This is a genomic window from Nocardioides koreensis (assembly GCF_039531775.1).
Taxonomy (GTDB): Bacteria; Actinomycetota; Actinomycetes; order Propionibacteriales; family Nocardioidaceae; genus Nocardioides; species Nocardioides koreensis.
Genome location: NZ_BAAAQR010000007.1, coordinates 1 through 54,762 on the forward strand (window position 1 = coordinate 1; position 54,762 = coordinate 54,762).

At 71.9% G+C, this 54,762-nt stretch carries 55 protein-coding genes, 2 tRNA genes and 1 rRNA gene (1 of these 58 only partly in view); 37 read left to right on the top strand and 21 right to left on the bottom strand.

Annotated elements, in window-relative coordinates; all coding sequences use genetic code 11:
- Window positions 1-10: 10 nt before the first annotated feature.
- The 11 genes from rrf (at window position 11) to ABD268_RS12235 (ending at window position 9,914) form a co-directional block, all read left to right on the top strand.
- A 5S ribosomal RNA gene (gene rrf / locus ABD268_RS12185) occupies window positions 11-127 on the top strand.
- Between the two features lie 120 nt (window positions 128-247).
- Window positions 248-664, top strand: coding sequence for a VOC family protein (locus ABD268_RS12190; protein WP_344152150.1), 417 nt, complete (start codon window positions 248-250; stop codon window positions 662-664).
- Complete coding sequence (locus ABD268_RS12195) at window positions 661-1,329, top strand: VOC family protein (protein ID WP_344152153.1); 669 nt, start codon at window positions 661-663, stop codon at window positions 1,327-1,329. Before ABD268_RS12190 ends, ABD268_RS12195 begins: the two co-directional genes overlap by 4 nt.
- Window positions 1,330-1,582: 253 nt before the next feature.
- Window positions 1,583-3,346 carry an acetolactate synthase large subunit gene (locus ABD268_RS12200; RefSeq protein WP_344152156.1) on the top strand — a complete coding sequence of 588 codons (1,764 nt, stop codon included), beginning with the start codon at window positions 1,583-1,585 and terminating at the stop codon, window positions 3,344-3,346.
- Between the two features lie 76 nt (window positions 3,347-3,422).
- Window positions 3,423-3,965 (top strand): acetolactate synthase small subunit, encoded by a 543-nt coding sequence (gene ilvN / locus ABD268_RS12205; protein WP_344152159.1) that lies wholly within the window; start codon window positions 3,423-3,425, stop codon window positions 3,963-3,965.
- A 52-nt stretch (window positions 3,966-4,017) separates the two neighbouring features.
- Complete coding sequence (gene ilvC, locus ABD268_RS12210) at window positions 4,018-5,046, top strand: ketol-acid reductoisomerase (RefSeq protein ID WP_344152162.1); 1,029 nt, start codon at window positions 4,018-4,020, stop codon at window positions 5,044-5,046.
- A gap of 125 nt (window positions 5,047-5,171) precedes the next feature.
- Window positions 5,172-5,882, top strand: a complete 711-nt coding sequence (locus ABD268_RS12215; RefSeq protein ID WP_344152165.1) for a DsbA family oxidoreductase — start codon at window positions 5,172-5,174, stop codon at window positions 5,880-5,882.
- Between the two features lie 108 nt (window positions 5,883-5,990).
- The gene (efeU, locus tag ABD268_RS12220; protein WP_344152168.1) at window positions 5,991-6,872 is read left to right on the top strand and encodes an iron uptake transporter permease EfeU; all 882 of its coding nucleotides are present in this window, start codon (window positions 5,991-5,993) and stop codon (window positions 6,870-6,872) included.
- Between the two features lie 35 nt (window positions 6,873-6,907).
- Window positions 6,908-8,068 (top strand): iron uptake system protein EfeO, encoded by a 1,161-nt coding sequence (efeO, locus tag ABD268_RS12225; protein WP_344152171.1) that lies wholly within the window; start codon window positions 6,908-6,910, stop codon window positions 8,066-8,068.
- Window positions 8,069-8,082: 14 nt separating this feature from the next.
- Window positions 8,083-9,336, top strand: a complete 1,254-nt coding sequence (efeB, locus tag ABD268_RS12230; protein WP_344152855.1) for an iron uptake transporter deferrochelatase/peroxidase subunit — start codon at window positions 8,083-8,085, stop codon at window positions 9,334-9,336.
- Between the two features lie 74 nt (window positions 9,337-9,410).
- Window positions 9,411-9,914 (top strand): GNAT family N-acetyltransferase, encoded by a 504-nt coding sequence (locus ABD268_RS12235; RefSeq protein WP_344152174.1) that lies wholly within the window; start codon window positions 9,411-9,413, stop codon window positions 9,912-9,914.
- A gap of 24 nt (window positions 9,915-9,938) precedes the next feature.
- Here the strand turns inward: ABD268_RS12235 and ABD268_RS12240 are convergent, their stop codons facing one another.
- A complete protein-coding gene (locus ABD268_RS12240; protein ID WP_344152177.1) occupies window positions 9,939-11,591 on the bottom strand; it encodes an ABC-F family ATP-binding cassette domain-containing protein in 1,653 nt (550 codons plus the stop codon).
- A 192-nt stretch (window positions 11,592-11,783) separates the two neighbouring features.
- On the opposite strand from ABD268_RS12240, the gene serA reads away from it, so the two are divergent.
- Window positions 11,784-13,370 carry a phosphoglycerate dehydrogenase gene (gene serA, locus ABD268_RS12245; RefSeq protein WP_344152180.1) on the top strand — a complete coding sequence of 529 codons (1,587 nt, stop codon included), beginning with the start codon at window positions 11,784-11,786 and terminating at the stop codon, window positions 13,368-13,370.
- Between the two features lie 7 nt (window positions 13,371-13,377).
- Here serA and yczR read toward each other — a convergent pair whose 3' ends face one another.
- Complete coding sequence (gene yczR / locus ABD268_RS12250; protein ID WP_344152183.1) at window positions 13,378-14,826, bottom strand: MocR-like transcription factor YczR; 1,449 nt, start codon at window positions 14,824-14,826, stop codon at window positions 13,378-13,380.
- A 62-nt stretch (window positions 14,827-14,888) separates the two neighbouring features.
- On the opposite strand from yczR, the gene yczE reads away from it, so the two are divergent.
- Together yczE and ABD268_RS12260 are read left to right on the top strand one after the other, a co-directional pair.
- Window positions 14,889-15,587: a membrane protein YczE gene (gene yczE / locus ABD268_RS12255; protein ID WP_344152186.1), complete on the top strand. Its 699-nt coding sequence runs from the start codon at window positions 14,889-14,891 to the stop codon at window positions 15,585-15,587.
- A 192-nt stretch (window positions 15,588-15,779) separates the two neighbouring features.
- Window positions 15,780-18,299 carry a hypothetical protein gene (locus ABD268_RS12260; protein WP_344152189.1) on the top strand — a complete coding sequence of 840 codons (2,520 nt, stop codon included), beginning with the start codon at window positions 15,780-15,782 and terminating at the stop codon, window positions 18,297-18,299.
- Window positions 18,300-18,370: 71 nt separating this feature from the next.
- Here ABD268_RS12260 and ABD268_RS12265 read toward each other — a convergent pair whose 3' ends face one another.
- Window positions 18,371-18,937, bottom strand: a complete 567-nt coding sequence (locus ABD268_RS12265; RefSeq protein ID WP_344152192.1) for an O-methyltransferase — start codon at window positions 18,935-18,937, stop codon at window positions 18,371-18,373.
- A gap of 378 nt (window positions 18,938-19,315) precedes the next feature.
- Between ABD268_RS12265 and ABD268_RS12270 the strand changes: the two genes are divergently transcribed.
- The 3 genes from ABD268_RS12270 (at window position 19,316) to ABD268_RS12280 (ending at window position 21,708) form a co-directional block, all read left to right on the top strand.
- The gene (locus ABD268_RS12270; protein WP_344152195.1) at window positions 19,316-19,453 is read left to right on the top strand and encodes a hypothetical protein; all 138 of its coding nucleotides are present in this window, start codon (window positions 19,316-19,318) and stop codon (window positions 19,451-19,453) included.
- 10 nt (window positions 19,454-19,463) lie between these two features.
- Window positions 19,464-20,546: a 3-isopropylmalate dehydrogenase gene (locus ABD268_RS12275; protein ID WP_344152198.1), complete on the top strand. Its 1,083-nt coding sequence runs from the start codon at window positions 19,464-19,466 to the stop codon at window positions 20,544-20,546.
- Window positions 20,547-20,634: 88 nt separating this feature from the next.
- Window positions 20,635-21,708, top strand: coding sequence for a branched-chain amino acid aminotransferase (locus ABD268_RS12280; RefSeq protein WP_344152201.1), 1,074 nt, complete (start codon window positions 20,635-20,637; stop codon window positions 21,706-21,708).
- A 48-nt stretch (window positions 21,709-21,756) separates the two neighbouring features.
- On the opposite strand, the gene ABD268_RS12285 is transcribed toward ABD268_RS12280, so the two are convergent.
- Window positions 21,757-22,740: a zinc metalloprotease gene (locus tag ABD268_RS12285; RefSeq protein ID WP_344152204.1), complete on the bottom strand. Its 984-nt coding sequence runs from the start codon at window positions 22,738-22,740 to the stop codon at window positions 21,757-21,759.
- A 188-nt stretch (window positions 22,741-22,928) separates the two neighbouring features.
- Between ABD268_RS12285 and ABD268_RS12290 the strand changes: the two genes are divergently transcribed.
- A complete protein-coding gene (locus ABD268_RS12290) occupies window positions 22,929-24,527 on the top strand; it encodes a serine/threonine-protein kinase (RefSeq protein WP_344152207.1) in 1,599 nt (532 codons plus the stop codon).
- A 192-nt stretch (window positions 24,528-24,719) separates the two neighbouring features.
- Window positions 24,720-26,312, top strand: a complete 1,593-nt coding sequence (gene cimA / locus ABD268_RS12295; RefSeq protein ID WP_344152210.1) for a citramalate synthase — start codon at window positions 24,720-24,722, stop codon at window positions 26,310-26,312.
- Window positions 26,313-26,372: 60 nt separating this feature from the next.
- Here cimA and ABD268_RS12300 read toward each other — a convergent pair whose 3' ends face one another.
- Window positions 26,373-26,807 carry a hypothetical protein gene (locus ABD268_RS12300; protein WP_344152213.1) on the bottom strand — a complete coding sequence of 145 codons (435 nt, stop codon included), beginning with the start codon at window positions 26,805-26,807 and terminating at the stop codon, window positions 26,373-26,375.
- 139 nt (window positions 26,808-26,946) lie between these two features.
- Window positions 26,947-27,549 carry a TetR/AcrR family transcriptional regulator gene (locus tag ABD268_RS12305; RefSeq protein ID WP_344152216.1) on the bottom strand — a complete coding sequence of 201 codons (603 nt, stop codon included), beginning with the start codon at window positions 27,547-27,549 and terminating at the stop codon, window positions 26,947-26,949.
- A gap of 129 nt (window positions 27,550-27,678) precedes the next feature.
- Here ABD268_RS12305 and ABD268_RS12310 point away from each other — a divergent pair, with 129 nt between their 5' ends.
- Genes ABD268_RS12310 through ABD268_RS12320 form a run of 3 tightly spaced genes read left to right on the top strand, consistent with a single transcriptional unit; the run spans window position 27,679 to window position 30,079 of the window.
- The gene (locus ABD268_RS12310; protein ID WP_344152219.1) at window positions 27,679-28,227 is read left to right on the top strand and encodes an NADPH-dependent FMN reductase; all 549 of its coding nucleotides are present in this window, start codon (window positions 27,679-27,681) and stop codon (window positions 28,225-28,227) included.
- A 24-nt stretch (window positions 28,228-28,251) separates the two neighbouring features.
- Complete coding sequence (locus ABD268_RS12315) at window positions 28,252-29,643, top strand: amidase (RefSeq protein WP_344152221.1); 1,392 nt, start codon at window positions 28,252-28,254, stop codon at window positions 29,641-29,643.
- 49 nt (window positions 29,644-29,692) lie between these two features.
- A complete protein-coding gene (locus tag ABD268_RS12320; protein WP_344152224.1) occupies window positions 29,693-30,079 on the top strand; it encodes a VOC family protein in 387 nt (128 codons plus the stop codon).
- A 67-nt stretch (window positions 30,080-30,146) separates the two neighbouring features.
- Here the strand turns inward: ABD268_RS12320 and bioD are convergent, their stop codons facing one another.
- The 3 genes from bioD to ABD268_RS12335 are packed head-to-tail and all read right to left on the bottom strand — an operon-like array spanning window position 30,147 to window position 33,228.
- On the bottom strand, window positions 30,147-30,818 hold the full coding sequence (gene bioD, locus ABD268_RS12325) for a dethiobiotin synthase (protein WP_344152227.1): 672 nt from the start codon (window positions 30,816-30,818) through the stop codon (window positions 30,147-30,149).
- The gene (locus tag ABD268_RS12330) at window positions 30,815-31,939 is read right to left on the bottom strand and encodes an 8-amino-7-oxononanoate synthase (RefSeq protein WP_344152230.1); all 1,125 of its coding nucleotides are present in this window, start codon (window positions 31,937-31,939) and stop codon (window positions 30,815-30,817) included. Before ABD268_RS12330 ends, bioD begins: the two co-directional genes overlap by 4 nt.
- Window positions 31,936-33,228 carry an adenosylmethionine--8-amino-7-oxononanoate transaminase gene (locus tag ABD268_RS12335; protein ID WP_344152233.1) on the bottom strand — a complete coding sequence of 431 codons (1,293 nt, stop codon included), beginning with the start codon at window positions 33,226-33,228 and terminating at the stop codon, window positions 31,936-31,938. The genes ABD268_RS12330 and ABD268_RS12335 overlap by 4 nt, the downstream gene beginning before the upstream one ends.
- Window positions 33,229-33,341: 113 nt before the next feature.
- On the opposite strand from ABD268_RS12335, the gene bioB reads away from it, so the two are divergent.
- Complete coding sequence (gene bioB / locus ABD268_RS12340) at window positions 33,342-34,337, top strand: biotin synthase BioB (protein ID WP_344152236.1); 996 nt, start codon at window positions 33,342-33,344, stop codon at window positions 34,335-34,337.
- The gene (bsaP, locus tag ABD268_RS12345) at window positions 34,338-34,520 is read left to right on the top strand and encodes a biotin synthase auxiliary protein BsaP (protein WP_344152239.1); all 183 of its coding nucleotides are present in this window, start codon (window positions 34,338-34,340) and stop codon (window positions 34,518-34,520) included.
- A gap of 12 nt (window positions 34,521-34,532) precedes the next feature.
- Here bsaP and ABD268_RS12350 read toward each other — a convergent pair whose 3' ends face one another.
- The 3 genes from ABD268_RS12350 to ABD268_RS12360 are packed head-to-tail and all read right to left on the bottom strand — an operon-like array spanning window position 34,533 to window position 36,461.
- Entirely contained in the window at window positions 34,533-35,138 is a 606-nt protein-coding gene (locus tag ABD268_RS12350) for a CbiQ family ECF transporter T component (RefSeq protein WP_344152242.1), read from the bottom strand.
- Between the two features lie 25 nt (window positions 35,139-35,163).
- On the bottom strand, window positions 35,164-35,853 hold the full coding sequence (locus tag ABD268_RS12355; protein WP_344152245.1) for an energy-coupling factor ABC transporter ATP-binding protein: 690 nt from the start codon (window positions 35,851-35,853) through the stop codon (window positions 35,164-35,166).
- Complete coding sequence (locus ABD268_RS12360; RefSeq protein ID WP_344152248.1) at window positions 35,850-36,461, bottom strand: biotin transporter BioY; 612 nt, start codon at window positions 36,459-36,461, stop codon at window positions 35,850-35,852. Before ABD268_RS12360 ends, ABD268_RS12355 begins: the two co-directional genes overlap by 4 nt.
- Window positions 36,462-36,573: 112 nt before the next feature.
- Here ABD268_RS12360 and ABD268_RS12365 point away from each other — a divergent pair, with 112 nt between their 5' ends.
- A complete protein-coding gene (locus ABD268_RS12365; protein ID WP_344152251.1) occupies window positions 36,574-37,152 on the top strand; it encodes a TetR/AcrR family transcriptional regulator C-terminal domain-containing protein in 579 nt (192 codons plus the stop codon).
- Here ABD268_RS12365 and ABD268_RS12370 read toward each other — a convergent pair.
- The 4 genes from ABD268_RS12370 to ABD268_RS12385 all read right to left on the bottom strand — a co-directional run bounded on the left by ABD268_RS12370 (window position 37,149) and on the right by ABD268_RS12385 (window position 39,722).
- A complete protein-coding gene (locus tag ABD268_RS12370; protein ID WP_344152254.1) occupies window positions 37,149-37,757 on the bottom strand; it encodes a pentapeptide repeat-containing protein in 609 nt (202 codons plus the stop codon). The two genes, ABD268_RS12365 and ABD268_RS12370, sit on opposite strands and share 4 nt — an antisense overlap.
- Window positions 37,750-38,025 (bottom strand): DUF2087 domain-containing protein, encoded by a 276-nt coding sequence (locus ABD268_RS12375; protein ID WP_344152257.1) that lies wholly within the window; start codon window positions 38,023-38,025, stop codon window positions 37,750-37,752. Before ABD268_RS12375 ends, ABD268_RS12370 begins: the two co-directional genes overlap by 8 nt.
- Before the next feature lie 41 nt (window positions 38,026-38,066).
- Entirely contained in the window at window positions 38,067-38,633 is a 567-nt protein-coding gene (locus ABD268_RS12380; protein ID WP_344152260.1) for a M23 family metallopeptidase, read from the bottom strand.
- A gap of 219 nt (window positions 38,634-38,852) precedes the next feature.
- A complete protein-coding gene (locus ABD268_RS12385; protein WP_344152263.1) occupies window positions 38,853-39,722 on the bottom strand; it encodes a 3-methyladenine DNA glycosylase in 870 nt (289 codons plus the stop codon).
- Window positions 39,723-39,768: 46 nt separating this feature from the next.
- Here ABD268_RS12385 and ABD268_RS12390 point away from each other — a divergent pair, with 46 nt between their 5' ends.
- The 5 genes from ABD268_RS12390 (at window position 39,769) to ABD268_RS12410 (ending at window position 43,319) form a co-directional block, all read left to right on the top strand.
- On the top strand, window positions 39,769-40,578 hold the full coding sequence (locus ABD268_RS12390; RefSeq protein WP_344152266.1) for a fumarylacetoacetate hydrolase family protein: 810 nt from the start codon (window positions 39,769-39,771) through the stop codon (window positions 40,576-40,578).
- Window positions 40,579-42,081, top strand: a complete 1,503-nt coding sequence (gene gltX, locus ABD268_RS12395) for a glutamate--tRNA ligase (RefSeq protein ID WP_344152269.1) — start codon at window positions 40,579-40,581, stop codon at window positions 42,079-42,081.
- Between the two features lies 1 nt (window position 42,082).
- A complete protein-coding gene (locus tag ABD268_RS12400; RefSeq protein ID WP_344152272.1) occupies window positions 42,083-43,039 on the top strand; it encodes a CPBP family intramembrane glutamic endopeptidase in 957 nt (318 codons plus the stop codon).
- Window positions 43,040-43,085: 46 nt separating this feature from the next.
- A tRNA-Gln gene (locus tag ABD268_RS12405) sits at window positions 43,086-43,157 on the top strand.
- Window positions 43,158-43,246: 89 nt separating this feature from the next.
- A tRNA-Glu gene (locus ABD268_RS12410) sits at window positions 43,247-43,319 on the top strand.
- A 76-nt stretch (window positions 43,320-43,395) separates the two neighbouring features.
- On the opposite strand, the gene ABD268_RS12415 is transcribed toward ABD268_RS12410, so the two are convergent.
- Entirely contained in the window at window positions 43,396-44,550 is a 1,155-nt protein-coding gene (locus ABD268_RS12415; RefSeq protein ID WP_344152275.1) for an LCP family protein, read from the bottom strand.
- 118 nt (window positions 44,551-44,668) lie between these two features.
- Between ABD268_RS12415 and ABD268_RS12420 the strand changes: the two genes are divergently transcribed.
- Together ABD268_RS12420 and ABD268_RS12425 are read left to right on the top strand one after the other, a co-directional pair.
- Complete coding sequence (locus ABD268_RS12420; RefSeq protein ID WP_344152278.1) at window positions 44,669-46,168, top strand: AlkA N-terminal domain-containing protein; 1,500 nt, start codon at window positions 44,669-44,671, stop codon at window positions 46,166-46,168.
- 1 nt (window position 46,169) lies between these two features.
- A complete protein-coding gene (locus ABD268_RS12425) occupies window positions 46,170-46,649 on the top strand; it encodes a methylated-DNA--[protein]-cysteine S-methyltransferase (protein WP_344152281.1) in 480 nt (159 codons plus the stop codon).
- 214 nt (window positions 46,650-46,863) lie between these two features.
- Here ABD268_RS12425 and ABD268_RS12430 read toward each other — a convergent pair whose 3' ends face one another.
- Complete coding sequence (locus ABD268_RS12430; protein ID WP_344152284.1) at window positions 46,864-47,586, bottom strand: IclR family transcriptional regulator; 723 nt, start codon at window positions 47,584-47,586, stop codon at window positions 46,864-46,866.
- 218 nt (window positions 47,587-47,804) lie between these two features.
- Here ABD268_RS12430 and leuC point away from each other — a divergent pair, with 218 nt between their 5' ends.
- Together leuC and leuD are read left to right on the top strand one after the other, a co-directional pair.
- On the top strand, window positions 47,805-49,205 hold the full coding sequence (gene leuC / locus ABD268_RS12435) for a 3-isopropylmalate dehydratase large subunit (protein ID WP_344152287.1): 1,401 nt from the start codon (window positions 47,805-47,807) through the stop codon (window positions 49,203-49,205).
- Window positions 49,206-49,231: 26 nt separating this feature from the next.
- The gene (gene leuD, locus ABD268_RS12440) at window positions 49,232-49,831 is read left to right on the top strand and encodes a 3-isopropylmalate dehydratase small subunit (RefSeq protein ID WP_344152289.1); all 600 of its coding nucleotides are present in this window, start codon (window positions 49,232-49,234) and stop codon (window positions 49,829-49,831) included.
- Window positions 49,832-49,837: 6 nt separating this feature from the next.
- Here the strand turns inward: leuD and ABD268_RS12445 are convergent, their stop codons facing one another.
- Window positions 49,838-50,533 (bottom strand): GNAT family N-acetyltransferase, encoded by a 696-nt coding sequence (locus ABD268_RS12445; RefSeq protein WP_344152291.1) that lies wholly within the window; start codon window positions 50,531-50,533, stop codon window positions 49,838-49,840.
- A 339-nt stretch (window positions 50,534-50,872) separates the two neighbouring features.
- On the opposite strand from ABD268_RS12445, the gene ABD268_RS12450 reads away from it, so the two are divergent.
- On the top strand, window positions 50,873-51,553 hold the full coding sequence (locus ABD268_RS12450) for an HU family DNA-binding protein (RefSeq protein WP_344152293.1): 681 nt from the start codon (window positions 50,873-50,875) through the stop codon (window positions 51,551-51,553).
- Window positions 51,554-51,595: 42 nt separating this feature from the next.
- Here the strand turns inward: ABD268_RS12450 and cofC are convergent, their stop codons facing one another.
- Complete coding sequence (gene cofC, locus ABD268_RS12455; protein WP_344152296.1) at window positions 51,596-52,216, bottom strand: 2-phospho-L-lactate guanylyltransferase; 621 nt, start codon at window positions 52,214-52,216, stop codon at window positions 51,596-51,598.
- 139 nt (window positions 52,217-52,355) lie between these two features.
- Here cofC and ABD268_RS12460 point away from each other — a divergent pair, with 139 nt between their 5' ends.
- Together ABD268_RS12460 and ABD268_RS12465 are read left to right on the top strand one after the other, a co-directional pair.
- Complete coding sequence (locus ABD268_RS12460; RefSeq protein ID WP_344152298.1) at window positions 52,356-53,132, top strand: lysophospholipid acyltransferase family protein; 777 nt, start codon at window positions 52,356-52,358, stop codon at window positions 53,130-53,132.
- A complete protein-coding gene (locus ABD268_RS12465) occupies window positions 53,129-54,151 on the top strand; it encodes an NAD(P)H-dependent glycerol-3-phosphate dehydrogenase (protein WP_344152301.1) in 1,023 nt (340 codons plus the stop codon). Before ABD268_RS12460 ends, ABD268_RS12465 begins: the two co-directional genes overlap by 4 nt.
- Before the next feature lie 46 nt (window positions 54,152-54,197).
- Here the strand turns inward: ABD268_RS12465 and ABD268_RS12470 are convergent, their stop codons facing one another.
- Window positions 54,198-54,762, bottom strand: partial view of a trans-sulfuration enzyme family protein gene (locus tag ABD268_RS12470; protein ID WP_344152304.1) — the 3' portion only. It continues 548 nt past the right edge of the window; only the last 565 of its 1,113 coding nucleotides appear in the window; its start codon lies beyond the right edge, outside the window; its stop codon occupies window positions 54,198-54,200.

Sequence of the window (54,762 nt, forward strand, 5' to 3'; positions counted from 1 at the left end):
CCGCCAGAGTTACGGCGGCCATAGCGAAAGGGAAACACCCGGTCCCATCCCGAACCCGGAAGTTAAGCCTTTCAGCGCCGATGGTACTGCAACCGCGAGGCTGTGGGAGAGTAGGACGCCGCCGGACAAGCATTGAGGTAGGGCCACCCCGTCACGGGGTGGCCCTACCTGCATTTACGGACAATTCGTGCCGACTCGGTCGTGGAGAGGCTCGGCAGTGTCGGGACGCCGTGGCAAGGTGGGCCCCATGGACCAGCGGCTCAGCTTCGTGACCCTGGCAGTGCGAGATCTGACGGCGACCCGGCGCTTCTACGTGGACGGGTTGGGTTGGACGGCCGCGCTCGACGTGCCCGACGAGGTGCTGATGATCCAGGTGGGCGAGCACGTCGTTCTCTCGCTGTGGAGCGAGGCCGGCTTCGAGGGTGAGGTCGGGCCGATCCGACGAGGGGCCGGCCTCGCGCCGGTCACGCTCGCGCACAACGTCGCCACTCGGGAGGAGGTCGACGCCGTGCTCGAGACCGCGCGCGCGGCAGGCGCCGATCCCGTGCACGCCGCCGCGGAGCGTGAGTGGGGCGGCTACACCGGCTACTTCGGCGACCCTGATGGCTTCCGCTGGGAGATCGCGTGGAATCCCGGCCCGATCGGACAGGCGGTGCTCCCGTGACCGACGACCAGCAGATCCTCACCGCCGACCAGGTCGAGGCCGAGGGCCTCGTGGACTGGCGGATCCTGTTCCACGCGCTGCACGCCCGCTACCGGACCGGCGACTTCGCGACCGCCCTGCGCCTGGTCGACGCTGTCGGCGCCGCGGCCGAGGAGATGAACCACCACCCGGACCTCGACCTGCGCTACGGCCAGCTGCACGTGCGGCTCTTCAGCCACGACGTCTTCGGGGTCACCCGGCGCGACATCCGGCTCGCGCGTCGGGTCAGCGAGCTGGCTGCCGGCCTGGGTGTGCGCGCTGATCCCTCCGCCGTCCAGGTGCTCGAGGTCGCCCTCGACAGCGCGGACCCCGAGGCGATCAAGCCGTTCTGGCGGGCGGTGCTGGGCCTGCGGGACTCTCCGCTCCACGACGAGCTGGTGGACAGGAGGGGGGTCCTTCCGACGCTGTGGTTCCAGCGCACCGACCCGCACGAGGAGCCTCGCCAGCGGTTCCACCTCGACATCCGGGTGCCCCCGGAGGAGGCGTTCGCACGGGTGGAGGCGGCGTTGGCCGCCGGCGGCACCCTGGTGAGCGACGAGCGGGCGCCCACGTTCTGGGTGCTGGCCGACGCGGAGGGCAACAAGGCCTGCGTGACGACCTGGAAGGGCCGCAACCAGTCGTCCTGAGCCCCGCCGTTCGTCTCGCGAAGCGGGACGGGCGTTCCAGATGCTGGGACGCCTGACAGACTGAGGTGACGGGCACGAGACCCGACGGCTACCGTGATCGCATGCGCCAGCAGATCCTTGTACGCACGCGACGCGTGAGCTGAGTCCAGCGACCACAGCACGCGCGTCGACCCCTCGTTGCCCACGGGCCGAGGGGTTTTTTGTTGGCCGGGAGTCGGTGTTTCATCGGACGAGTGAGGACAGGAACTAGGGGATGAGCGAGCAGATCACGGGCGCACAGAGCCTGATCAAGTCGCTGGAGGCAGCGGGGGCCGAGAACATCTTCGGCATCCCGGGTGGCGCGATCCTCCCGGCGTACGACCCCCTGATGGACTCCACGGCGATCCGGCACATCCTGGTGCGCCACGAGCAGGGCGCCGGGCACGCGGCCCAGGGGTACGCCGCCGCCACCGGCAAGGTGGGCGTGTGCATGGCGACCTCAGGACCGGGGGCGACCAACCTGGTGACGCCGCTCGCCGACGCGCACATGGACTCGGTGCCGATGGTGGCCGTGACCGGGCAGGTGGGCGCCTCGATGATCGGCACGGACGCCTTCCAGGAGGCCGACATCCGGGGCATCACGATGCCCATCACCAAGCACAACTTCCTGGTCACGGACCCGGCGGAGATCCCGCGCACGGTGGCCGAGGCGTTCTACCTCGCCTCGACCGGGCGGCCGGGCCCGGTGCTGGTCGACGTCGCGAAGTCGGCACTCCAGGCCATGACCTCCTTCCGGTGGCCGACCGAGCTCAACCTTCCGGGCTACCGGCCGGTGACCCGCCCGCACTCGAAGCAGATCCGGGAGGCGGCCAAGCTCATCCTCGAGGCGCGGCGCCCGGTGCTCTACGTCGGCGGCGGCACGATCCGCGCCGGTGCGGCGCGCGAGCTGCGCGTCCTCGCCGAGTTCACCGGGATGCCGGTGGTCACGACGCTGATGGCGCGGGGCGCGTTCCCCGACAGCCACCCCCAGCACCTCGGCATGCCCGGCATGCACGGGACCGTCGCCGCGGTCGCCGGTCTCCAGCGCAGCGACCTGATCATCAGCCTGGGAGCCCGGTTCGACGACCGGGTCACCGGCAACCTCGACTCGTTCGCGCCGGGTGCGAAGGTCATCCACGCCGACATCGACCCGGCCGAGATCGGCAAGAACCGGCTCGCGGACGTGCCGATCGTGGGGGACTGCCGCGAGGTGATCAGCGACCTGCTCGTCGCCCTCAAGGGCGAGTCCGACGCCGGGCACACCGGTGACTACGAGGCCTGGGTCGAGTTCCTCGCCGGGATCAAGAAGCGCTACCCGCTCGGCTACGACCAGCCGGCCGACGGCAGCCTGTCCCCGCAGTACGTCATCGAGCGGCTCGGCAAGATCGCCGGTCCCGAGGCGATCTACACCTCCGGAGTGGGTCAGCACCAGATGTGGGCAGCCCACTTCGTGAGCTACGAGAACCCGAACACCTGGATCAACTCCGGCGGTCTCGGCACCATGGGCTTCTCGGTCCCCGCGGCGATGGGGGCGAAGGTCGGCTGCCCCGACAGGACGGTCTGGTCGATCGACGGTGACGGCTGCTTCCAGATGACCAACCAGGAGCTGGCCACCTGTGCGATCAACGACATCCCGATCAAGGTCGCGGTGATCAACAACGAGTCCCTCGGCATGGTGCGGCAGTGGCAGACGCTCTTCTACAACGAGCGCTACTCCAACACCGACCTGCACTCCAAGCGCATCCCCGACTTCGTCAAGCTCGCCGAGGCGTACGGCTGCGTCGGCCTGGCCTGCGACAGCCCGGCCGACGTCGACGCGACGATCACCAAGGCGATGGAGATCAACGACGCACCCGTCGTGGTCGACTTCCGGGTGCACCGCGACGCCATGGTCTGGCCGATGGTCGCCGCAGGCACCAGCAACGACGACATCAAGTACGCCCGTGACATGGCGCCGCGGTTCGACGACACCGAGGACGACTGGGAGGTCAACCCGTGAGCAAGCGGAGCGAGCGAACCATCCAGCACTGCGCCCTGAGAGTCTCATCGGCGCCCGGAGCGAAGCGAGGACGTCGATGAGCAAGCACACCCTTTCCGTGCTGGTCGAGAACAAGCCCGGCGTCCTGGCCCGGATCGCGGGCCTGTTCAGCCGACGCGGCTTCAACATCGACTCGCTGGCCGTCGGCCCGACCGAGCACGACGAGGTCTCCCGGATGACCATCGTGGTCAACGTGGAGGAGTCCCCGCTCGAGCAGGTGACCAAGCAGCTCAACAAGCTCGTCGAGGTCATCAAGATCGTCGAGCTCGACGGCCCGGCCTCGGTCAACCGCGAGCTGCTGCTGGTCAAGGTGAAGGCCGACGCCGACACCCGCGGCCAGGTGCTCGACGCGGTGGCCCTGTTCAAGGCCCGGGTGGTCGACGTCGCCACCGACGCGGTCACCATCGAGATCACCGGCAACGGCGACAAGCTCGCGTCGTTCCTCAAGGTCGTGGAGCCCTTCGGGATCCGCGAGCTCGTCCAGTCCGGCATGGTCGCCATCGGGCGCGGATCCCGGTCCATCAGCGAGCGCACCCTCCGTCCCGTCCCCATTCCTGCTCCGCCGGCGGCGACCGGCTGAGCGCCGCAACCACCCGACGTACCCACCAAGACAACCCAGAAGGAGAGCCCCAGTGGCTGAGATGTTCTACGACGACGACGCCGACCTGGCCCTGATCCAGGGCAAGAACGTGGCCGTCATCGGCTACGGCAGCCAGGGCCACGCGCACGCCCTGTCCCTGCGCGACTCGGGCGTCGACGTCCGGATCGGCCTGCAGCCCGGGTCGAAGAGCCGCGCGAAGGCCGAGGCCGAGGGCCTGCGCGTCCTCACGCCGGCGGAGGCGGCCGAGGAGGCCGACGTCATCGTCATCCTGGCGCCCGACCAGCACCAGCGGAAGCTCTACGCCGAGGAGATCGAGCCCAACATCACCGAGGGCGACACCCTGGTGTTCGGCCACGGCTTCAACATCCGCTTCGGCTACATCACCCCGCCCGAGGGCGTCGACGTCTTCATGGTCGCGCCGAAGGGCCCGGGGCACCTGGTCCGCCGTGAGTACGTCGACGGTCGCGGCGTGCCGGTGCTCGTCGCGGTCGAGAAGGACGCCTCGGGCAAGACCTGGGACCTCGCGCTGTCCTACGCCAAGGCGATCGGCGGCCTGCGTGCCGGCGGGATCAGGACGACGTTCACCGAGGAGACCGAGACCGACCTGTTCGGTGAGCAGGCCGTCCTCTGCGGCGGCGCGAGCCAGCTGGTGATGTACGGCTTCGAGGTCCTCACCGAGGCCGGCTACCAGCCCGAGGTCGCCTACTTCGAGTGCCTCCACGAGCTCAAGCTGATCGTCGACCTGATGTACGAGGGCGGGATCGCCAAGCAGCGCTGGTCGGTCTCCGACACCGCGGAGTACGGCGACTACGTCTCCGGCCCCCGGGTCATCGACGAGCACGTCAAGGAGAACATGAAGGCGGTGCTCGAGGACATCAAGAACGGTGCCTTCGCGAAGCGCTTCATCGACGACCAGGAGGCCGGTTCGCCGGAGTTCAGGAAGTTCCGCGAGCAGGCCGAGCAGCACCCGATCGAGAAGACCGGTCGCGAGCTGCGCAAGCTGATGTCGTGGGTGAAGAGCCACGACTCCGACTACGTCGAGGGCACCTCCGCCCGCTGACCCGACGCTTCTTCGACCCCCAGAGCGCCGACCCGTCGTCAGCTGACGACGGGTCGGCGCTCTGCTGCGTGAACGAGCGACGGGTCGGCGGAACAACGGGTGGATGGTTGAACGTTGCACCGGGCATGCGCATCGAGATCTGGAGTGACGTCGTCTGCCCGTGGTGCTACATCGGGAAGCGGCGGCTGGAAGGGGCGTTGAGCCGGTTCGAGCAGGCCCGTCCCGAGGCCGCCGGGCAGGTCGAGATCGTCTGGCGCTCCTACCAGCTCGACCCGGCCGCGCCGGGCGAGCCCAGCGAGACCGTCGCCGAGCACCTCGGACGCAAGTACGGCGGGGGGCCTGCCGCGGGCCAGCAGATGATCGACCGGGTCGAGGCCGTGGCCGCCGAGGAGGGGCTGGTCTACCGGCTCGGCGAGGCGCAGCGCGCCAACACCGTCGATGCGCACCGGCTCCTGCACCTGGCGGCCGCCGAGGGTCGGCAGGGCGAGCTCAAGGAGGCGCTGCTCGCGGCGTACTTCCTCGACGCCCGCAACGTGGCCGACCCCGGCGTGCTCGCAGAGCTCGCGGCCGACGTCGGCCTCGACGAGGTGCGGGTCAAGGAGGTGCTCACCGGCGACGAGTACGCCGCTGCCGTCGAGGCCGACATCCGCCGGGCGGCGGCGTACGGCGCCACCGGCGTGCCGTTCTTCGTCGTCGACCAGAAGTACGGCGTGGCGGGGGCGCAGCCGGGTGAGGTGTTCGACCAGGTCCTGGAGCGGGCCTGGGCCGAGTCGCGGCCGGTGATCGACGTGATCGGCGGCGCGGACGCGTGTGGGCCGGACGGCTGCCCCGTCTGAGGGTGTGACCCAGGTCGCGGCGATCGGTGGGTGGGCGCGGGTTCCGGGGGGACGCGGCTCACGTGTAAGGTTAGGCGTGCCTAAGTAAGCCTCACCTAAGGACATGCCGTGCTCGCCAACTACCTGATCGGCCTTCGCGAGGGCCTCGAGGCCGCGCTCGTCGTGAGCATCCTGGTCGCGTACCTCGTGAAGACGGACCGCCGTCACCTGCTGCCCCGCATCTGGGCCGGCGTGGCGCTGGCGGTCGGTGTCAGCCTCGCGTTCGGTGCGGCCCTCACCTGGGGCCCCCGCGGGCTCACCTTCGAGGCCCAGGAGGCCATCGGCGGGACGCTGTCCATCGTCGCGGTCGGCTTCGTGACCTGGATGATCTTCTGGATGGCTCGCGCGGCCCGCGCGATGGGAGGCGAGCTGCGCGGCCAGATCGACAAGGCCGCCGACGGCACCCGCTGGTCGCTCGCGCTCGTGGCGGTCCTCGCGGTCGGCCGCGAGGGTCTCGAGACGGCGCTGTTCCTCTGGGCCGCGACCCAGGCGGGCACGCGCGACGCGGCCGGGGCGGCCGCCTCGACGTGGGAGCCCCTGCTGGGCGCCGCCCTCGGCCTGGCCACGGCGGTGGTCCTGGGGTACCTGATCTACCGCGGTGCGATCTCGATCAACCTCAGCCGCTTCTTCGCCTGGACCGGCGGCTTCCTGATCCTCGTCGCCGCCGGCGTGCTGTCCTACGGCATCCACGACCTGCAGGAGGCCGGCATCCTGCCCGGCCTGAACACCATCGCCTTCGACGTCTCCGGCGTCATCGACCCCGGCACCTGGTACGCCACGCTGCTCAAGGGCGTCTTCAACTTCTCGCCGGTCACCACCGTGCTCGAGGCCGTGGCCTGGCTGGTCTACGCCGTTCCCACGATGGCGCTGTTCGTGCTCGGTGTGCGTCGTCGCGGCGCCAAGCCGGCGGCGCAGGCGAGGCAGCAGCAGCCTGCCCCCGTCTCCAACTGACCCCGCAACCCCCCCGCGAAGGAATCTCTCACCCCATGCGCCTTCCCCTGCTCGCGGCCGCCCTGGTCGCGGTCCCGGCCCTGTCCGCCTGCACCCAGAACGCCTCCTCCGGTGAGGCGGGCGAGGACGACCGCACCATCACGGTCAGCTCAACCGACGACGCCTGCGAGCTCTCGGGCACCGAGGCGCCGTCGGGCAAGCTCACCTTCGACGTCACCAACGACGGGTCCAAGGTGACGGAGTTCTACCTGTACACCGAGAACGCCGAGCGCGTGCTCGGCGAGGTCGAGAACATCGGCCCCGGCCTCACCCGCCAGCTCGTGGTCTCCGCCCCGGCCGGCACCTACCTCACCGCCTGCAAGCCGGGCATGAAGGGCGACGGCATCCGCGCCGACTTCACGGTGACCGACTCGGGCGCGAAGGTCGCCGCCTCCGCCGATGAGGCGGAGCTGGTGGAGCATGCCGAGGAGGAGTACGGCGAGTTCGTGCAGGAGCAGTCGGACCAGCTGCTGACCGGGACGGCGGCGTTCGTGAAGGCCTACAAGGCCGGCGACGACCGTGCCGCCAAGGCGCTCTACCCCGAGGTCCGCACCCACTGGGAGCGCATCGAGACGGTGGCAGAGTCGTTCGGCGACCTCGACCCGAAGATGGACGCCCGTGAAGCCGACCTCGAGCCCGGGCAGAAGTGGACCGGGTGGCACCGCATGGAGAAGGACCTGTGGCCGGCCCGCGCCGAGAAGTACGAGTCCCTGACCATGAAGCAGCGCGCCGTCTACGCCGACGACCTGCTCGCCAACACCAAGGTCCTCGACCACCGCATCGGCGAGCTCGAGTTCACCGTCGACCAGATCGCCAACGGCTCCCGCGGCCTGATGGAGGAGGTGGCGACCGGGAAGGTCACCGGTGAGGAGGAGTACTGGTCGCGCACCGACCTGTGGGACTTCCAAGCCAACGTGGACGGTGCGAAGAAGGCCTTCGAGGTCGTGGAGCCCATCCTCGAGCAGAACGACCCGGAGCTCGAGGAGACCCTCGACGAGCGCTTCGACGCGTTGCAGGAGCAGCTGGACGCGCACCGCGAGGGTGACGGCTTCCGGACCTACGACTACCTGTCCGCCGAGGAAGTGAAGCAGCTCGCGGACGCCGTCAACGCCCTGTCCGAGCCGCTGTCACACCTGACCGCGGCGGTGATCTCCTGACCTCCCGACGCACCCTGGACGTCTCCCGTCGCGGGCTGCTCGGTGGCGGCGCCGCCGCGGCCGGTCTCGCCGGCGCGTTCGTCGCGGGGCGAGCCTCCGCGGACGAAGGCGGTACGCCGGGCACAGGGGACCCGACGTACGCCTTCCGCGGCGAGCACCAGGCCGGCATCGTCACCCCCGCGCAGGACCGGCTCCACTTCGCGGCCTTCGACGTGATCACGGGCTCCCGCGCGCAGCTGGTGGCCCTGCTCAAGGCCTGGACCGAGGCCGCCGACCGGATGACCCGGGGGCTGCCGGCCGGTGAGATCGGCCCGGTCGAGGGCGCGGCCAACGTGCCGCCGGACGACACCGGCGAGGCGATCGGACTGGACGCGAGCGGGCTCACGATCACCTTCGGCTTCGGGCCGGGGCTCTTCGTCGACGCGCAGGGCAGGGACCGCTTCGGGCTCGCCGACCGGCAGCCCGAGGCGCTGCGCGACCTCCCGCACTTCCCCGGAGACAACCTCGACCCGGCCCGCTCCCAGGGCGACCTGTGCGTCCAAGCCTGCGCCGACGACCCGCAGGTCGCCGTGCACGCCGTCCGCAACCTGGCCCGGATCGGCTTCGGCACGGTCTCCGTGCGCTGGTCCCAGCTCGGCTTCGGCCGTACCTCCACGACCTCGACCGCCCAGTCGACCCCTCGCAACCTGTTCGGATTCAAGGACGGCACCGCCAACGTCAAGGCCGAGGAGGCTGCGGCGCTCGACGAGCACGTGTGGGTCGGCGCCGGCGACGACGCGAAGGCCGACTGGCTGGCCGGCGGGTCCTACCTGGTGGCCCGGCGGATCAACATGACCATCGAGGTCTGGGACCGCCAGCCGCTCGGGGACCAGGAGTCCTTCGTGGGCCGCACCAAGGACACGGGGGCGCCGCTGTCCGGCGGGGGCGAGCTCACCGAGCCCGACTTCACGATGCCCGGCAGCGACGGGCCGGTCATCCCGCGCGACTCCCACGTCAGCGTCGTGCACCCGGACCACAACGGTGGCGTCCGGATGCTCCGCCGCGGCTACAACTTCGTCGACGGCACCGACGCGCTCGGGGGCCTGAACGCCGGCCTGTTCTTCCTGGCGTACGTGCGCGACCCGCGCACCCACTTCATCCCCGTGCAGACCCGAATGGCGAAGGTCGACGCCCTGATGGAGTACCTCAAGGTCACCGGGTCCGCGCTGTTCGCGGTGCCGGCCGGCGCGCGGCCGGGGGAGCACGTCGGCCAGGCCCTCTTCGCCTGATCGACGTCGATTCTCCTGCGCCGGGAGCCGGACGCTCCTACGATGCCGGTCCGCACCTCGAGAGGACCGACGCGATGACGACCGCACCCTGGCTGCCCGCCGACTGGCAGCACCCCACCCGGGTCGAGCTGCCGACCGGCCACCACCTGCGTCCGATCCACCCCGACGACACCGAGCTCGACATGCCGGCGGTGATGGGGTCGCGGCAGCGGCTCTGGTCGATCTACGGCGAGGCCTGGGGCTGGCCCCCGGCCGACATGACCGCCGAGCAGGACCGAGAGGACCTCCAGCACCACTGGGAGGAGATCCAGTCCCACGAGTCGTTCAACTACGCCCTCTTCGACGCCGGGGAGACCGAGCTGGTCGGCTGCGTCTACATCGACCCCGCGGACAAGGCCGGCGCGGACGCCGACATCTCGTGGTGGGTGCGTGACGAGCACGTCGGCTCGCCGGTCGAGGCCGCGCTGGACGAGCTCGTGCCCGCGTGGATCGCGTCGGACTGGCCGCTCACCGCGCCGCGGTACGTCGGCCGCGACCTCAGCTGGGCGGACTGGCTGGCGATCCCACGGGAGGGCTGAGCGGCTGGGACGACGCGCCCGCGGTCACCGCCGGCTGACCGTCACCCGGCCGTCGGCGACCTGCCAGTGGTGGGTGACGCCCAGCGACTCGACGAGGGCCTTGTCGTGGCTGACCACGAGCAGCGTGCCGGTGTAGTCGGCCAGCGCCTCCTCCAGCTGCTCGATCGCCGCCACGTCGAGGTGGTTTGTCGGCTCGTCGAGGACGAGCACGTTCACCTCGCGCGCCTGGAAGACCGCCATCACCGCCCTGGTCCGCTCACCCATCGACAGGGTCCGCGCCGGACGGTCGACGTGCTCGCTGCCGAGTCCGAACTTGGCCAGCAGGGTGCGGACCTCGCCCCGGTCGGGTTCCTGCTGCCCGGTGTCGGCGAGCTCGGCGCGGACCACGTCGACGACCGAGGCGTCGGAGTCGAGCAGTGAGCGCCGCTGGTCCAGGACGCCGGCCCGGACCCGGGTGCCCAGGGAACGCCGGCCCGCCGTCAGCGGGATCTCGCCGAGCAGTGCCTTGACCAGCGTCGTCTTGCCGCTGCCGTTGTCACCTGCGATCGCGACCCGGTCACCGCGGGCCACGGTCAGGTCGACCGGCCCGAGCCGGAACCCGTCGCGGACGACCTCGGCCCCGTCCAGCGTGGCCACCACCGCGGCCGGCTCCGGGCCCGGGGTGATCGAGTAGCGCAGCTCCCACTCCTTGCGCGGCTGCTCGACCACGTCCAGCCGGTCCACGGCGTTCTTGAGTCGGGCCGCCTTGGCCGACTGCCGGTCGGCGCGCGCCCTGTGCTTCTCGCGCACGTGCTTGTCCGGCTCGCCGCCGCGGGCGACGTTGCGGTGCCCCTTCGTCGCCCAGTCGTCGCGGCGCCGGGCCTGGGCGAGCAGGTCGTCGCGCTGCGCGGCGTACGTGTCGTAGGCCTCGCGGGCGTGGCGGCGGGTCAGGTCCCGCGCCGCGACGTACTCCGACCAGCCGCCGGTGTAGTGCCCGATCCGTTGCTGGGCCAGGTCGAGCTCCAGGACATGGGTGGTGACCCGGTCCAGGAAGCTGCGGTCGTGGCTGGCGATCAGGATCGGGCCCCGGTGGCCGGTGACGAACTCGACGATCAGCGCGAGGCCGCGCGCATCGAGGTCGTTGGTCGGCTCATCCAGGAGCAGCACGTCGTACCTGCTGAGCAGCACGGCGACCAGCGCGGCCCTGGCGGCCTGACCTCCGGACAGGCTGCCGAGCGGCCGGTCGGCAGCGACCTCCAGGCCCACCTTCGCGGTCACCTGGGGCAGCCGGTCCTCGAGGTCGGCCGCGCCGAGCGCGAGCCAGCGCTCCAGCGCGGCGGCGTACTCCTCGTCGGCGCCGGGGCGGCCCTCGGCCAGGGCGGTCGAGGCGTGGTCGAGCTCGCGGTCGGCCGTGGCCACGCCGGTCCGCCGCCGGGCGTACGCGAGCAGCGACTCGGCGGGGTCCGGCACCACCTGGGGGAGCCACCCGATGGTGGCGTCGCGAGGGGCCAGCTGGATCGTGCCGGACTCGATCGGCAGCTCCCCGACGATCGTGCGCATCAGCGTGGACTTGCCGGAGCCGTTGGCCCCGACGACGGCGGTGACGTTGCCGTCGGCGAGCACGAGGTCGAGCCCGGTGAAGAGGGTGCGCGCAGCGAAGCTGACGTCGAGGCCGGCGATGGTGAGGGTCGTGGACATGTTGCTCCAGGAGTGACGAAGGGGCCCCGCGCGGGCGGGCGGGCTCGGAGTCGTCAGGCGATGTCCACGGCGGAAGATTAGCCGCGCGGGCGGGCGCGGACACAACCGAATTACGGCGTCGTGCTCGGGTAGTGTGGAAATCCGCACAGCGTCGTGCATGCCTTCCCCCACACCAGGAGCGAGGACACCGCTGTGACCAAGCCCGTCGTACTCATCGCCGAGGAGCTGAGCCCGGCCACCGTCGAGGCGCTCGGCCCGGACTTCGAGATCCGCACCTGCAACGGCGCCGACCGGGGTGCGCTGCTGTCGGCCGTCGCCGACGCCGACGCGCTGCTGGTCCGCTCGGCGACCAAGGTGGACGCCGAGGCCCTGGCAGCCGCGCACCACCTGAAGGTCGTGGCCCGGGCCGGCGTCGGCCTCGACAACGTCGACGTGCGGGCGGCGACCCAGTCCGGTGTCATGGTCGTCAACGCGCCGACGTCCAACATCGTCTCGGCCGCCGAGCTCGCCGTCGCGCTGATGCTGGCCGCGGCCCGGCACCTCTCGCCCGCCCACCAGGCGCTGCGCCACGGCGAGTGGAAGCGGTCGCGCTACACCGGCACCGAGCTCTACGAGAAGACGGTCGGGATCGTCGGCCTGGGCCGGATCGGGGTGCTGGTCGCCCAGCGCCTCTCGGCGTTCGGGATGAGGGTCGTGGCCTACGACCCCTACGTGCAGGCCGGCCGGGCCGCCCAGATGGGCGTCCGGCTCGTCGACCTCGACACGCTGCTGGCCGAGGCGGACTTCATGTCCGTGCACCTGCCGAGGACCCCCGAGACGATCGGCCTGATCGGCGCCGAACAGCTCGCCCGGGTCAAGCCGTCGCTGGTGCTGGTCAACGCCGCCCGGGGCGGCATCGTCGACGAGGTCGCGCTGTACGCCGCGCTCAAGGAGGGCCGGGTCGCGGCCGCCGGGCTCGACGTCTTCGCCACGGAGCCCTGCACCGACAGCCCGCTCTTCGAGCTGGACAACGTGGTCGCGACGCCGCACCTCGGCGCCTCCACCGACGAGGCCCAGGAGAAGGCCGGGCTCGCGGTGGCCCGTTCGGTGCGGCTCGCGCTCGCCGGCGAGCTGGTGCCCGACGCGGTCAACGTGCAGGGCGGTGTGATCGCCGAGGACGTCCGCCCCGGCATCCCGCTCACCGAGAAGCTCGGGCGGATCTTCACCGGCCTCGCCGGGTCCGTGGCCGAGTCGATCGACGTCGAGGTCCGCGGGGAGATCACCGACTACGACGTCAAGGTGCTGGAGCTGGCCGCGCTCAAGGGGGTCTTCGCCGACATCGTCGAGGAGCAGGTGTCCTACGTGAACGCACCGCTGCTCGCGGCCGAGCGCGGCTGCGCCGTACGCCTGGTCGCCGACCCGGAGAGCCCCGACCACCGCAACCTCATCACGATCCGCGGCACCCTCGCGGACGGCTCGCAGGTCTCGGTGAGCGGGACCCTGATCGGGATCGGCCAGAAGGAGCGGCTGGTCGAGGTCAACGGCTTCGACGTCGACATCGAGCCCACGGAGCACCTGGCGTTCTTCCGCTACGAGGACCGGCCGGGCATGGTCGGCACCGTCGGCCGGATCCTCGGCGACGCCGGGGTGAACATCGCCGGCATGCAGGTCGCCCGCGACGCCAAGGGCGGGCAGGCCCTGGTCGCCCTGTCGGTCGACTCCGCGATCGCGAACGAGTCGCTGGCCGAGATCCAGGAGGCGATCGCCGCCGCGTCCGTGCGGGCGGTCGACCTCACCTGAGCCAGGCTCAGGCGACCATCACCCGCCCGGGACCGGTGGCGCGCGCGCCCTGGCGGCCGCGGACGACGTCCCACGCCTCGGCGAGCCGGTCGACCGCGTCCTCGAGCTCGTCCGCGGGACGGGTCCACGGGATCCGTACGAAGCGGTCCAGGCCGCCCTCGGCGGCGAACACCGGCCCCGGGGCCACGATGACGCGGCGCCGCTCGCCCTCGGCGGCCAGCGCCGTGCCGAGCGGGCCCGGCAGCTCGCACCACAGCGCGAGCCCGCCCGCCGGGAGCCGGAACCGCCACTCGGGCAGCCGGGCGCGGACTGCGGCGGCCAGGGCGTCGCGCTGCTCGCGCAACCGGGAGCGGTGGTCCTCGAGGACCGAGCCGGCGTCCTCGAGGAGCCGCACGAGCACCAGCTGCTCCATGACCGGCGCGCCGAGGTCGAGCCCCACCCGGGCCCGGGTCAGCTGCTCCATCCGGCCCTCGGGGGAACGGATCCACCCGAGCCGAAGACCTCCCCAGAAGCTCTTGCTGGCGCTGCCGATCGTGATCGCCGCGGGGGAGTGGGCCGCGAACGGGCGGGGCATCCGCTGCCCGTCGAGCGCGAGCGCCTGGTGGGCCTCGTCGACCACGGCGATCGTGCGCGCCCGACGCAGGTGCGCGGCGTACTCCTCGCGCTGGGCGTCGGTCATCACGAGTCCGGTGGGGTTCTGGAAGTCGGGGATCAGGTAGGCCAGCTTCGGCCCGGACTGGCGCAGCGCGGCGCCCACCGCGTCGAGGTCCCAGCCGTCGGGGTCGACGGGGCACCCGGTGAGCCGGGCGCCGCTGTGCCGGATCGCCTGGGTGGCGTTGGGGTAGACCGGCGACTCGACCAGCACCCGGTCGCCGGGGCCGGTGAAGGCCTGCGCCACGATGGAGGCCGCACTCAGGGCGCCCGGAGTGACCATGATCTGGTCGGGGTCGGTCGGCAGGCCGCGAGCGTCGTACGTCGCGGCGATGGCGCGCTGGAGCTGGGGGAGGCCGGCGGGGAAGTACCCGTGACCCCCGAGGTAGGCGGGCAGCTCGGCGGCGGCCTCGGCGTACGCCGTCGCCAGCCCGGGAGGCGCGGACGCGGCCGCGCAGTTGAGATCGATGGCCTCGTCGTCCCCAGGGCGGGGGAGCAGGGCCCGGTCGTGCGCGCGCGCCCGGCCGCCCGGCACCTGGGTGAAGGTGCCCGAGCCCTGCCGCGCCTCGGCGTACCCCGTCTCCCGCAGCGCGGCGTAGGCCCGGGTCACGGTCGTGCGCGAGACCCCGAGGGCCTCGGTGAGCTCGCGTTCGCTGGGCAGCCGGGCGCCCAGGCCGATCCGGCCGTCGCCGATGAGGAGGGTCAGCGCCTCGGCGAGCCCGGCGTACGCGGGGGAGCGGTCGAAGCCGTCGACCAGCGCGGCGACGCGGGCGGCGCCGACGGTCCGTTGAGTGGACTGGGTCATGCAGGCCACTGTTTCACGATTGGCTATTGATGAGAAGGCCAATCGCTACGCAGGCTTGTCCCATGTCGACGATCGCCCGCCCCGTCACCGCCCGTCCTGGGCTGACCGACCTCGGCCCCGTCGCCCAGCTCCGGGCGGGGCGGCTGGGGCGCCGGCTGCCGCAGCTCTACGTCGGCCTGGTGCTGTACGGCGTGTCCCTGGCGATGATGGTGCGCGGCGACCTCGGGCTGGCGCCCTGGGACGTGCTGCACTCCGGGCTGATCCGACACGTGCCGATCACGCTGGGCCAGGCGGTCGTGGTGATGAGCTTCGTGGTGCTGGTGGCGTGGATCCCGCTGCGCGAGACGCCCGGGATCGGGACCATCTCCAACGCCCTCGTGGTCGGCTTCTCCGCCGACGCCACGCTCGCGTTGCTGCACCACCCGGACGCCTTGGTGCTGCAGGGCGGGCTCATGGTGGGCGGGGTCGCGCTGTGCGGCCTGGCCAGCGCGATGTACATCGGCGCGCAGCTCGGGCGCGGTCCGCGCGACGGCTTGATGACGGGCCTGCACCGGCGCACCGGCCTCTCGCTGCGGCTGGTCCGCACCGGCCTGGAGGTGGCGGTCGTGCTGATCGGCCTGCTGCTGGGTGGTGTGGCAGGCCTCGGCACGGTTCTCTACGCCCTCGCGATCGGGCCGCTCACCCAGCTGTGGCTGCCGCGCTGGACGGTCTCCGTGGATGCCCCAGGGGCATCGCCGGTCCGGATGGGTGGTTCGGACTAGTCCCGCGGGGCCAGCGCCGGGCCACCCACTCGGGTGGTGTGGCGTTGGACGACCGCTCCTGCTTCCCGCGTTAGCCCATCAGGCAGGCCGTCCGGCTGCCTAACCTCCGAGACCTACGTCAAGGGGGAAATGATGGTCGAGGCTCTTCTCGCGAGGTCGCGTGTGCGGCTTGCGGTGTTCATTCTTGCTCTGGTGGGACCGCTGGTAACCGGGCTGGTGGGTACACCGGCAATGGCCGCGGTGGCCAAGCCGTCCGGGCTCACCAGCCAGTCCAGCGTGACCGCGGTCGTGCTGTCCTGGAAGCCCGTGAAGGGGGCGATCTCCTACCACGTACAGGTCGCGTCCTCGAGCTCGTACGACAGCCCGGTGCTCGACGTCCTGACGACCAACACCCACGCCACGCCCACGGCCGTGGTGCCGTTCGGCAAGGTGTACTGGCGGGTGGCGGCCACCAGGGGCAGCGGGTGGAGCAAGTGGTCCTCGGCCTCGTTCAACCGCTCCCAGCGCAGCGGCCCGATCCTGACCGAGCCGGCGGACGGCGCCGACCTCGACCAGCCGGAGCACCCGCCGGTGCTGCGGTGGGACCCGGTGCCGGGTGCCCGGAGCTACGTGGTCGAGATCGACGGCGAGGAGCGCGACTGGGTCGACACCGAGACGTACACCACCGAGACCACCTCGCTGGTCCCCACCGAGACCCAGCAGCCCGGTACCTACTGGTGGCGGGTGCGCGCGTACTTCGACAGCGCGATCAACTCGCTGCCCTCGACCGAGCGTTCGTACACCATCGGGGCCCTGCCCAGGGTCGGGCTGAAGGCCACCGAGCCCACGATGGAGGACGTGGTGCTGCAGTGGGACCCGGTGCCGGGCGCCGTCGACTACGAGGTCCGGGTCAGCACCGACAACGGCTTCAACGTGATCACCGACCACCAGTACGTGTCCGGCACCCGCTACTCGCCGCCGACCACATACGACAACGCGTCGTACTGGTGGCAGGTCCGAGCGCGAGACGTGTTCGGCCAGACCGAGGAGTGGCCGGTCTACCCCGACCGGACCGGGGTCTTCCAACGGAGCTGGCCGGAGAAGCCCTCCCTGGTCACGCCGGCCACCGGTTCGACGCCCCCCAACACCGACCTGACCTTCCAGTGGACCCCCGTCCCGCACGCGGCGTGGTACCTCCTGGACGTCGGCACGGACCCCGGGTTCTCGAGCGGAGCCACCTTCAAGACCTGCAAGAGCACCCAGACGACCTACACGCCCGGATGGAGCAAGCAGGGTCTGTACGACAACAGGTGCATGCCCACCAAGGCCGGCACCTGGTACTGGCGGGTGCGCGCCATGGACAGCAACACCAGCGCCTACACGACCGTCAACGGTCGCTTCTCCGAGGTCGGCTCGTTCTCCTGGACGCCGCCCACTCTCACGAGCGCGAGCCCGGGCGAGGTCACCGGCGAGCGGCTCGTGCTGGAGGGCAACGGCGTCGGTCCGTGCACCGCATCTCTGGGCGTCTCCGGAGGTGTGTGCTCCGGTGTCACCTCCACCCCGATGCTCGACTGGGACCCGGCACCCGGAGCCACGTCGTACATCGTCTACCTCGCGCACGACCGCAACTTCACGAACATGGTGGACGGCTTCGGTGACGTGGGGAACCCGGACACGATGTTCCACACCACCAACACCCGGTTCATGCCGCCCAGCTTCGCGTTGCCCGACACCCAGGCGGGCGAGGCGTACTACTGGTTCATCCGGCCCTGTGGCACCGGGTGCGGCCTGACCCCGGAGGAGGCGTCCAACGCGTTCCAGAAGAAGTCGGCGCCCGTCGCGCTGGTGTCCCCCGCGGACAACGCGGTGCTGGCCGACCAGGCGACCTTCGACTGGACCGACTACCTGGCGACCAACAAGGTGACGACGGATCCCGCCACGGGCGAGCACCCGACGCAGGCCGCCCGCAGCTACCGGATCCAGGTCTCCCAGAACTCCTCGTTCGTCGTGACCCGGACCGACAAGGTCTACGAGGCGATCGTCGACCAGACGACCTTCACGGCCTACAAGAACTCCTACCCCGAGGGGGTGCTCTACTGGCGGGTGCAGGCCATCGACGGCACCGGAAACCCCTTGACCTGGAGCCCCGTCCGCCAGTTCACGAAGTCGTCACCGACACCGGTCGTGACGTCCCCGACGGACGGTGCCGTGGTCAACGGGGTCCAGCCGTTCCGGTGGCACCCGCTGACGTACGCGCACTACTACGACCTCGAGGTGTACCGGAACAGCGACACCACGGCGTCGGCCGGCAACCTGGCGCTGAAGGTCACCAACATCCGGCAGGCGGCGTACACGGCGAGCAAGCCCCTCCAGGCGCTCGGCAAGGACTTCGTCTGGCGCGTCCGGCGCACCGACTATGACGGGCACGCGGGGGCCTGGGGACCCTGGCAGCGGTTCCGTGTCACGTCCGGGAGGCCCAAGCTGCTGCAGCCCGGGAGCACCGTCAGCCGGACCCGCGCGATCTTCTCGTGGCGGGCCGCGCCCCAGGCGGCGTACTACCGCTGGGAGCTTCGCCGAGGTTCCACGGTCGAGCAGTACGCCACCACGGCCCAGACCAGCTACGCGCCGGTGCGCCCGCTGACCAAGGGCAAGTACTCCTGGCGGGTCATCAGCTTCGACAGCCAGAACCACGTGCTCCGGGCGACCGGCTGGCGCAAGGTGACGGCGAAATGAGTCCGTGGGGGGAGTAGATGGAAGACCCGGGTCGGCGCGCCTGCACAGGTAGGCGCGCCGACCCGGCCGCGTCAGCGCTTGGTGGCGATGATGGTGGAGGCGTCGGAGGCCACCATCACCTCGACGGCGGTGAAGCGCTCGTCGGTGAGCCACTGCTCGCGGAGGGTGTCCACGCGGCCGCTGGTGATCGGCGGCCAGAGCTCGCAGGGCGTGAAGTCGTCGAGCACCACGATCCCGCCCTCCTCGACCAGGTCGGCGACGGCGTCCACCCCGACCTCGGTCGGCTCCCCGGAGTCCAGGAACAGCAGCGAGAAGGGGCCCTTGTCCAGCAGCGTGGACCAGTCGGCCGCGAGCACCTCGACCTGCGGGTCGTCCACGAAGATCTCGGCGGCCGCGCCGGCCAGCTTGGGGTCGAGCTCGGCGGTCACGATCCGGGCCTCGCCGCGTACGCCGGAGCGGAGCCAGGCGGTGCCGACGCCGCAGCCGGTGCCGAACTCCGCCATCGTCCCGCCGCGGGTCGCGGCCAGCGTGGCGAGCAGGCGCCCGGTCTCGTTGCGGCAGAACGAGACGTATCCCGACCTGCGGGACACCGCGAACGCTCGGGACACGACATCGGGGAGTTCGGGGGGAGCGCTCATGGGCCGAGTCTCTCATCATGAGCATCTCGTCTCGCATCGTGAACAGTTGCCGAAAAGCCGTGTCGGGGCCCGTCGCGGTCGTCGTACCCTGGGCTCACCATGCGGAGCGTCTTCGTACTTATCGAGTGCCGCGGCGAGGCCCAGCAGTAACCACTGCTTGTGAGGCCACCTCGCCGCGGTGTTCGGCGTTGACCGGCTTCACGCTCATCTGAAGACGCCCTCCGCGGCGGACCGCACCCAACAGCACGTGCGCGATCCGCAGACCTGATGGTTCTCCCTCTCATGTGATCCATGAGCAGACCCGCCCCCCGCCGCGGGGCTTCTTCGGTGTCCCACACCGAGCACGTCCACCCAGGATCACCCAGAGGAGCACGACCGATGTACGACATGTACCCCGAGTGGGGACCGGCCAGCCACCACCCCGAGAACCCCCGCAGCGCCGAGAACACCTGGGCCGCCGTCCAGGCCTCGCTTGACCTGCGAGACAACGGCGGCCAGCGCCCCGACGACAACTAACGTTCGCGACATGACTGACTCGAACTCCGGAACCCTCAGGCTCGCCGTCATCCCCGGTGACGGCATCGGCCAGGAGGTCACGGCCGAGGCGCTCAAGGTCCTCGAGGCCGCCGCGCCCGGTGAGGTGAAGTTCGAGCCGACCCGCTACGACCTCGGTGCCGAGCGCTACCTGGCGACCGGCGAGGTCCTCCCGGACTCGGTGCTCGAGGAGATCCGCGGGCAGGACGCGATCCTGCTCGGCGCGGTCGGCGGCAAGCCCGGCGACCCGAACCTGCCGCCCGGCATCCTCGAGCGCGGGCTGCTGCTGCGGCTGCGTTTCGAGCTCGACCACTACGTCAACCTGAGGCCGTCCCGCATGTTCCCGGGTGTCGCGTCGCCGCTGCGCCCGGAGATCTCGGGACAGCCCGGCGAGGTCGATTTCGTGGTCGTCCGTGAGGGGACCGAGGGCCCCTACACCGGCAACGGCGGCTCGATCCGGGTGGGCACCCCGCACGAGGTGGCCACCGAGGTCTCGCTCAACACCGCGTTCGGCGTCGAGCGGGTGGTCCGCGACGCCTTCGCCCGTGCGCAGCGCCGGCCGCGCAGGAAGCTCACGCTGGTCCACAAGACCAACGTCCTCGTGAACGCCGGCGCCGTCTGGTCGCGACTCGTGGCCGAGGTCGGGCGTGAGTACCCCGACGTCACGGTGGACTACCTCCACATCGACGCGGCGACGATCTTCATGACCACCGATCCGGGCCGTTTCGACGTGATCGTCACCGACAACCTGTTCGGCGACATCATCACCGACCTCGCCGCCGCCATCACCGGCGGCATCGGTCTCGCGGCGTCGGGGAACATCAACCCCGACCGCACCGCACCCTCCATGTTCGAGCCCGTGCACGGGTCGGCGCCGGACATCGCGGGCCAGCAGAAGGCCGATCCCACGGCTGCGATCCTCTCCGCCTCGCTGCTGCTCGACCACCTCGGGTACGCCGACGCGGCCGCGGCCGTCGAGCACGCCGTGATCGAGGACCTGGCCGCGCGCACCCCCGGCGCCACACGGCGTACGACGGAGATCGGCGACGCCGTGGCGGCGCGAGTAGCCGGCTGACGGCTGCCCCCCACCCTTCCGAGACGCCGGGCACCCGAGGGGTGCTCGGCGTCTCGCCCAACCGATAAGGTCGGCTAACGTGCCTTCCATGCAGATCAGCACCACCCTCAACCCCCAGCCGGTCGACGACGCCCGCCTCGCCGAGATCCTGTCCAACCCGGGGTTCGGCCAGCACTTCACCGACCACATGTTCACCGTGGAGTGGACGCCCGGCTCCGGCTGGCACGGCGCCCGGATCGAGCCCTACGGGCCGCTGACCCTCGACCCGGCCACGGCGGTGCTGCACTACGCCCAGGAGACCTTCGAGGGCATGAAGGCCTACCGGCACGAGGACGGTTCGATCTGGTCGTTCCGCCCGGAGGAGAACGCCGCGCGGATGGTGCGGTCCAGCCGGCGGCTGGCCTTCCCGGAGCTGCCGGTCGAGGACTTCGTGGCCGCCGTCGACGAGCTCGTCAGGGTCGACCAGCGGTGGGTGCCTGACGCGGCGGGGGAGAAGAGCCTCTACGTCCGGCCGTTCATGATCGCGACCGAGAAGTTCCTCGGCGTCCGGCCCAGCCAGCACGTCACCTTCATGGTGATCGCCAGCCCCGCCGGCGCCTACTTCAAGGGCGGCATCAAGCCGGTGACGCTGTGGCTCACCGAGGAGTACACCCGGGCCGGCCGCGGCGGCATGGGCGCGGCCAAGACCGGCGGCAACTACGCCAGCTCCCTGGTCGCCCAGCAGGAGGCGACCGCCGAGGGCTGCGACCAGGTCGTCTTCCTCGACGCCCAGGAGGGCAGGTACGTCGAGGAGCTCGGCGGCATGAACATGTACTTCGTCTTCGACGACGGCCGGATCGTGACCCCCGGGACCGGGACCATCCTCGAGGGGATCACCCGCTCGAGCATCATCGAGCTGGCCGGGAAGCTCGGCCACCAGGTCGAGGAGCGCAAGTTCTCCATCGACGAGTGGCGCGAGGGCGTCAGCAGCGGCCGGATCACCGAGATCTTCGCCTGCGGCACCGCCGCGGTCGTGACCCCCGTGGGGGGACTGAAGTGGCAGGGCGGCGAGGTGCCGGCCCCCGCGAGCACCGACCTCACGATGAAGGTCCGCCAGGCGCTCGTCGACCTCCAGTACGGCCGTGCCGAGGACACCTTCGGCTGGATGCACCGCATCGTCTGAGGCCCGGCCCCGGCCCGACGGGGCCGGAGGAGCAGCGCGCCGTACGGGTCAGGCGCGGAAGGCCAGCCAGGCCGCGACCATCCGTCGGGCCTGACCCCGCGTGAACCGGTCCAGGCACGGGTCGTCGCCGTAGCTCATGAAATTGTGGACCGGGTCGCTGCCCGGCTGGGTGCAGGTGTCGTCGCTCTCGTTGCACTCGTAGATGTTGTCGCCGTCGTCCTGGTACGGAGTGTCCGCAACCAGGTCGCCCGGCTTCTTGCAGCCGTTCTGGAAGGTGTGGAACAGGCCGAGCCAGTGACCGATCTCGTGGGTGGCGGTGTCGCCCTCGTCGTACCCGGTGTAAGCCCCGCCCGGCAACGCCTGGTTGGACAGCACCAGGCCGTCGAGGGCCAGGTTTCCCTGCCACGGGAACTGTGCGTAGCCCAGGATGGTGTCGTCGAGGCTGGCGATGTAGATGTTGAGGTCGCCCCAGCCGCCTTGGTGGAGGGCCTTCTTCGCGGCGACGGCGGTCTCGCTCTCGCCCTTGTTGCCGACGTGCCAGAAGTACCAGTCCCTGTTGACGGTCACGTCCGTCGAGACGAGCTTGAACCTGAACGGCGTCTGCACCGAGGACGTCGAGGTCCGTCCCCCGTACGCGTCGTTCAGGACCTGGATCTGCTCCCGGATCTGCTGACGGGTCACCGCGACGGCACCGGACGGGGCCGTGATCACGTGCACGTGCGTCGGCACCGTGATGCGTCGTGCGGTGCGCGGCTCGCCGTTGGACTTGAGGACCCCACGCTCCACCAACCGATCCACACGTTGCTGCAGCCGCCCGTCCATGCGCCGGGACGCGGGGGTGGTGACGGAGTTCGGGTCGGCGCCCTGCATGCCCCGGGTCGCCCGCGCGGCCGACTGCCCCGCGTCGCAGCCGACGGCCGCGGCGTCCGCCGGGGCCGTGCCCCCTCCCGGTGCGGCGAGCCCCACGGTCAGCAGCAGGGCGGCGCCCGCCAGCCAGGGGGCGATGGTGCGTCGGGCTGACAATCGGTTCATGGTTCCTCCCCCAGGGGTGGCCAGATGTCGACGAGTGGACGCGACTCGACGATTCCCCGTCGCCACCGGACGGGGCAAACCTGATTCCGGGTATCTCGCGCGGGAGAACGCGCGAGCGAGGCTCCTCCGGTGGGAGCGCGGCGCGGCGCGCGAGGCAAGGACGCCGGCGGCGCTAGTAACCTCGGTCCGTGACGACCTCGCCGCGCCCCCACCTGCCTGAGAGCAGGACCGTGGGCGACTACACCCTGCTCTCACGCATCGGCGAGGGCGGCATGGGCGTGGTCCACCTGGCCCGCAAGCCGGGGGGAGAGCGGGTCGCGCTCAAGGTGCTGCGTCCGCACATCGTGGGCGATGACGAGGCGCGCGCCCGGCTGGCCCGCGAGGTGAGCTCACTGAGCCGGATCCGGAGCAAGTGGGTCGCGGAGATCGTCGACGCGGACCCCTGGGGGGAGATCCCGTTCGTCGCCACCCGCTACGTGCCGGGCCTCTCGCTGCACGACCACGTCATCGACGAGGGGCCGATCACCGGACCCGACCTGATCTGGTTCGCCGGCTGCCTGGCCGAGGGGCTCGCGTCCGTGCACGGCGTCGGGGTGCTGCACCGTGACGTCAAGCCCTCCAACGTGCTGATGGAGGGGCGGACCCCCATCCTGATCGACTTCGGCCTGGCGCGGGTGGCCGACGACCCCAAGCTCACCCACACCGGCTGGCTGCTCGGCACGCCCGGGTACCTCGCCCCCGAGATCCTGTACGGCGACGACGCGACCGCCGGCTCCGACGTCCACTCGTGGGCGGCGACGGTGGCGTACGCCGGCACCGGCCGGCCCCCGTTCGGGCGCGGTCCGTCGATGGCGATCATGGACCGGGTACGCCGGGGCGAGCACGACCTCGACGGGCTGCCGGCGCAGCTGCGCGGCATCGTCGAGGCCGCCCTCGACCCCGAGCCCGGCCGTCGCCCCGGCGTGGAGGACCTGCTCGGCTGGCTGCGTCCGAGCACCTCCCGGGTGCCGCCCGTCGCCGTCGAGGACCCCCACACGGTGCCGCTGGCGTTCGCGGCCCAGGCCGCGGCGTACGACCCCACCGACCAGCTGCACCGCGAGACCCTCGTCGACCCGGGAGACAGCGAGCTGCCCACCCGCGCCCTGGCGGAGCAGTGGCCCGCCGAGGGCGAGGAGTGGCCGCCGCAGCCCACGCGAGTCCCGTGGCCGGAACGGATGCGCCGCGGCGTGCTGCTCGGCGGCGCGGCGCTCGCCGCAGGCGCCGGGATCGCGGCGTTCCCGTGGCCGGCCACCGCCGCGCTGCTCCTGCTGGCCTGGCTGCTCCGCAGCGGGTCGCTGGCCGCCAGCGCGGCGGGCGATCGTCGTCGGCTGCGCGGCCGCAAGTGGTACGACGGGGTCCAGTTCCTGCTGGCTGCCCCCTGGCACCTGGTGCGCGCGATCGGCGGCACCGTGCTGCTGGCGCTGTGGAGCCTGGGCCTGGCCGTGGCCGCGGCCCTGATCTGCTACGCCGTGGCCGCGGGGTTGCCGGCCACCTTGTTCGTGGGCGGGATCGCCTTCTCGGCCTCGCTGTGGCTGGGACCGGGCGGCTCGCGCGTGCGCTCGTCGGTGGGCCGCGTGGTCAACCCCGCCTCGGCCTCGCCGCAGCACTGGGTGGGGTCGGTCCTGATCGTGGTCGCGGTGGCGGTGGTGCTGCTGCTCCGCCTGGACACGTCCGGCATCTCCTGGACCCCGGCCCGGGACCAGCCGTTCGCCGGGCTCTCCCTGCCGGATGGGCTCCCCCTCGGCTGAGCCCGCGCGGGTTCGCATCGCGAGATCCCGGCATCCCCGCTGGGAGGCCCGTGGCAGCATGGGTGGCATGCAGCAGCAGGTGATCATTACCTAGCGCGTCGACGCCCCACCCCGGGGCCGCCGACGCGCAGACCTCTCGTAATCCGGGAGGTCTTTTTGTTGCCCGGACCGCATCACGGAAGAGACAGACCGATGGACCTGCACGGCGCGTTCCACGTCTACGACACCACCCTGCGTGACGGCGCGCAGCAGGAGGGGCTGAACCTCTCCGTCGCCGACAAGCTGAGCATCGCCCGGCAGCTGGACGGCCTGGGGGTCGGCTACATCGAGGGCGGCTGGCCGGGCGCCAACCCCAAGGACACCGAGTTCTTCCGCCGGGCCACCGAGGAGCTGGACCTGCGGCACGCGCAGCTGGCCGCGTTCGGCGCCACCCGCCGCGCGGGCGTGAAGGCCGCCGACGACCCGTTGGTCGGGGCCCTGCGCGACAGCGGCGCCGGCGTGGTCACGCTGGTCGCCAAGTCCCACGACCGGCACGTCGAGCTGGCGCTGCGGACCACGCTCGAGGAGAACCTCGCGATGATCCGCGACACCGTCAGCCACCTGCGCGCAGAGGGCCAGCAGGTCTTCCTCGACGCCGAGCACTTCTTCGACGGCTACCGGGCCAACCGGGACTACGCGCTCGAGGTGCTGCGCACGGCGTACGACGCGGGCGCCGAGGTGGTCGCGCTGTGCGACACCAACGGCGGGATGCTGCCCGGCTGGGTGGCCGACGTGGTCCACGACGTCGTCGACACGACGGGGGTCCGGGTCGGCATCCACTGCCACAACGACACCGGATGCGCGGTCGCCAACACCCTGGCCGCGGTCGACGCCGGGGCCAGCCACGTCCAGGGCACGATCAACGGGTACGGCGAGCGGACCGGCAACGCCGACCTCGTCACGGTGGTCGCCAACCTCGAGCTCAAGCTGGAGCGGCAGGTGCTGCCCCCGGGTCTGCTCCGCGAGGCCACCCGGATCGCGCACGCGGTCGCCGAGGTCACGAACTTCCCGCCCGCCTCGCGGCAGCCGTACGTCGGCACCTCGGCGTTCGCGCACAAGGCCGGGCTGCACGCGAGCGCGATCAAGGTCGACCCGAACCTCTACCAGCACATGGACCCGGTGGGCGTCGGCAACGACATGCGGCTGCTCGTCTCGGACATGGCCGGGCGCGCGTCGATCGAGCTCAAGGGCCGCGAGCTGGGCTTCGACCTGTCTCATGACTTGGAGCTGGTGACCCGGGTGACCGACCGGGTCAAGGAGCTGGAGTCCCGCGGCTACACCTTCGAGGCGGCGGACGCGTCGTTCGAGCTGCTGCTTCTCGAGGAGGTCGAGGGCCGGCGGCCGTCGTACTTCGAGATCGAGTCCTGGCGGGTGATCACCGAGACGCTGCCCCGGTCGCGGGCCGGCGAGGAAGCGGTCTCGGAGGCGACCGTGAAGCTCAAGGCGGACGGGGTGCGCTTCGTCGTCACCGGTGAGGGCAACGGCCCGGTCAACGCGCTGGACCAGGCGCTGCGCGAGGCGATCGGGCAGGCCTACCCGGAGGTCGCGAAGTTCGAGCTGATCGACTACAAGGTCCGCATCCTCGACCAGGGGCACGGCACCGACGCGATCACGCGGGTGCTGATCGAGACCAGCGACGGGGAGTCCTCGTGGGTCACCGTGGGCGTCGGCCACAACGTGATCGAGGCGTCCTGGGGTGCCCTGGTCGACGGGCTCACCTTCGGGCTGCGCCGCCAGCACCTCTGAGCAGCAGAAGGCCCCTCCTTCCCGGAAGCGGGAGGGAGGGGCCTTCTCAGGAGTCAGCGATCACCGGAGGTAGATCGTGCGACCCTTGGCCGTGTCCTGGAAGGTGCCGGACGGGTCCTGCGTGATGAACACGAAGTTCGACGCACGGGCCGCGCCCTTGACCCACTTGTAACCGCCGGTGGGCCTGCGAACCGGCACGTACATGACCTCTTCCTCGCCCGAGCACTCGAACGCGTTGATCGACGTGACCTGACCGGTGTTGGTCTGCACGCTGCCGTGCGTGACCTGGGTCAGCGTCGTCTGGAGCAACGCGCTGGTGGTGTCCTCGGAGCAAGCGACCTTGGTCTTGACCCAGGCGATCTTGTGGCTCGCGGAGAGCTCGCCGTACTTGCCGATCTTGATGATGGAGTTGTCGGCGCTCGCCGCGCCAGCGGTGAGGGCGACCGTAGCCAGTGCTGCTACGCCCGCACCCACAGTCTTCGTGGTCTTGTGCATTGTCTTGGCCCCCTAGGCCTCAATCAAGTGGGAAGGCCTGTCCTCCCTTGGTTAGAACCTAGAAAGGACGTCTGGACGGGTCATGCCTGAATTTGGTGGTCTTTCCCCAGTCCGTCTGCGGTAGTGGGTAAAGCGGCGCTCAGGATGGTGAGCGGACGACGCGTCGGGCGAGGTCGATCCAGCCGGCGTAGACGCGGTCGACGTCGAGTCCCTCGATCCGCACCTGCTGGTCCAGGACCGGCGCCTCCAGGGGCGCCATCAGCGCGGTCGCCAGCAGCGGCAGGTCGCCGGTCACCCCGAGCTCGGAGAGCAGGAGGCGCACGTGCATCGCGGCGAAGGAGTACGCCGCGTAGGAGCGCGTTCCGGCGCGACCCGCCTCGCGGATCAGGTCGGCGTGCAGCAGCGTCGTGTCCAGCCGCGACCGGCCGAAGGCCATCAGTCGCTCCCACGGCCCGGCCCCGGGACCCAGCGGTGGCGGCCCGGACATGACCGCCGCCTGCCACTCGGTCTCCGAGTGGTTGAGCAGCGCGGCCATCAGTCCCTCGCGGGACTCGAAGCGCCGGAACACCGTGCCCTTGCCGACGCCCGCCGCGGTGGCCACCGCGTCCATGGTGACGCCGTCGACCCCGCAGACGTCGACCAGCTGCTGGGCGGCGCGCAGCAGCGCCTCGCGGTTGCGCGCGGCGTCGCGACGCTCGCGGTGCGGTTCGTCGACGAGGTGCAGGAAGTGGGGACCGGACATGACGTCGCTCACTCTAGGGGCGGGATCGGGCGGTGGTCGCGCCGAAAACTGGGGGTGCAGGGAATAAGAACCGGACCGTGGTCCGTTTGGTCGGGCGAACGTCTCCCCGACCCCCGCAGGAGCCCCCGCATGACCAACACCCGCGTCCTCGTCCTCGTCGGCAGCCTCCGCGCCGACTCGCTGAACCGTCGCATCGCCGAGAAGCTGGCGGAGCTCGCGCCTGCCGGCGTCGAGGTGGAGATCGCCGAGAACCTCCACGAGCTGCCGTTCTACAACGAGGACCTCGACGGCGAGAACGTCCCCTCCGCCGCGGCCGCGCTCCGCGACCAGGTGACGCTCGCGGACCGCGTGCTGGCGGTGACCCCCGAGTACAACGGCACCATGCCCGCCGTCCTCAACAACGCCATCGACTGGCTGTCGCGGCCCTACGGCGTCGGCGCCCTGAGGGGCAAGCCGTTCGGCGTCATCGGCGCCACGCCCACGCCGTACGGCGGGAAGTGGGCCCACCAGGACACCGCCCGCTCCGCCGGCATCGCCGGTGCCGTGGTCGTCGAGGACGTCACCGTGTCGCAGTCCGCGCTCGAGGTCGACGTGCTCACCGACCCCGCGGTCCTCGAGCGGCTCGCCGGTGCGATCCGCACGCTCGCCGAGTACGACGCCGACGCGGCGGCCGCCTGAGCCGTCAGCCGCTAGCGTGCGGTCATGGGCGACCTCCACGACCTGACCGCGCTGGAGCAGGGCGAGCTCGTCCGACGCCGCGAGGTGTCACCCCTCGAGCTCGTCGGGCACTACCTCGAACGCGCCGACCGGCTCGACTCGGTCGGCGCGTTCGTCACGCTCACCCCCGAGCGGGCCCGCGACCGGGCCGCGGCCCTGGCGCCGGGGGAGTCGCCGCTGTCCGGGGTGCCGACCGCGATCAAGGACCTGAACCTCACGGCGGGGGTGCGCACCACCTTCGGCTCCGAGGCGTTCCGCGACTTCGTGCCCGACATCTCCGACGGGGTCACGCTCGCGATCGAGGCCGCGGGGATGGTCAGCCTCGGCAAGACCAGCACCCCGGAGTTCGGCTCACCGTGCTACACCGAGCCCGCCGTGGCACCGCCCGCGGTCACGCCGTACGACCGGAGCCGGATGGCGGGTGGCTCCTCCGGCGGTGCGGCCGCGGCGGTCGCGGCCGGGCTGGTGCCCGTCGCCCAGGGCTCCGACGGAGGCGGGTCGATCCGGATCCCCGCGTCGTGCTGTGGCCTGGTCGGGCTCAAGCCGTCGCGCGGGCGGATCAGCGGACACCCGATGTACGGCGACCCCGTGGGGCTGGCGACCGCCGGCTCGCTGGCCCGCACCGTGCGCGACGCCGCGGCGTTGCTGGACGTGCTGGCCGGGCGTCGCCCGGGAGACCCGTTCTGGGCGCCGCCGCCGGACGCGTCGTTCCTGGCTGCCTGCGACCGCGAACCGGGGCGGCTGCGGATCGCGCGGTTCGTGGAGCCGGTGATCGCCGACGTCGCCGTGGACCCCGAGTGCGTGACCGCCTGGGAGGACACCTCGCGACTCCTGGAGTCGCTCGGCCACGACGTCGTCGACATCGCCGTGCCGCTCCCGCGCGACGCCGTACCCGTCTTCGAGACCTGCTGGTCCGTGCTCACCGCGCTCTCGGTGGTCCCTCCCGAGCGGGAGCACCTGCTGCGCCCGCTGACGCGCTGGCTGACCGAGCGCGGACGGGCGGTCAGTGGGCCGGAGTTCGGCCTCGCGATCGGGGCGATGCGCCGCTTCGCCGCCACCGCGCTGACCGCGCTCGCGCCGTACGACGCGGTGCTGACGCCGACCGTCGCCACCCCGCCGCTGCCGGTCGGCGCGCTCCGCGACGACGACGACCCGGCCGCGGACTTCGCGGCCCAGAAGGACTACACGCCCTGGACCTCGGCGTGGAACGTCACCGGGATGCCCGCGGTCTCGTTGCCGCTGCACTGGACCGACGCCGGGCTGCCGGTCGGTGTGATGCTCGCCGCGCGCCCGGCCGAGGAGGAGCTGCTGCTCTCGTTGGCGGCCCAGGTGGAGACCTCGGCGCCCTGGTCGGACCGGCGCCCGCCCGGGTGGTGAGCCCTTCCGCATGGCGCCGGTCGTCTCCGCCGCGTGCGACAGTGTCGGCATGAGCGAGCTGACTCCGTACCTGTCGGTGGGCGACGCCCGGGCCGCGATCAGGTGGTACGCCGACGCGCTCGGCGCCGTGGTGAGCGTCGAGCCGATCGAGATGCCCGACGGGCGGATCGGGCACGTGGAGCTGGAGATCGGCGGGGCCCGGCTGATGATGGCGGACGCCCACCCCGAGCTGAAGTGCCCGGCACCGCTGGTGGGGGAGGGCAGCCCGGTCACCCTGCACCTGAGCGTCGCGGACGTCGACCGGATGACCGAGGCGGCACGCGCGGCCGGTGCGCTGGTGGACCGGGGACCCGAGGACAGTCCGCCCGTCGGACGCGTGGCCGTGCTGCGCGACCCGTTCGGGCACCGGTGGTTCCTCAACCAGCCCCTGGCCTGAATCCGGCGGCCGGACGTCGTACGAGCTGGTCGTCGGGACGGCGCCCCGGATGACGTCGCGGGGACGGTCAGGCGAACCAGGTGACGGACCTTGCGAGGAACGTCTCCCGGTCCAGCGCCCCCGCACCCGCCGGGAGGGTGGCCAGCACCGGCACGCCGGTCACCCGCGGCAGGTCCTCGGCGTTGCACCGCTCGGCCAGCCCCGGCGCGACGGGCCAGGAGCCGACGACGAGCCCGGCGGGCTCCAGCCCGCGGGCGCGCAGGGCGCCGACGGTCAGCTCGGTGTGGTTGAGGGTGCCCAGGCCGGCGGCGGCCACGACGACCACCTCGGTCGGCACGCTCCGTGCCAGCTCGGCCGCGAGGTCGAGCAGGGTGCCGCCCTCGGTGTCCAGCCGCACCAGCAGCCCGCCGGCGCCCTCCACGAGCACCGTGTCGTGGAACTCCGTGAGCACCCGCACCCGATCGGCGTGCTCCGCGACCGTCGGGATCCGTACGCCGGCCCGCCGTGCCGCGGTGTCCGGGGCGAGCGGCTCGTCGAGTGCGGTGTGCTCCTGCACCGCGCACCCGGTCAGCCGGTGCACCTCGGCCGCGTCGGAGTCACCGTCGGCGATGCCGGTCTGCACCGGCTTCACCACCACGACCGACTCCCCGGCCGCGAGCGCGCGCGCCGCCAGCGCGGCCGTCGCCACGGTCTTGCCGATCCCGGTGGACGTGCCGGTGACGACGACCACCCGGCTCACGAATGTTCCTTCACGACCGCGACCAGCACCTCGGTCGCCCGCGCCCAGTCCTCCGCGGGCACCCCGGCGCCGACCGTGACCCGCAGCCGGGAGATCCCGTCGGGGACCGACGGCGGCCGGAAGCACCCGACCCGCACCCCCTGGGCCAGCGCCGAGGCCTGGGCCGCGAGCGCCACCCGCGGCGACGGCATCGGCACCGACAGCACCGCGCCTGCCGGCGGCTCGACCCCGAGCGCGGCGGCGAGGTCGTCGACCCGGCGGCGCACCAGCCCGGGCAGCCCGGGGTGGGCGCGCAACACCTCGAGGGCGGCCAGCGCGGCCGCGGTCGAGGTGGGGGCGAGGCCGGTGTCGAAGATGAACGGCCGCGCCCGGTTGACCAGGTGCTCGACCAGAGCCGAGGAGCCGAGCACGGCCCCGCCCTGGCTGCCGAGGGACTTGGACAGCGTCGCGGTGACCACCACGTGCGGGAGGCCGGCCAGCCCGAGCTGCTCCACGAGCCCGGCCCCGTGGACGCCGAGGCCGTGCGCCTCGTCGACGACCAGGAGGGCGTCGTACTCCTCGCAGACCGCGGCCAGCTCGACGAGCGGGGCCCGGTCGCCGAGCACCGAGTAGACGGACTCGGCCAGCACGAGCGTGCGCCGGCCCCGGCTGCCCGCGAGCGCGGAGCGGACCGCGGCCACGGCGTTGTGCGGCACGACCGTCAGCGCGGCCCGCGAGAGCCGGACGGCGTCGACGAGCGAGGCGTGGACGTGCGCGTCGGAGACGACCCGGCACTCGCGGTCGGCCAGCGCGCTGACGACGGACAGGTTCGCGTGGTAGCCGGTCGAGAAGACCAGCGCCGCGGGCTGCCGGAGGTACGCCGCCAGCGCGGCCTCGAGGTCGGCGTGGACCTGCAGGGTGCCGGTGACCAGCCGCGACGCCCCGGCCCCCGCGCCCCAGGTGCGGGCCGCGACCGCCGCCGCGGCGACGACGGCGGGATGGTGGGAGAGCCCGAGGTAGTCGTTGCCGGCGAGGTCGACGACCCGGTCGCCCGCTGCCCGTGGCGTGAGGCTGCGGCGCAGGCCGTCGAGCTCGCGCTGGTCGGCCTGCGCCGTGAGCCAGTCGCCCCAGGGGGTGCTCACGCCACCCCCGCCGCGGCCCCGATCGCCGTGCAGATCCGGGCCAGGTCCTCGTCGGTCGAGACGTAGGGCGGCATCGTGTAGATCAGGTCGCGGAACGGCCGCAGCCACACCCCGTTCTCGATCGCGACCTCGGTCGCCTTCGCCACGTCCACGGGGTGGTCGAGCTGCACCACGCCCACGGCTCCGAGGGTGCGGACGTCGACGACCCCCGGGAGGTGCCGCACCGGCGCGAGCCCCGCCGTGAGGGCGGCGTGGATGCGTCCGACGTCGGCCTTCCAGGCGCCGTCGGCGAGGAGGTCGAGTCCGGCGAGCGCGACCGCGCAGGCCAGCGGGTTGCCCATGTACGTCGGGCCGTGCATGAGGACGCCGGACTCGGAGTGGGAGAGCCCGACCGCGATCCGCGGCGTGCAGAGCACCGCGGCCAGGGTCAGGTAGCCGCCGGTGAGCGCCTTGCCGAGGCACATGACGTCCGGGGTCACGCCGGCGGCCTCGGCGGCGAAGAACGTGCCGGTGCGGCCGAACCCGGTGGCGATCTCGTCGAGGACCAGCACCAGTCCATGCCGGTCGGCCACCTCGCGCATCACGGCCAGGCAGGCGGCGGGGTAGACGTGCATGCCGCCGGCTCCCTGGAGCAGCGGCTCGACGATGATGCCGGCCAGCTCGTGGGCGTGCGCGGCGGCGACTGCCTCGAAGGCCTCCGCCCAGGCCGCGACCCCGTCCTCGGCGGCCGGCGGCCGGGGCGCGAACACCTGCTCCGGCAGCACGTCGGCGAACATCGAGTGCATGCCGCCCACCGGGTCGCACACGCTCATGCAGCCGAACGTGTCGCCGTGGTAGCCGCCGCGCACGGTGAGCATCCGGGTTCGCTCGGGATGGCCGACACCGCGCTGGTACTGCAGCACCATCTTCAGCGCGACCTCGACGCTGACCGAGCCCGAGTCGGCCAGGAAGACGTGCTCGAGGCCGGCCGGGGCCAGGTCGACCAGCCGCTGCGCCAGCCGGATCGCGGGCTCGTGGGTGAGGCCGCCGAACATCACGTGCGCGAAGTCGGCCGCCTGCGCGGCGAGCGCGGCGTTCAGTGCCGGGTGGTTGTAGCCGTGGATCGCCGCCCACCAGGACGACATCGCGTCGACGACCTCGGTCCCGTCGACCAGCGTCAGCCGGACGCCCGCCGCGCCGGTCACCAGCCGCGTGGGCGCCGGGTCGGTCATCGAGGTGTAGGGGTGCCACAGGTGGGCCCGGTCGAAGTCGAGGAGGGCTTCGCTGCTGGCGGTCGGTACGGCGGTCATCGCGGGCCGATTCTAGGCTCGGGGCGAGGACGGCAGCGGGGGTCGTCCCACTTCCTGAACACTGTTCAGAACGTTGTTCAGTTCCGGCCCGGATCCGGTCTACCCTGTGGCCCGTGACCGACATCCTCGAGCGCGCTGCCCACAAGGTCCTCGACGACGGCGAGGGCCTGTCGTACGACGAGCTGGTGGAGGTCCTCCGCCTCCCCGACGACCGGGTCCCGGAGCTGCTCGAGCTGGCCCACGCGGTGCGGTTGAAGCACTGCGGGCCCGAGGTCGAGATCGAGGGGATCATCAGCCTGAAGACCGGTGGCTGCCCCGAGGACTGCCACTTCTGCAGCCAGTCCGGCCAGTTCACCTCGCCGGTGCGCTCGGTGTGGCTCGACATCCCGCAGCTGGTGCGGGCCGCGCAGGAGACCGCGGCCACCGGCGCCAGCGAGTTCTGCATCGTCGCTGCCGTCCGCGGCCCCGACGAGCGGCTGATGTCGCAGGTCCGCGACGGGATCAAGGCGATCCAGGAGGCCGTGGACATCAACGTCGCCTGCTCGCTGGGCATGCTCACCCAGCAGCAGGTCGACGACCTCGCCGCGATGGGCGTGCACCGCTACAACCACAACCTCGAGGCGGCGCGGTCGTACTTCACCCACGTGGTCACCACCCACACCTGGGAGGAGCGCTGGGCGACCTGCGAGATGGTCCGGGAGGCCGGGATGGAGCTGTGCTGCGGCGGCCTGGTCGGGATGGGGGAGAGCCTCGAGCAGCGCGCCGAGCTGGCCGCCCAGCTGGCCGAGCTCGACCCGCACGAGGTGCCGCTGAACTTCCTGAACCCGCGCCCCGGCACCCCGTTCGGCGACCTGCCGCTCATGGGTTCGGCGGACGCGCTGCGCACGATCGCGGCGTTCCGGCTGGCGATGCCGCGCACGATCCTGCGGTACGCCGGCGGGCGCGAGCTCACCCTCGGTGACCTCGGCACCCGCGACGGCCTGCTCGGCGGCATCAACGCGGTGATCGTGGGCAACTACCTGACCACCCTCGGCCGCGACGCCGACGAGGACCTCGCGCTCCTCTCGGACCTGAAGATGCCGATCAAGGAACTCGCGAAGACCCTGTAGATGGAGACGTACTGCGGCCACTGCGGGGAACCCGCCGAGGCGCGTGACCACACCGGCTGCGCGGCGCGGCTGGAGCTCGAGCCGCCGCGGTTCTGCACCTCCTGCCGACGCCGGATGAAGGTCCAGGTCGCCCCGCGCGGCTGGACCGCGACGTGCGTGGAGCACGGGGTGCTCGCCGGCTGACGCCTCTGCGGGTCAGCCGTCGTCGATCCCGCGCGCGTGCAACGCGTCGCCGGTGGCGCGGGCGTGGGCGACCACCCGGATCACCAGCGGCGTCAGCCGCGCCCGTGGGTCGCGCTGGAGGCCGCGGGCGAGCGCGGCGTCCCGGGTCTCGTTCGCGATCCCGATGGTGGTGGGGATGGCCCGGATCGTCAGGGCGAAGGCCAGTGCCACCCCGTCGGCGTCGACGCCCAGCCGGCCCAGCGGGCGCAGGGCCCGGGTCACGGTGTCGAGGACCTCGTCGACCGGCGTGGTCACGGTCAGCACGGTCGCGAGCAGGACGAGGGCGAGGAGGTCGCCCACCGACTCCAGCGCGCGCGGCCAGCCCTGCTGCCAGAGCTGGTACGCGCCCAGCGCGGCGGCCATCAGCAGGATGCCGCGCAACGCCCGGAGCGTGATCCGCACGCCCGCGCCCGACCAGGCGACCAGGAGCGCGGCGCACGCCAGCACCACCACGCTGCTGATCGGCCCGCGCAGGACCAGTGTGAGCACGCCGGCGACCAGCAGCCCCAGCAGCTTGGCGCCTGCCGGCGCCCGGTGCAGCAGCGTCGAGCCGGGCCGGTGCAGGCCCAGCATGCTCATGCCGGGTCCCCGCTCCGTGGAATGTTCATGCCGTCGTCCGGTAGTGCGCGACGACCTCGGCCGCCTCGCCGTCCGCGACGACCCGCCCGCCGTCCACCAGCAGCGCGCGCTCGCAGCGGGCGGCCAGGTCGAGGTCGTGGGTCACCAGCACCAGCTGCTGGGGGAGTCCGAGCAGGAGCTCGCCGATGCGCCGGCTGTTCGCGAGGTCGAGCAACGTCGTCGGCTCGTCGGCGACGAGCACCCCCGGGCCGGTGGCCAGCACGCCGGCCAGCGCCAGCAGCTGGCGCTGGCCGCCCGAGAGCGTGTGGACGCTGCGGTCCGCGAGCTCTCCGAGGCCGTAGGACGCCAGCACCTGGAGGGCGGCCCGCCGGCGGCCCTCCTTGTCGCGATGGGTGCGGCGCAGCGAGAGCGCGACGTCCTCGACCACCGTCGGCATGACCAGCTGGGCCGCGGGATCGGTGAAGACGAAGCCGACCCGACGGCGTACGTCGCGTCCCTGCCGGGCGACGTCGAGGCCATCGACCAGCACCCGGCCGGTGGTGGCGGTCACCAGGCCGTTGAGCAGCCGGGCGAGGGTGGACTTGCCCGAGCCGTTCGGCCCCACCAGCGCGATCCGCTGCTCGGTGAGCTCGAGGCTGGTCTCCTCCAGGATCGTCAGGTCCCCGTCGTTGCTGGGCACCCGGACGGTCGCCCGCTCCAGGCTGATCGTGCTCACGCGGTGAGCGAGCTCTCCCGGGCCTCGACCGGAGCCCTGCGGTCGAGCAGGTCGGGGAACGCGCGGTGGACCGCGGTGGCGACCAGCGCCATCGCGACCGCCTTGAGCACGTCACCGATCCAGAACACCTTGTCGATGTTGAAGGCCCCCGACCAGCTCAGGCCGTCGATGCGCAGCACCAGCCCGGCCATCCCGAGCACGTGGTTGAGCAGCGTGCCGGCGAGGCCGGCCAGGAGGATCGCCGGGACGCTGGACTGGATCGTGCGGCGGGGCAGCCGCTCCACGACCAGCCCGCAGAGCGCGGCACCCAGCGGGAAGCCGATCAGGTATCCCATCGACGGCTTGGTGAACTCGCTCAGGCCCGCGGCCCCGCCAGCGAAGACGGGCAGCCCGGCTGCGCCCACGACGAGGTAGAGCAGCACCGCCAGGAATCCGCGCCGCGCGCCGAGCACGGCGCCGCAGAGGAGCACGCCGAACGTCTGCAGGGTGATCGGCACCGGTCCGGTCAGGTTGATCGACGGCAGGACGGCGCAGACCGCCACGAGCGCGGCGAAGCCCGCGACCAGGGCGAGGTCGGTGCTGCGCCGGGCGGAGTCGTTGCTCTTCACGTGGGTTCCTCGGGGGCTGGTCGGCGAGGCCGGTGGTCAGGTGAACGGCGTTCAGGTTAGGTTCGGGGTGGGTGTCCGTCAAAGCGGGCCCCGCCCCGAGCCCAGGAGTCCCATGCGCTACCAACGGTCCGACATCGTCGAGCGGGCCCTCGTCGTGCTCGACACCTACGGCCTGGCCGACCTGACCATGCGGCGGCTCGGCGCCGAGCTGGGCGTCCAGCCCAGTGCGCTGTACCACCACTTCGCCAACAAACAGACCCTGCTGGCCGCCGTCGCCGACGAGATCCTCGCCCGCGGTCGTCGACCGCGACGCGAGGGACTCACCTGGGACGACCGGGTCCTCGCGGTCTGCGGCGAGCTTCGCGACGCGATGCTGGCCTACCGGGACGGCGCCGAGGTGGTCGCGACCGTGCACGCCTTCGGCCTCGGCGCCGGCGGTCCCGCGCAGGAGCTCGACGAGGCGCTCGCCGACGGAGGATTCCCTCCCGAGCTGGGCCGCACCGCGGCGCGGACCCTGCTGCACTTCGTCTTCGGCCACGTCTCCGAGGAGCAGACCCACCTCCAGGCCGGCAGCGCCGGCGCGATCGACGGAGCCCCCCGCGAGGGCTCCGACTTCGAGCTCGGGCTGGGTCTCGTGGTGGACGGGATCCGGCTGCACCAGCCCGCAGGCTCCGGGGTGTCGTCGGACTAGCCCGGGACTGACGCGTCCACGTCGGCGCCGTGCAGCTCGGCGAGGAGCACGGCACCGGCCAGGTCCAGCTTCGTACGCCGCAGCCGGGCGGCCGCGAGATCGACTCGGTCCAGGCTCGCCCCCCGCAGGTCGGCGGCGCCGAGGTCGGTGTCGCGCAGGGTGGCGCCGTCCAGCCGGGCGTCGCGCAGCGAGGTGCCGCTGAGGTTCGCGAGCGACAGGTCGGCCTCGCGCAGGTCGAGCCCGGTCAGGTCGAGCTTCGACAGGTTGCCGCCCCGGATGGTGACGCCCTGCCACTGGCCGCCGACCACCCGGATCGGACGCAGGGTGCACTCGGCGAAGACCGAGCCCAGCAGCTTGCAGCCCTCGAAGACCGCGTCGAAGAAGCTGGTGCGACGGAAGTCGCAGGCCACGAACGCCGAGCTCTGGTGGACCGAGGCGTTGAGCCGGCAGCCGTGGAAGGTGCAGCGGTCGAAGGCGGCGCCGGCCGTGCTGACCTCGGAGAGGTCGACGTCGGTGAAGGTGCACTCCTCGAAGCGCGCGGCGCCGAGGTCCTCGCCGTACCAGTCGTCCCCGCGGAAGTGGTGGCCGACGGCCGTCTCAGACATCGACGGTGCCGCCGCTGCGCCAGTAGACCCCGTCCTCGCGGGCCATGAACTGGTTCTCCACCAGGTAGCGGCGCAGCGCGGCGTGGTCGGGGTGCACCCGGCCGAGGACGTCGTTGACCTCCGACTCGGGGTAGCGCCGGCCCGGCTCGAAGCCCTGGGCGAGGTGGTCGAGCACGACCAGCAGCTTGGACCGCTTCGAGGGGATCGTGTGCAGCCGGCCGTCGTCGGTGAGGAAGTTGCCGAGCACTCGTCGATCGCGTTCGTCCATGCGCCCAACCGTAGGTGCGGGTGGCGACGGCCCGCACCCGACTATTCAGACGGCGTGAGCCCCAGCAGCTTGCGGGGCTTGGTGGCGGTGTCGAGGCCACCCTTGACGTCGCGTTTCTCGAAGTGCAGGTGGCAGCCGTCGGGGGCGCCGTTGTCGGAGGCCAGCGCGATCTTCTGGCCGCGGTGGATCCGCTCACCGGGGTGGGCAAACACCTTGCGGGTGTGCCCGATCACCAGGTCGTAGCCGCGGTGACGGTTGCGGATCAGCATCGGGTTGTCGCCGTACGCCGGCCCCAGCGACTCGTGGGAGACGACCCGGCCGCCGTACCGCGCGAAGAGCTTGGTCCCGCACTTCATCGCGATGTCGATGCCGTGGTGGAACCCGCGGTCGTGCTCGCAACGGGGGTCGGGGTCGTAGTACGGCGCGGTCGTGCACCCGAACGGCACCATGATGCGGTGCGCGCCGGCGTACCACGGCGAGGTGTAGCGGGTCTTGTCCTTGGTGTAGAAGTGCCACCGCGGATCGGCGTCGGCGGGCGGCGCGAGCAGCGTCGCCACCAGAAGTGGGAGGACGGCGAGGGCGGTGAGACGTGCGACGACCGAGCGCATGCGCCCCAACCTAACCCGGACGGCGCCGACGCCGCGCGACGATTGGGCCCCTGAGGTTCCTGCGCAACGGGGACAAGGTCCAGACGTTCTACGCCGACGACGCGGGCTACCACTGCAGCCGCTGCAAGGTGGCCGAGGTGACCCGCTGCTGGAAGAAGGAGACGGTGGTCGTGCGGGCTCCGCTGCGGTGCTGCGTGGGCAGCCCGCCCCGACCCCGGGTCATCCGGCGAGCAGTCGCTCGCACTCCGTGACGAGCCTGGCCCTGAGCGGGGCGCCGCGCTCGGCGAACCCACGCTGCGCCGCGGCGTACTCCTGCTTGCCCTCGGCGGTCTCGACCCGGATCGGTTCGAAGCCGAGGTCGGCGAGGTCGTACGGCGCGGCGCGCATGTCGAGGGCCCGGATGTCCCGCGCCAGCTCGAAGCAGTCCGCGACCAGGTCGGAGCAGATCATCGGCGTCAGCCTGAAGGCGTGCTTGTAGAGGTCCATCCCGGCGTGCAGGCAGGCCGGCTGCTCGAAGGCCGGACGGTCGGCCGAGGTGGGGGAGAGCGTGTTGAGCGGTCGCGCCGGCCCGGTGAAGAACCGGTAGGCGTCGAAGTGCGAGCACGCGATCCGGTGCGACTCCACCACGGCGTCCGTGCCCGCCGGACCCAGGCGCAGCGGCCAGTCGGCGTGCCGGGTCTCGTCCTCGGCCAGTCGGTAGACCATCGCCCACTCGTGCATGCCGAAGCAGCCGAAGTTGGGCGCGCGACCCGCTGTGGCGGCCAGCAGCCGGTGCAGCGACTCGAGCAGCGGCCGCTGCGAGGCGACGTACTCCTCGCTCACCGTGGTGGTCTCGACGGGCTCGACCACGTACCCCTTCAACCCCGCGTACGCCGAGGCGTCGCCGCCGAGCCCCACGCCGTACCCCGGGTGCCACCGACGCAGCTGTGCCGGCCGCTGCGAGTAGTAGGTGAAGAGGAAGTCGTGGACGGGATGCTTGACCCGGGACTCGCGGCGCGCCAGGTGTGGCTTCACGAACGCGTCGACGCGCTCCGCGTGCCCGGCGGCGCGCGCCCGCCACGCCGTCTCGTCGAGCACCTCGATGTCCACGCCCCGCAGGGTAGGTGGTGCCCGGCCGGTCGATAGGCTCGGCCCCGTGCGCATCGCAAGGTTCACCACGGGAGAAGACCCGCTCTACGGCGTCGTGACCGGCGAGCTCGACGAGTTCGGCCAGCCCGCCGAGGGCAGCATGATCGTCGCGCTGGCGGGTGACCCGCTCTACGTCGGGGTCAAGCTGCTCGACCAGGAGCACCGCGTCGAGGACGTGCGCCTGCTCGCGCCCGTGCTGCCGCGAAGCAAGGTCGTCGGGATCGGCAAGAACTACGCCGCTCACGCCGCGGAGATGGGCGGCGAGGTGCCGGCGGAGCCGCTGATGTTCCTCAAGCCGAACACCAGCGTGGTCGGCCCGGGTGACCCGATCTTCTACCCGCCACAGACGCAGAACCTCCACTACGAGGGGGAGCTGGCCGTCGTGATCGGCCGGATCTGTCGCGACGTGCCGCCGGAGCAGGCGACCGACGTGATCCACGGCTACACGATCGCCAACGACGTGACCGCGCGCGACCTGCAGAAGTCCGACGTGCAGTTCACCCGCGCCAAGGGCTTCGACTCGTTCTGCCCGCTGGGGCCGTGGATCGAGACCGACCTCGACCCGCAGGCCTTCGCCGACGGCGTGAAGATCCAGTCGTTCCTCAACGGCGACCTCGTGCAGGACGGCAGCACGAAGGACCTGATCTTCGACATCCCCACACTCATCGCTCACGTCTCGAGCGTGATGACGCTGCTGCCCGGCGACGTCATCCTCACCGGCACCCCCGAGGGTGTCGGCCCCATGAACGTCGGCGACGAGATCGAGGTCTCGATCGCCGGACTCGGCACTCTCACGAACAAGGTGGCACTGCGCTAAATGGTCTCGACAAGCTCGACCAACGATCGGCCCGTCCGCGTCCGGATGGCACCGTCCCCGACCGGCAGCCCCCACGTCGGCCTGGCCCGGACGGCCCTCTACAACTGGGCGTTCGCCCGCCACGCTGCGCTGAAGGGCGGGCAGGGCACGTTCGTCTTCCGCATCGAGGACACCGACGCCGCCCGCAACACCGAGGAGTCCTACGAGGGCCTGATCGAGGTCATGCAGTGGCTCGGCCTCGACTGGGACGAGGGCCCGCTCAAGGGCGGCCGGTTCGGCCCGTACCGCCAGTCGGAGCGCTCGGACATCTACGCCGACGTCCTCGCGAAGCTGCGCGAGAGCAAGTTCACCTACGACTGCTACTGCACCACCGACGAGGTGGAGGCACGGCGCAAGGCGTCCGGCTCCAAGGTGATGGGGTACGACGGGTTCTGCCGCGAGCTGACCGAGGAGCAGGTCGAGGCGTTCCGCGACCAGCACCGCGACCCGGTCGTCCGGTTCCGGATGCCCGAGGGCGAGATCACCTTCGACGACCTGGTCCGCGGCGAGATCACCTTCCAGACCGAGTTCGTCCCCGACTTCGCGCTCTGCCGCGCGAGCGGGGCCCCGCTCTACACGCTGGTCGCCCCCGTCGACGACCTGCTCATGGAGATCACCCACGTGCTGCGCGGGGAGGACCTGCTCAGCTCCACCCCGCGCCAGCTCGCGCTGTACGACGCGCTCGCGCAGATCGGCGTCGGCAACGGCACCGTGCCGCGCGTCGGCCACCTGCCCTACGTGATGGGCGAGGGCAACAAGAAGCTGTCCAAGCGCGACCCGCAGGCCCATCTGATGGCCTACCGCGACCAGGGCTTCCTGCCCGAGGGGCTGCTCAACTACCTGGCCCTGCTCGGCTGGTCGATCTCGGGCGACCGCGACATCTTCAGCCTCGAGGAGATGGTCGAGGCCTTCGAGATCGGGGACGTGAACCCCAACCCGGCGCGCTTCGACCTGAAGAAGGCCGAGGCGATCAACGCCGCGCACATGCGACTGCTGTCGGTCGAGGAGATGACCGAGCGGGTGCTGCCGTTCCTCGAGGCGGCCGGTGTCCTGGACCCCACCAGCCTGCCGGACCGGCAGCTGCTGGACCTGGCGATGCCGCTGGTGGCGGAGCGGATCAACAAGCTCACCGAGGCCGTCGACATGCTGGGCTTCCTGTTCGTCGACGAGGACTCCTTCACCCGCGACGAGGCCGACGTGGCCAAGCTTCTCGACGAGCAGGGCCGGCAGGTCGTGCAGGCGTCGTACGACGCCCTCAGCGGGCTGCACGAGTGGTCGACCGCGGCGATCCACGAGGCGCTCCAGGCCAAGCTCGTGGACGAGCTGGGCCTCAAGCCCCGCCACGCATTCGGGCCGGTGCGCGTGGCCGTGACCGGGCGCCGGATCTCGCCGCCGCTGTTCGAGTCGCTGGAGCTGCTGGGTCGCGAGCGCGGCCTCGGCCGCCTGAGCAGCGCACTGGCGTGAGATGAGCAGCCCGTCCGCCCCGGGGGAGGGGCTGCCCTACCACCTCGTCCTGCGGGCCGGTCGTCCCGGCTGGTGGCGACCGGTCCTCGGCACCCTCGCGTTCGTCGTGGTGATGCTGGGGCTGGTGCCGCTCCTGCTGCAGGTCCCGTTCGCCGGCTGGTTCGCACTCTCCGGCGAGCCGGTCGGCGACAGCATGCAGCGCCTCGTCGACCTCGAGGACCCCACGCCGCTGGGCCTGGCCTACCTGAACCTGGTCCTGGCCGCCGCGATCCCGGTGACCTGGGTGATCGTCCGGCTCGTGCACGGGATGCTGCCGCGCTGGCTGGCGTCGGTCCGACCGCGGATCCGGTGGCGGTGGTTCGCGACCTGCCTGGGGCTCGCGGTCGTCTCGCTCCTCGCCACCCTGGTGGTCTCGGCGATGATGCCGGCGTCCTCCAGCGATCCCCAGGTGAGCGGCTCGCTCAACGACTTCACCAGGACCACGCGCGACTTCCTGCTCGTCGTGCTCCTGCTGACGCCGCTGCAGGCGGCCGGGGAGGAGTACGCCTTCCGCGGCTACCTCACCCAGGCGTTCGGCGGCCTCTTCAACAACCGGGTGGCCGCCATCCTCGGGCCGGCCCTGCTCTTCGCGCTGGCGCACGGGGCGCAGAGCGCGCCGGTCTTCTTCGACCGGTTCGCGTTCGGGGTGGTCGCGGGGGTCCTGGTGATCGCGACGGGCGGGCTCGAGGCCGGCATCGCGATGCACGTGCTGAACAACTGGCTGGCCTTCGGGCTGGCGCTCGCCTTCGGCGACATGGGCTCGACCCTCAACCCCACCGGTGGGAGCTGGTGGAGCCTGCCGGTGACCCTCACCCAGTCGCTGGTCTACCTCGGTCTCGCGCTGCTGGTGGCCCGCCGCAGGGGGCTCGAAACGGCCACGAACCCGGCCGTTTTGGTGGCCCCGAGAGGACTTGTGTAAGGTTTCTCCTCGGCTCGGGAACGGCGTTCCGGAAGGGCCAGACCATTGGGATATGGTGTAATTGGCAGCACGACTGGTTCTGGTCCAGTTAGTCTAGGTTCGAGTCCTAGTATCCCAGCGAAGTCCCGGTCAGCAGGCCGGGATTTGGTGTGAAACGGGCGGTTTCGCTAAGGTTTCACCCGCTGCTGAAGAGCAGATGCAAGGCAAGCCCCCGTTGTGTAGCGGCCTAGCACGCCGCCCTCTCAAGGCGGTAGCGCCGGTTCGAATCCGGTCGGGGGTACACCTTCAGGAGGCCCGGTCCAGTGGACCGGGCTTTCTGCATTTGTGCGGTTGCTGCGCCTGCCGTGCAGCCGGTTTCAGGCGCAGATGCCCGCAGCCGCGGCCGCGTCCACCTGGTCCCGGCTCGGGTGCTGGTCGCGGCCCTTGGCGGACACGGAGCCGCGGACGAAGCTCCCCAGGGGCTGGTCCTCGTGCACGCGCCGGACCAGTGACCGGTACGACGGCGACAGCCCCACGTGCGGATAGCCAGGGGTGCCCTCGGCGTAGAGGAAGTTGGGCATCGTCACGAACCTGATGTGGGCGAGGTCCACGTCCCGCAGCTGTTGTGCGAGGTCGACCAGTGCGCCGGCGCCGGCCAGGTCGGGGCTGGCCTGGAGCGAGCCCGTGAGGGCGTCGGCGAAGCCCAGCAGCCGATCGGGACGGGTCAGGGTGTGGGCCGAGAGGACCTTGTGGGTCAGGGCGGCGATGAACGACTGCTGGCGCTTCATCCGGCCGATGTCGGTGCCGCTCAGCACGTGGCGCAGTCGCACGTAGCTGAGGGCGTCGGTGCCGTCGAGGTGGACGCTCTCGCCGGCGTCGAAGTGGACGTGCAGGTAGGTCGGGTCGTCGAGGGGCACCGGGATGCAGACGTCGACCCCGTTGATCGCGTCGACCATCGCCTTGAAACCCCCGAAGTCGATGGTGAGGTACTCGTCGACGTAGACCGGCGCGAAGACGGACTCGACCTGCTCGACCGTGCACTCGGGGCCGCCCAGTGCGAAGGCCTGGTTCCACATCTGCTCGGACCCGCCCGGCACCAGGGTGCCGTCGACGGTGCAGTCGGGACGGTCGACCAGCAGGTCGCGGGGGATCGAGACGCCGTAGGCCGACCTGCGGTCGGCGGCGACGTGCAGCAGGATGGTCGTGTCGGAGACGCCGCCGCCCGCCTCGCCGTCGACGTGGCAGCCCGCGCAGTCGCGGGTGTCGCTGCCCATGACGACGATGTTGAGCGGCTCGTGCGGCTGTCCCGGTTCCTTCGCCGCCTTCGTGTTGTGGTGCCGGATCGGCGGCCCCACGATGATGTTGCCGTCGAGGTGCCGGTAGGCGAAGGTCACCGCGACTGCGGTCACCACTGCCAGGCAGAGGTTGGTGGCCAGGATGACCCGCAGCACCGTGCGGCGGTGGTGGGGCTCGAGCCCGGGGCGGCCGGCCCCGGGGGGCTGATCGGTCGCGGGCGTCTCGTCGGCGGGCACGCGCCGATACTCCCAAGGTGGGCGCGGGTCCGCTGCTGAATGGCGGGACTGGCACCGCCGCGAGGGCCGTGTCCGATTCCCGCGAGAGACGGTCGGTGGCGTGGGTGATGATGGACCCATGAGCGCAGCACCCGTCATCGGCACCGGACTCGACCCGGAGTCCTGCTACCGCGCGGTGAAGTCGCGCGACCGCCGCTTCGACGGTGTCTTCTACACCGCGGTCCGCACCACCGGCATCTACTGCCGGCCGTCGTGCCCCGCGCGCACCCCCGCTTCTGCGAACGTCACCTTCCACCCCAGCGCGGCCGCCGCCCAGGCCGCGGGCTACCGGGCCTGCAAGCGCTGCCTGCCCGACGCGACGCCGGGGAGTCCCGACTGGGACGTCGCGGCCACGGCGGCCGGCCGGGCGATGCGGTTGATCGCGGACGGGGTCGTCGATCGGGAGGGCGTGGAGGGGCTGGCGCGCCGGGTCGGGTACACCCCTCGGCACCTCAGCCGCATCCTCGCCGGGGAGCTCGGCGCGGGGCCGCTCGCGCTGGCGCGGGCCCGCCGTGCCCAGACCGCGCGCGTCCTGATCGAGACGACGTCGCTGACCTACGCCGACATCGCCTTCGCGTCGGGCTTCTCCAGCGTGCGGCAGTTCAACGACACCGTGCGTGAGGTGTACGCCGCGACGCCGACCGAGCTGCGGGGCCGGCGCGGGGGCCACCCCGTGACGGGCACGGTCAGCATGCGCCTGGCCGTGCGCACGCCGTTCGCCGGCCGGGCCCTGCTGGACTTCCTGGCCTACCACCTGGTCCCGGGCGTGGAGGTGGCCGGCGACGGCTGGTACGCCCGCACGCTGGACCTACCGCACGGCCCGGGCACGGTGCGGCTCGACATCGACGACGCCCCCGAGGCCGGGCAGACCGCGTTCGTGAGCGCCACCTTCGAGCTGGAGGACCTGCGCGACACCGCGGCGGCGGTCGAGCGCACGCGCCGCCTCGTGGACGCCGACTGCGACCCGCTCGCGGTGGCCGAGCACTTCGCCGGCGACCCGGTGATCGGGCCGCTGGCCCGCCGGTACCCCGGGTTGCGGGTGCCCGGCCAGGTCGACGGTGACGAGGTCGCGATCCGCACCGTGATCGGGCAGCAGGTGAGCGTGGTCGGCGCCTGCACGGTGACCGGTCGGCTCGTCGCCGAGCACGGCCGGCCCGTGACCAGCGCGATCCCCGGGCTCACCAGCCTCTTCCCCGACGCCGCGATGCTCGCCGGCCTCGATCCCACCACCCTCCCGATGCCGCGGGCCCGGGGCCGCGCCCTCGTCGGCCTCGCGCAGGCCCTGGCCTCCGGCGACGTGGCCCTGGACCGTGGCCCGGACCGCGACGACGTACGCCGTGCCCTCCTGGAGTTGCCCGGCATCGGACCGTGGACGGCCGACTACGTCGCCATGCGCGCGCTCGCGCACCCCGATGTCTTCCTGCCCACCGACGTGGGCGTGCGCAACGCGCTGACCCGGCTCGGGCACGACCCCGTGGTGGCGTCGAGCCGGCAGGACGCGTGGCGCCCCTGGCGCTCCTACGCGCTGATGCACCTCTGGAACACCCTGATGCCACCCGTGGCGACCGAGGAGACCTGACATGTGGATCCTGATGAACAGCCCCGTGGGCGAGCTGCTGATCGTCGAGCAGGGCGGGGCGATCGTCGCGATCGAGTTCTCGCCGTTCAGCGATGTCGACGGCCGTCCCCGCGGCGACCGCGACGACACGAACCCCGTGCTGGTCGAGGCGGTGCGGCAGCTGCGGGCCTACTTCGACCGCGACCTCAAGGAGTTCGACCTGCCGCTCGCGCCGGTGGGCACGGCCTTCCAGGCGCGGGTGTGGGACCAGCTGCAGCAGATCGGCTACGGCGAGACCGCGTCGTACGGCCAGATCGCCGGGCGGCTCGGCCTGACCGGCCACGGGGCCCGGGCCGTCGGGCTGGCCAACGGCCGCAACCCGATCCCGATCGTCATCCCCTGCCACCGCGTCGTCGGCGCCAACGGCACCCTGACCGGCTACGCCGGCGGCATCGAACGCAAGCAGACCCTCCTCGACCTCGAGCAGGATGCCCTCTTCTGAGCCGGCCGAGGCACGAGGCCGGGTCGGAACGAGAGGACAGGTCGAGTAGCGACGCGACCGACGAAGGAGGTCGCGGGGAGCGTGTCGAGACCGGGTGAGGCGAAAGGCGACCTCTGAGGTCTCGACGGCTCCGTCGCGACCTCGCAGGCTCGGTCGCGGTCGCGCTCGACCTGGGTGCTGCTTCTCGGACCTCGCAGGCTCGGTCCGAGGCACCTCACTCCGCGGCGGCCCGGCGGAGGGACTCCGAGAGCCGCTCGGCGGCGGCGAGGACAGCGGGAGCGTGCATCCGGCCGGGCTGGCGGGAGAGCCGCTCGAGCGGGCCGGAGACCGAGACGGCGGCGATGATCTTGCCGCTGGGGGAGCGGACCGGGGCGGAGACCGAGGCCACGCCCTGCTCGCGCTCGCCGACCGACTGGGCCCAGCCCCGCCGGCGGATGCCCGACAGCGCAGCCGCGGAGAAGGCGGCGTTCTGCAGGCCACGGTGCATGCGGTCCGGGTCCTCCCACGCGAGCAGCACCTGGGCGGCCGAGCCGGCCCGCATGGTGAGCTGGGAACCCACCGGAATGGTGTCGCGCAGGCCGCTGGGGCGCTCGGCGGCGGCGACGCAGACGCGGTGCTCACCCTGGCGGCGCCAGAGCTGTGCGGACTCACCGGTGATGTCGCGCAGCCGGGCCAGCACCGGTCCGGCCGTGGCCAGCAGCCGGTCCTCGCCCGCTGCGGCGCTGAGCTCGGCGAGCCGCGGGCCGAGGACGAAGCGCCCCTGCATGTCCCGGGCGACCAGGCGGTGGTGCTCGAGCGCGACGGCGAGGCGGTGCGCCGTCGGGCGCGCGAGCCCGGTGCCGGAGACCAGGCCGGCCAGCGTGGCCGGGCCCGACTCGAGGGCGGTCAGGACGAGGGCGGCCTTGTCGAGGACGCCGACTCCACTGGTGTTGTCCATATGGCAATACTGCCGTCTCAGATCATGGGATGCAAGCGTAGGCTGTGTGACGTCGCCGGGAGCGTGGTCTCGACAGGCTCGACCACCGAGGGTGGACCGCACTCGAGCAGCGAGGGTGGGCCGCACTCGAGCAGCGAGGGTGGGCCGCACTCGGCTCCGAGGGTGGCACCTGCTCCGCAGGCGACAGCACGAGCACCGAACAAGTGAGGGAGACAGTCATGGGCAAGACCCTGGCCGAGAAGGTCTGGGACGAGCACGTCGTCCGGTCCGCCGACGGAGAGCCGGACCTGCTCTACATCGACCTGCACCTCCTCCACGAGGTCACCTCCCCGCAGGCCTTCGACGGTCTCCGGCTCGCCGGACGCACGGTCCGTCGTCCCGACCTGACCCTGGCCACGGAGGACCACAACGTCCCCACCGTCGACTGGGACAAGCCGATCGCCGACCCCGTCTCCCGCACCCAGGTCGAGACGCTGCGCCGCAACGCCGAGGAGTTCGGCATCCGGCTGCACCCGCTCGGCGACATCGAGCAGGGGATCGTCCACGTGGTCGGCCCGCAGCTGGGGCTGACCCAGCCCGGCATGACCATCGTGTGCGGCGACAGCCACACCAGCACCCACGGCGCCTTCGGCGCGATCGCCTTCGGGATCGGCACCTCCGAGGTCGAGCACGTCCTCGCGACGCAGACCCTCCCGCAGGCCAGGCCGAAGACCATGGCCGTCACGGTCAACGGGAGCCTGCCCGAAGGCGTGACCGCCAAGGACCTGGTGCTCACCCTGATCGCCCACACCGGCACCGGCGGGGGGCAGGGCTACATCGTCGAGTACCGCGGCCAGGCCATCGAGGAGCTCTCGATCGAGGGTCGGATGACGGTGTGCAACATGAGCATCGAGTGGGGCGCCAAGGCAGGTCTGATCGCGCCGGACCAGAAGACGTTCGACTACATCGAGGGCCGGCCCGAGGCGCCCGAGGGGGCCGACTGGGACGCGGCGGTCGCGCACTGGAAGACCCTCGTCACCGACGAGGACGCCCGGTTCGACGAGGAGATCGTGCTCGACGCCGGCGAGATGACCCCGTTCGTCACCTGGGGCACGAACCCCGGGCAGGGCGTGCCGCTGGGTGCGGCCGTCCCGGACCCCGCCGGCTTCGAGCACGAGAGCGACCGGATCGGCGCGGAGAAGGCCCTGCAGTACATGGGCCTCGAGGCCGGTACGCCGATGCGCGAGGTCAAGGTCGACACCGTCTTCGTGGGCTCCTGCACCAACGGCCGCATCGAGGACCTGCGCACCGCTGCCGCCGTCATCAAGGGCCGGCACGTCGACAAGGACACCCGGCTCCTGGTCGTGCCGGGCTCGGTGCGGGTCCGGCTCCAGGCGGAGCAGGAGGGCCTCGACGTGATCTTCAAGGAGGCCGGCGCCGAGTGGCGCGGCGCGGGCTGCTCGATGTGCCTGGGCATGAACCCCGACCAGCTCGCCCCCGGTGAGCGCAGCGCGTCGACCTCGAACCGCAACTTCGAGGGCCGGCAGGGCAAGGGCGGACGCACCCACCTGGTGTCCGTGCCCGTCGCCGCCGCCACGGCCGTCCGCGGCACGCTGTCGTCGCCTGCCGACCTCGACTGACCTCGACCTCCGGAAAGGAGCCAGCCATGGAGAAGTTCACCACCCACACCGGCGTCGGCGTGCCGCTGCGCCGCAGCAACGTCGACACCGACCAGATCATCCCGGCCGTCTACCTCAAGCGCGTGACCCGCACCGGCTTCGAGGACGGACTCTTCGCCGCCTGGCGCAACGACCCGTCGTTCGTGCTCAACAACGAGGCGTACGCCGCCGGCTCGGTGCTGGTGGCCGGGCCCGACTTCGGCACGGGCTCCTCGCGCGAGCACGCCGTGTGGGCCCTGCAGAACTACGGCTTCAAGGCCGTGGTCTCGCCGCGCTTCGCCGACATCTTCCGCGGCAACGCCGGCAAGGCCGGCCTGCTCGCGGCGCAGGTCGACGAGAAGGTCGTCCAGCGGCTCTGGGACCACCTCGAGGCGCACCCGGGCGCGACCGTGACCCTCGACCTGGAGTCGCGCACGGTCCGGGCCGGCGAGGGTCCCGACGCGATCGAGGACTCCTTCGGCATCGACGACTACACGCGCTGGCGCCTGCTCGAGGGGCTGGACGACATCGGCATCACCCTCGGGCACGAGGGCGCCATCGAGACCTACGAGGCGGCGCGACCGAGCTTCAAGCCCGCCACCCTGTAGGCACGCTCAGCGCATCGCGAGCTGCGTGCAGAAGGGCTCGAACCCGAGCCTGCGCGCGGTCGCGAGCGAGGCCAGGTTCGTGTCACGGGCGCCCCACCGGGCCAGGCCGTGCTCGCGGACGGCGTACGACGCGGCGTGCCGCGCGACCACGGGCGCGAGGCCGCGGCCCCGGGCCTCGGGGGCGACGAGGACCCCGATGTCGCGGGGGTGTCCGTCGAAGAGGTTGAGGTTGGACGCCGCGACCAGCAGGCCGTCCACGTGCACCCCGAACGTGCGGTCGGCGGGTGCGTCCGCGAACCCGGACTCGCGCCAGTCCTCGTCGCCGGCGCGCGCCCGCAGCGACGCGAGCTCGTCCACCGTCGGGGTGCGGAGGCCGCCACCGCTGCCGGGGTCCACGTCGAGGTAGAGGTGCGTGCTCGGACCGATCACCTCGATGCCACGCGTCGCCGCGAAGTCGTGCCAGAACCCCGGCTGCTGCAGGTCCTCGACCGGGTGCCCTGCCAGCTCCCGCTCGACGCCGGGGCCCACACCCGCCGGGAGCGAGACGTGGAGCCCCGCGTCGCGCCACGCGACGAAGAAGCCCGGGTAGTCACCGAGCATCCCGTGCGGTCGCGCCGTGACCGATGCCCACACCGCCGACCGCTCGATGCCGAACCGGTCGGCCCACCACTGGTGGAGGTACTCCTCCGTCTGTCGCTGCACCGTGCCGACGATAGGCGCGGGCCGGGACGCGCCACGAAATCTCGTCGGAGCGCGGAACGTGTCGCCGACGGCGACCCGGGGCCGATCCCACATGAGGAGCAGGGCACCGAAGTGCGCAAAACCCAAGCAGGACTGGGGATTCGAGCACGACCGGTTGGGCGCACAACGCCAATTCCTCGTGTTTTCCGGGGTTTTCGATCGAAGAAAGCCGTCCAGACAGGGAAAAAAGGTCGTTGAAAAGTCGGCGTGGTGATTGTGACCAAGGCCACGAATACCTAGCGTGCGTTGAAGAAAGTCGAGCACGGGCTCGGCCTCACAGGTTCATTGGAAGGGAAGCTAGTGAACAAGTCTCAGCTCATCGATGCACTGGCCCAGCGTTACGAGGGGAATCGCAAGGCAGCCGCGCACGCGCTCGAGTCCGTCCTGGACACGATCACCCGCGAGGTCGCCAAGGGGGAGAAGGTCGCCATCACTGGCTTCGGATCCTTCGAGAAGCGCGTCCGCGAGGCCCGCTGGGTCCGCAATCCCCAGACGGGCGAGCGGATCAAGGCGAAGAAGAAGGCCGTGCCGAAGTTCAGCCCCGGCGCCGACCTGAAGAACGTCGTCTCCGGCGCCAAGAAGCTCCCCAAGCTGACGCTGGCCGCGTCGGGCACGGCCGCGAAGAAGGCGGCCGCCTCCGGCGCCGCCGCGGCCTCGGCTGCCAAGAAGGCGGCTCCGACGAAGAAGGCCACCGCGACCAAGTCCGCCGCGGCCAAGAAGACTGCGCCGGCGAAGAAGACGGCCGCCAAGTCGACGCCCGCCAAGAAGGCGACGACGGCGAAGACCACGGCCGCCAAGAAGTCCGCGCCGGCGAAGAAGACGGCCGCCAAGTCGACGCCCGCCAAGAAGACGACAACGGCGAAGACCACGGCCGCCAAGAAGTCCGCGCCGGCGAAGAAGGCGCCGGCGAAGAAGGCCACCGCCACGAAGTCGGCGGCCAAGAAGTCCACGACGAAGAAGTCGGCTGCCAAGAAGTCCTGACGATCGGCACCTGATGGTGGGCCTCCCTCGGGAGGCCCACCATCACTGCATTTCGGCTGCCGTGGTGTGGGGGCCGACCCCCAGCGCGAGGGCCTCCTGGAGGTCGGTGAGGTCATCGACGTCGCGTCGCAAGGACGGCAGGGCCCCGCTGATCTCCTCGGCCCCGGCGTCGAGGTGCGCCAGGCGCGAGCCCGGCCCGAACCGCGGGTCGAACAGCGGGTGCGGGGCGGTGTAGAGCGTGGTGCCGACGCCCGCGGCATCGGCGACGAAGGAAGGCACCTCCGCAGCCGTGCGGTCGAGCGCCGTGTCGAGGTCGCGGGCACGCAGCGCCGGGAGGTCGGCGCACACGGCCACCGGCACCAGGTCCGGCCAGCGGCGCAGCGCCTCGGCCGCGGCCTGGCGCAGGGTCGCGTTGAGGTCGCCGGTGACCGCGTCGGGGATCGAGGCGCAGCCGAGGTCGGCGAGCCGTCGGGCGAAGGTGGCGTCGTCCGTGATCGCGAGCACGGCGACGACGTGGTCGGCGGTCAGGCAGGCGGCGACGGTGTCCAGGGCGAACGCCGCCGCCAGGTCGCGTCGCCGGTCGTCGGAGGGGCCGACGAGCCGGGACTTGCCGTGGGCCGGCGGCTTCACCGGCACCAGCGCGGCGTACTGCTGAGGCGTCATCGGATCGATCCTCGCAGGCCGCGATCACCAACCGGCTGCGGGTGTGTCCGGCGGGACCTCCGGCCGGTCCGACCGGATAGCCTTCACTCGACGTAGAGCGCGTCGCGGTCGCCGGCCGCAGGAAACGACAGGGACGCATGTGAAGGTTCGCAAGCTGCAGCAGCGGCGTGGCTGGGCGTTCAGCATCGCCGTCGCCATCGTCAAGCCGGCGCTGCTCGCGACGACCCGGCACGACTGGATCGACGGGGAGAAGATCCCCGCGTCCGGCGGCTTCATCCTGGTGCTCAACCACGTCTCGCACATCGACCCGCTCACCGCCGCGCACGTCGTCTACGACCACGGTCGGCTCCCGCGCTACCTGGCGAAGTCCGGGCTGTTCAAGAACAAGGCGCTCGCCTACTTCCTCGGCGCCGCGGGCCAGATCCCCGTCGAACGGCTGAGCCGCAACGCCATCGGCGCGTACGACGCCGCCGTGCGCGCCGTGCAGCAGGGCGAGTGCGTGGTCGTCTACCCCGAGGGCACGATCACCCGTGACCCGGGGCAGTGGCCGATGACGGGCAAGTCCGGGGCCGCCCGGATCGCCCTGGCGACCGGCTGCCCGGTCATCCCGGTGGGGCAGTGGGGCGCGCAGGACCTGCTCGCGCCGTACGCCAAGAAGCCGGACCTGTTCCCGCGGAAGCTGGTCACGATGAAGGTCGGCGACCCGGTCGACCTGTCCGACCTGCTGGGGCTGCCCCCGTCGCACGACGTGACCCAGCGGGCGACCGACCGGATCATGGCCGCGATCACCGCGCTGGTGGAGGACGTCCGGGGCGAGAAGGCCCCCGCGGAGCGCTTCAACATGCGCAAGGCCGGCCTCCCCGAGACCGGAAACCCGTACAAGAAGGCCAAGAAGTCGAAGAAGGAGCGCCCATGAGCCACGTGCCGACGAAGCACGGCAAGGTCGCCGTGTTCACCGCCGGGTCGTGGGGGACGGCCTTCTCCATCGTGCTCGCCGACGCCGGCAACGAGGTCGTGCTCTGGGCGCGCCGCGAGGAGCTGGCGCGCGAGATCAACGAGCACCACGAGAACCCGGACTACCAGCCCGGCGTGGAGCTGCCCCCCGCCGTCTCCGCCACCTCCGACGTGGAGAAGGCGCTGCACGGCGCCGACATGGTGGTCCTGGCCACCCCGTCGCAGTCGTTGCGGGCCGGCCTGACCGAGTGGGCGCCCCACATCGAGAAGGACGCCGTCATCGTCTCGCTCATGAAGGGTGTCGAGCTCGGCACGCTCGAGCGGATGAGCGAGGTCATCGCCCAGGTCACGGGTGCGGGTCCGGAGCGGATCGCCGTGGTCAGCGGGCCGAACCTCTCCCCGGAGATCGCCCGGCGTGAGCCGGCCGCCTCCGTGGTCGCGTGCGCCGACGAGGAGGTGGCGAAGATGATCCAGCACCGCATCCACTCGCCGGCCTTCCGCCCGTACACGAGCACCGACGTGCTCGGCTGCGAGCTCGGCGGCGCCTACAAGAACGTTGTCGGCCTGGCCGTCGGCATGGCGGTGGGGCTCGGCTTCGGCGACAACACGACCGCATCGGTGATCACCCGCGGCCTCGCGGAGACGGCTCGGCTGGCGACCGCGCTCGGTGCGAACCCGCTCACGCTGATGGGGCTGGCCGGCCTGGGCGACCTCGTGGCGACCTGCTCCTCGCCGCTCTCGCGCAACCGCACCTTCGGCGAGAAGCTCGGCCAGGGGATGACCACCGAGGAGATCTACGCGTCGACGCGTCAGGTCGCCGAGGGCGCCAAGTCCTGCTCCTCGCTGCTCGCCCTCGCTCGCAAGACGGGCATCGACGCACCGATCGCCGAGCACGTCGACGCCGTCGTGGCCGGCCGGATGACCGCGCAGGAGATGATGGACTCCTTCATCGCCCGCGACACCAAGGCCGAGGCGGACTGACCCGGTGAGATGCGCAGGGCGGCGAGTGCGGGACGGTCAGGGACCCTCAGACCACGTCGTCGAGCGCGGTCCGCAGGTCGTCCCACAGGTCGTCCACGTCCTCGATGCCCACCGAGAGCCGGACCAGGCCGTCGGGGATCGTCGCCGGCTCGGACTTCCAGCGCCGCCGCCGCTCGAAGGTGGACTCGACCCCGCCGAGCGAGGTGGCGTGGACCCAGAGCCGCGTCTTGCGGGTCAGCAGGTCGGCGGCCATCGCGCCCTGCGCCAGCACGATCGAGACGATGCCGCCGAACCCGGGGTAGCGGACCTCGCCCACCGCCGGGTGCGCGGAGAGTCGGCGCACGAGCTCCTGGGCGTTCGCCTGGGCCCGCTCGACCCGCAGGTGCAGGGTGCGCAGCCCGCGCAGCGCCAGCCAGGCCTCGAGGGTGCCGGGCACCGCGCCGAGCAGGTCGCGCCGGCCCTTGAGCACGGCGTACAGCTCCTCGTCCCGGGTGGCGACCGCACCCATGAGGACGTCGCTGTGGCCGGCGAGGTACTTGGTCGCCGAGTGCACGACCAGGTCGACGTCGAGGTCCAGCGGCTTCTGCAGCAGGGGAGTGGCGAAGGTGTTG

What these genes read in the sequence shown, in the direction of transcription:
- yczE (WP_344152186.1), top strand. Translation starts at nt 14,889, where the DNA reads ATGTCGACGATCGCCCGCCCCGTCACCGCCCGTCCTGGGCTGACCGAC.
- ABD268_RS12240 (WP_344152177.1), bottom strand. Translation starts at nt 11,591, where the DNA reads ATGTCCACGACCCTCACCATCGCCGGCCTCGACGTCAGCTTCGCTGCG.
- ABD268_RS12350 (WP_344152242.1), bottom strand. Translation starts at nt 35,138, where the DNA reads ATGAGCATGCTGGGCCTGCACCGGCCCGGCTCGACGCTGCTGCACCGG.
- ABD268_RS12280 (WP_344152201.1), top strand. Translation starts at nt 20,635, where the DNA reads ATGCAGATCAGCACCACCCTCAACCCCCAGCCGGTCGACGACGCCCGC.
- leuC (WP_344152287.1), top strand. Translation starts at nt 47,805, where the DNA reads ATGGGCAAGACCCTGGCCGAGAAGGTCTGGGACGAGCACGTCGTCCGG.
- yczR (WP_344152183.1), bottom strand. Translation starts at nt 14,826, where the DNA reads ATGACCCAGTCCACTCAACGGACCGTCGGCGCCGCCCGCGTCGCCGCG.
- ABD268_RS12365 (WP_344152251.1), top strand. Translation starts at nt 36,574, where the DNA reads ATGCGCTACCAACGGTCCGACATCGTCGAGCGGGCCCTCGTCGTGCTC.
- ABD268_RS12370 (WP_344152254.1), bottom strand. Translation starts at nt 37,757, where the DNA reads ATGTCTGAGACGGCCGTCGGCCACCACTTCCGCGGGGACGACTGGTAC.
- cimA (WP_344152210.1), top strand. Translation starts at nt 24,720, where the DNA reads ATGGACCTGCACGGCGCGTTCCACGTCTACGACACCACCCTGCGTGAC.
- leuD (WP_344152289.1), top strand. Translation starts at nt 49,232, where the DNA reads ATGGAGAAGTTCACCACCCACACCGGCGTCGGCGTGCCGCTGCGCCGC.
- ABD268_RS12235 (WP_344152174.1), top strand. Translation starts at nt 9,411, where the DNA reads ATGACGACCGCACCCTGGCTGCCCGCCGACTGGCAGCACCCCACCCGG.
- ABD268_RS12430 (WP_344152284.1), bottom strand. Translation starts at nt 47,586, where the DNA reads ATGGACAACACCAGTGGAGTCGGCGTCCTCGACAAGGCCGCCCTCGTC.
- ABD268_RS12425 (WP_344152281.1), top strand. Translation starts at nt 46,170, where the DNA reads ATGTGGATCCTGATGAACAGCCCCGTGGGCGAGCTGCTGATCGTCGAG.
- ABD268_RS12265 (WP_344152192.1), bottom strand. Translation starts at nt 18,937, where the DNA reads ATGAGCGCTCCCCCCGAACTCCCCGATGTCGTGTCCCGAGCGTTCGCG.
- ABD268_RS12310 (WP_344152219.1), top strand. Translation starts at nt 27,679, where the DNA reads ATGACCAACACCCGCGTCCTCGTCCTCGTCGGCAGCCTCCGCGCCGAC.
- ABD268_RS12305 (WP_344152216.1), bottom strand. Translation starts at nt 27,549, where the DNA reads ATGTCCGGTCCCCACTTCCTGCACCTCGTCGACGAACCGCACCGCGAG.
- ABD268_RS12285 (WP_344152204.1), bottom strand. Translation starts at nt 22,740, where the DNA reads ATGAACCGATTGTCAGCCCGACGCACCATCGCCCCCTGGCTGGCGGGC.
- ABD268_RS12375 (WP_344152257.1), bottom strand. Translation starts at nt 38,025, where the DNA reads ATGGACGAACGCGATCGACGAGTGCTCGGCAACTTCCTCACCGACGAC.
- ABD268_RS12215 (WP_344152165.1), top strand. Translation starts at nt 5,172, where the DNA reads ATGCGCATCGAGATCTGGAGTGACGTCGTCTGCCCGTGGTGCTACATC.
- ABD268_RS12465 (WP_344152301.1), top strand. Translation starts at nt 53,129, where the DNA reads ATGAGCCACGTGCCGACGAAGCACGGCAAGGTCGCCGTGTTCACCGCC.
- ABD268_RS12300 (WP_344152213.1), bottom strand. Translation starts at nt 26,807, where the DNA reads ATGCACAAGACCACGAAGACTGTGGGTGCGGGCGTAGCAGCACTGGCT.
- gltX (WP_344152269.1), top strand. Translation starts at nt 40,579, where the DNA reads ATGGTCTCGACAAGCTCGACCAACGATCGGCCCGTCCGCGTCCGGATG.
- ABD268_RS12315 (WP_344152221.1), top strand. Translation starts at nt 28,252, where the DNA reads ATGGGCGACCTCCACGACCTGACCGCGCTGGAGCAGGGCGAGCTCGTC.
- ABD268_RS12200 (WP_344152156.1), top strand. Translation starts at nt 1,583, where the DNA reads ATGAGCGAGCAGATCACGGGCGCACAGAGCCTGATCAAGTCGCTGGAG.
- ABD268_RS12270 (WP_344152195.1), top strand. Translation starts at nt 19,316, where the DNA reads ATGTACGACATGTACCCCGAGTGGGGACCGGCCAGCCACCACCCCGAG.
- cofC (WP_344152296.1), bottom strand. Translation starts at nt 52,216, where the DNA reads ATGACGCCTCAGCAGTACGCCGCGCTGGTGCCGGTGAAGCCGCCGGCC.
- efeO (WP_344152171.1), top strand. Translation starts at nt 6,908, where the DNA reads ATGCGCCTTCCCCTGCTCGCGGCCGCCCTGGTCGCGGTCCCGGCCCTG.
- bsaP (WP_344152239.1), top strand. Translation starts at nt 34,338, where the DNA reads ATGGAGACGTACTGCGGCCACTGCGGGGAACCCGCCGAGGCGCGTGAC.
- ABD268_RS12420 (WP_344152278.1), top strand. Translation starts at nt 44,669, where the DNA reads ATGAGCGCAGCACCCGTCATCGGCACCGGACTCGACCCGGAGTCCTGC.
- ABD268_RS12380 (WP_344152260.1), bottom strand. Translation starts at nt 38,633, where the DNA reads ATGCGCTCGGTCGTCGCACGTCTCACCGCCCTCGCCGTCCTCCCACTT.
- ABD268_RS12335 (WP_344152233.1), bottom strand. Translation starts at nt 33,228, where the DNA reads ATGACCGCCGTACCGACCGCCAGCAGCGAAGCCCTCCTCGACTTCGAC.
- ilvN (WP_344152159.1), top strand. Translation starts at nt 3,423, where the DNA reads ATGAGCAAGCACACCCTTTCCGTGCTGGTCGAGAACAAGCCCGGCGTC.
- ABD268_RS12320 (WP_344152224.1), top strand. Translation starts at nt 29,693, where the DNA reads ATGAGCGAGCTGACTCCGTACCTGTCGGTGGGCGACGCCCGGGCCGCG.
- ABD268_RS12275 (WP_344152198.1), top strand. Translation starts at nt 19,464, where the DNA reads ATGACTGACTCGAACTCCGGAACCCTCAGGCTCGCCGTCATCCCCGGT.
- ABD268_RS12190 (WP_344152150.1), top strand. Translation starts at nt 248, where the DNA reads ATGGACCAGCGGCTCAGCTTCGTGACCCTGGCAGTGCGAGATCTGACG.
- ABD268_RS12400 (WP_344152272.1), top strand. Translation starts at nt 42,083, where the DNA reads ATGAGCAGCCCGTCCGCCCCGGGGGAGGGGCTGCCCTACCACCTCGTC.